The 56,046-nt window shown below is 74.6% G+C and carries 49 protein-coding genes (1 of these 49 running past the window's edge); 21 read left to right on the plus strand and 28 right to left on the minus strand.

Features of this window, described 5'->3' with window-relative positions; genetic code table 11:
- The first annotated feature begins 6 nt into the window (after positions 1-6).
- Both ung and ACWDVG_RS08790 read left to right on the plus strand, forming a co-directional pair.
- Positions 7-690 carry a uracil-DNA glycosylase gene (gene ung / locus ACWDVG_RS08785; protein ID WP_451697543.1) on the plus strand — a complete coding sequence of 228 codons (684 nt, stop codon included), beginning with the start codon at positions 7-9 and terminating at the stop codon, positions 688-690.
- An 89-nt stretch (positions 691-779) separates the two neighbouring features.
- Positions 780-1,235: a hypothetical protein gene (locus tag ACWDVG_RS08790; RefSeq protein WP_451697841.1), complete on the plus strand. Its 456-nt coding sequence runs from the start codon at positions 780-782 to the stop codon at positions 1,233-1,235.
- A gap of 55 nt (positions 1,236-1,290) precedes the next feature.
- On the opposite strand, the gene ACWDVG_RS08795 is transcribed toward ACWDVG_RS08790, so the two are convergent.
- The 3 genes from ACWDVG_RS08795 to ACWDVG_RS08805 all read right to left on the minus strand — a co-directional run bounded on the left by ACWDVG_RS08795 (position 1,291) and on the right by ACWDVG_RS08805 (position 3,229).
- The gene (locus ACWDVG_RS08795) at positions 1,291-1,812 is read right to left on the minus strand and encodes a hypothetical protein (RefSeq protein ID WP_451697545.1); all 522 of its coding nucleotides are present in this window, start codon (positions 1,810-1,812) and stop codon (positions 1,291-1,293) included.
- 204 nt (positions 1,813-2,016) lie between these two features.
- A complete protein-coding gene (locus ACWDVG_RS08800; RefSeq protein WP_451697547.1) occupies positions 2,017-2,553 on the minus strand; it encodes a DinB family protein in 537 nt (178 codons plus the stop codon).
- 43 nt (positions 2,554-2,596) lie between these two features.
- Positions 2,597-3,229: a TetR/AcrR family transcriptional regulator gene (locus tag ACWDVG_RS08805; protein ID WP_451697549.1), complete on the minus strand. Its 633-nt coding sequence runs from the start codon at positions 3,227-3,229 to the stop codon at positions 2,597-2,599.
- Positions 3,230-3,314: 85 nt separating this feature from the next.
- Between ACWDVG_RS08805 and ACWDVG_RS08810 the strand changes: the two genes are divergently transcribed.
- Both ACWDVG_RS08810 and ACWDVG_RS08815 read left to right on the plus strand, forming a co-directional pair.
- On the plus strand, positions 3,315-4,508 hold the full coding sequence (locus ACWDVG_RS08810; RefSeq protein WP_451697551.1) for an FAD-dependent monooxygenase: 1,194 nt from the start codon (positions 3,315-3,317) through the stop codon (positions 4,506-4,508).
- 147 nt (positions 4,509-4,655) lie between these two features.
- Complete coding sequence (locus ACWDVG_RS08815) at positions 4,656-5,561, plus strand: Gfo/Idh/MocA family protein (protein ID WP_451697553.1); 906 nt, start codon at positions 4,656-4,658, stop codon at positions 5,559-5,561.
- Here ACWDVG_RS08815 and lnt read toward each other — a convergent pair.
- On the minus strand, positions 5,506-7,086 hold the full coding sequence (gene lnt, locus ACWDVG_RS08820) for an apolipoprotein N-acyltransferase (protein WP_451697555.1): 1,581 nt from the start codon (positions 7,084-7,086) through the stop codon (positions 5,506-5,508). The two genes, ACWDVG_RS08815 and lnt, sit on opposite strands and share 56 nt — an antisense overlap.
- A gap of 152 nt (positions 7,087-7,238) precedes the next feature.
- On the opposite strand from lnt, the gene ACWDVG_RS08825 reads away from it, so the two are divergent.
- Positions 7,239-7,832: a flavin reductase family protein gene (locus ACWDVG_RS08825; protein ID WP_451697556.1), complete on the plus strand. Its 594-nt coding sequence runs from the start codon at positions 7,239-7,241 to the stop codon at positions 7,830-7,832.
- 2 nt (positions 7,833-7,834) lie between these two features.
- Here the strand turns inward: ACWDVG_RS08825 and ACWDVG_RS08830 are convergent, their stop codons facing one another.
- Positions 7,835-8,707, minus strand: coding sequence for an undecaprenyl-diphosphate phosphatase (locus ACWDVG_RS08830; RefSeq protein WP_451697558.1), 873 nt, complete (start codon positions 8,705-8,707; stop codon positions 7,835-7,837).
- 85 nt (positions 8,708-8,792) lie between these two features.
- Positions 8,793-9,596 (minus strand): TVP38/TMEM64 family protein, encoded by an 804-nt coding sequence (locus ACWDVG_RS08835; protein WP_451697560.1) that lies wholly within the window; start codon positions 9,594-9,596, stop codon positions 8,793-8,795.
- A 136-nt stretch (positions 9,597-9,732) separates the two neighbouring features.
- Here ACWDVG_RS08835 and ACWDVG_RS08840 point away from each other — a divergent pair, with 136 nt between their 5' ends.
- Together ACWDVG_RS08840 and ACWDVG_RS08845 are read left to right on the plus strand one after the other, a co-directional pair.
- The gene (locus ACWDVG_RS08840) at positions 9,733-10,491 is read left to right on the plus strand and encodes a DNA alkylation repair protein (RefSeq protein ID WP_451697561.1); all 759 of its coding nucleotides are present in this window, start codon (positions 9,733-9,735) and stop codon (positions 10,489-10,491) included.
- 28 nt (positions 10,492-10,519) lie between these two features.
- Positions 10,520-11,365 carry a spermidine synthase gene (locus tag ACWDVG_RS08845; protein WP_451697563.1) on the plus strand — a complete coding sequence of 282 codons (846 nt, stop codon included), beginning with the start codon at positions 10,520-10,522 and terminating at the stop codon, positions 11,363-11,365.
- Here the strand turns inward: ACWDVG_RS08845 and ACWDVG_RS08850 are convergent.
- Together ACWDVG_RS08850 and ACWDVG_RS08855 are read right to left on the minus strand one after the other, a co-directional pair.
- On the minus strand, positions 11,327-12,766 hold the full coding sequence (locus tag ACWDVG_RS08850; RefSeq protein WP_451697565.1) for an MFS transporter: 1,440 nt from the start codon (positions 12,764-12,766) through the stop codon (positions 11,327-11,329). The two genes, ACWDVG_RS08845 and ACWDVG_RS08850, sit on opposite strands and share 39 nt — an antisense overlap.
- A gap of 60 nt (positions 12,767-12,826) precedes the next feature.
- Positions 12,827-13,987: a hypothetical protein gene (locus tag ACWDVG_RS08855; protein ID WP_451697566.1), complete on the minus strand. Its 1,161-nt coding sequence runs from the start codon at positions 13,985-13,987 to the stop codon at positions 12,827-12,829.
- 106 nt (positions 13,988-14,093) lie between these two features.
- Between ACWDVG_RS08855 and ACWDVG_RS08860 the strand changes: the two genes are divergently transcribed.
- The 3 genes from ACWDVG_RS08860 to ACWDVG_RS08870 all read left to right on the plus strand — a co-directional run bounded on the left by ACWDVG_RS08860 (position 14,094) and on the right by ACWDVG_RS08870 (position 15,903).
- Positions 14,094-14,546 (plus strand): DUF4442 domain-containing protein, encoded by a 453-nt coding sequence (locus ACWDVG_RS08860; RefSeq protein WP_451697568.1) that lies wholly within the window; start codon positions 14,094-14,096, stop codon positions 14,544-14,546.
- Between the two features lie 82 nt (positions 14,547-14,628).
- Positions 14,629-15,021, plus strand: coding sequence for a helix-turn-helix transcriptional regulator (locus tag ACWDVG_RS08865; protein ID WP_451697570.1), 393 nt, complete (start codon positions 14,629-14,631; stop codon positions 15,019-15,021).
- A 216-nt stretch (positions 15,022-15,237) separates the two neighbouring features.
- Positions 15,238-15,903 (plus strand): DedA family protein, encoded by a 666-nt coding sequence (locus ACWDVG_RS08870; protein ID WP_451697572.1) that lies wholly within the window; start codon positions 15,238-15,240, stop codon positions 15,901-15,903.
- 126 nt (positions 15,904-16,029) lie between these two features.
- On the opposite strand, the gene ACWDVG_RS08875 is transcribed toward ACWDVG_RS08870, so the two are convergent.
- Positions 16,030-16,557: a gamma carbonic anhydrase family protein gene (locus ACWDVG_RS08875; RefSeq protein ID WP_451697574.1), complete on the minus strand. Its 528-nt coding sequence runs from the start codon at positions 16,555-16,557 to the stop codon at positions 16,030-16,032.
- 130 nt (positions 16,558-16,687) lie between these two features.
- Here ACWDVG_RS08875 and ACWDVG_RS08880 point away from each other — a divergent pair, with 130 nt between their 5' ends.
- Complete coding sequence (locus ACWDVG_RS08880; protein ID WP_451697576.1) at positions 16,688-17,443, plus strand: acyltransferase; 756 nt, start codon at positions 16,688-16,690, stop codon at positions 17,441-17,443.
- 22 nt (positions 17,444-17,465) lie between these two features.
- Here ACWDVG_RS08880 and ACWDVG_RS08885 read toward each other — a convergent pair whose 3' ends face one another.
- Positions 17,466-18,329: an EamA family transporter gene (locus ACWDVG_RS08885; RefSeq protein WP_451697578.1), complete on the minus strand. Its 864-nt coding sequence runs from the start codon at positions 18,327-18,329 to the stop codon at positions 17,466-17,468.
- Positions 18,330-18,434: 105 nt separating this feature from the next.
- Here ACWDVG_RS08885 and ACWDVG_RS08890 point away from each other — a divergent pair, with 105 nt between their 5' ends.
- Complete coding sequence (locus ACWDVG_RS08890) at positions 18,435-19,007, plus strand: helix-turn-helix domain-containing protein (protein WP_451697580.1); 573 nt, start codon at positions 18,435-18,437, stop codon at positions 19,005-19,007.
- A 66-nt stretch (positions 19,008-19,073) separates the two neighbouring features.
- On the opposite strand, the gene ACWDVG_RS08895 is transcribed toward ACWDVG_RS08890, so the two are convergent.
- Positions 19,074-19,481, minus strand: a complete 408-nt coding sequence (locus tag ACWDVG_RS08895) for a CoA-binding protein (RefSeq protein WP_451697582.1) — start codon at positions 19,479-19,481, stop codon at positions 19,074-19,076.
- A 156-nt stretch (positions 19,482-19,637) separates the two neighbouring features.
- Between ACWDVG_RS08895 and ACWDVG_RS08900 the strand changes: the two genes are divergently transcribed.
- On the plus strand, positions 19,638-20,231 hold the full coding sequence (locus tag ACWDVG_RS08900; protein WP_451697584.1) for an SMI1/KNR4 family protein: 594 nt from the start codon (positions 19,638-19,640) through the stop codon (positions 20,229-20,231).
- 70 nt (positions 20,232-20,301) lie between these two features.
- Here the strand turns inward: ACWDVG_RS08900 and ACWDVG_RS08905 are convergent, their stop codons facing one another.
- Positions 20,302-24,843, minus strand: coding sequence for a golvesin C-terminal-like domain-containing protein (locus tag ACWDVG_RS08905; protein ID WP_451697589.1), 4,542 nt, complete (start codon positions 24,841-24,843; stop codon positions 20,302-20,304).
- Between the two features lie 376 nt (positions 24,844-25,219).
- On the opposite strand from ACWDVG_RS08905, the gene ACWDVG_RS08910 reads away from it, so the two are divergent.
- From ACWDVG_RS08910 to ACWDVG_RS08925, 4 genes are all read left to right on the plus strand, one after another.
- Positions 25,220-26,284, plus strand: a complete 1,065-nt coding sequence (locus ACWDVG_RS08910; protein ID WP_451697591.1) for a PucR family transcriptional regulator — start codon at positions 25,220-25,222, stop codon at positions 26,282-26,284.
- 9 nt (positions 26,285-26,293) lie between these two features.
- On the plus strand, positions 26,294-26,920 hold the full coding sequence (locus tag ACWDVG_RS08915; protein WP_451697593.1) for a YigZ family protein: 627 nt from the start codon (positions 26,294-26,296) through the stop codon (positions 26,918-26,920).
- Between the two features lie 230 nt (positions 26,921-27,150).
- A complete protein-coding gene (locus tag ACWDVG_RS08920) occupies positions 27,151-28,320 on the plus strand; it encodes an exonuclease SbcCD subunit D (protein ID WP_451697595.1) in 1,170 nt (389 codons plus the stop codon).
- Complete coding sequence (locus tag ACWDVG_RS08925; RefSeq protein WP_451697597.1) at positions 28,317-31,403, plus strand: AAA family ATPase; 3,087 nt, start codon at positions 28,317-28,319, stop codon at positions 31,401-31,403. Before ACWDVG_RS08920 ends, ACWDVG_RS08925 begins: the two co-directional genes overlap by 4 nt.
- Here ACWDVG_RS08925 and ACWDVG_RS08930 read toward each other — a convergent pair.
- From ACWDVG_RS08930 to ACWDVG_RS08940, 3 genes are all read right to left on the minus strand, one after another.
- The gene (locus ACWDVG_RS08930) at positions 31,393-31,839 is read right to left on the minus strand and encodes an Lrp/AsnC family transcriptional regulator (protein WP_451697599.1); all 447 of its coding nucleotides are present in this window, start codon (positions 31,837-31,839) and stop codon (positions 31,393-31,395) included. The genes ACWDVG_RS08925 and ACWDVG_RS08930 overlap by 11 nt on opposite strands.
- Before the next feature lie 100 nt (positions 31,840-31,939).
- Positions 31,940-33,640: a DUF885 domain-containing protein gene (locus ACWDVG_RS08935; protein ID WP_451697600.1), complete on the minus strand. Its 1,701-nt coding sequence runs from the start codon at positions 33,638-33,640 to the stop codon at positions 31,940-31,942.
- A gap of 49 nt (positions 33,641-33,689) precedes the next feature.
- Complete coding sequence (locus ACWDVG_RS08940; protein ID WP_451697602.1) at positions 33,690-34,187, minus strand: Lrp/AsnC family transcriptional regulator; 498 nt, start codon at positions 34,185-34,187, stop codon at positions 33,690-33,692.
- Between the two features lie 59 nt (positions 34,188-34,246).
- On the opposite strand from ACWDVG_RS08940, the gene ACWDVG_RS08945 reads away from it, so the two are divergent.
- Positions 34,247-35,494, plus strand: a complete 1,248-nt coding sequence (locus tag ACWDVG_RS08945) for a trans-sulfuration enzyme family protein (protein ID WP_451697604.1) — start codon at positions 34,247-34,249, stop codon at positions 35,492-35,494.
- On the opposite strand, the gene ACWDVG_RS08950 is transcribed toward ACWDVG_RS08945, so the two are convergent.
- From ACWDVG_RS08950 to ACWDVG_RS08975, 6 genes are all read right to left on the minus strand, one after another.
- Positions 35,385-36,860: a GNAT family N-acetyltransferase gene (locus tag ACWDVG_RS08950; protein ID WP_451697606.1), complete on the minus strand. Its 1,476-nt coding sequence runs from the start codon at positions 36,858-36,860 to the stop codon at positions 35,385-35,387. The genes ACWDVG_RS08945 and ACWDVG_RS08950 overlap by 110 nt on opposite strands.
- 97 nt (positions 36,861-36,957) lie before the next feature.
- The gene (locus ACWDVG_RS08955) at positions 36,958-39,630 is read right to left on the minus strand and encodes a DUF7824 domain-containing protein (protein ID WP_451697607.1); all 2,673 of its coding nucleotides are present in this window, start codon (positions 39,628-39,630) and stop codon (positions 36,958-36,960) included.
- Positions 39,631-39,689: 59 nt separating this feature from the next.
- On the minus strand, positions 39,690-41,111 hold the full coding sequence (locus ACWDVG_RS08960; protein WP_451697609.1) for an SWIM zinc finger family protein: 1,422 nt from the start codon (positions 41,109-41,111) through the stop codon (positions 39,690-39,692).
- Positions 41,112-41,230: 119 nt separating this feature from the next.
- On the minus strand, positions 41,231-42,769 hold the full coding sequence (locus ACWDVG_RS08965) for an alkaline phosphatase D family protein (RefSeq protein WP_451697843.1): 1,539 nt from the start codon (positions 42,767-42,769) through the stop codon (positions 41,231-41,233).
- A 244-nt stretch (positions 42,770-43,013) separates the two neighbouring features.
- Entirely contained in the window at positions 43,014-44,549 is a 1,536-nt protein-coding gene (gene pdxR / locus ACWDVG_RS08970; RefSeq protein ID WP_451697611.1) for a MocR-like pyridoxine biosynthesis transcription factor PdxR, read from the minus strand.
- 950 nt (positions 44,550-45,499) lie between these two features.
- Entirely contained in the window at positions 45,500-46,330 is an 831-nt protein-coding gene (locus ACWDVG_RS08975) for an alpha/beta fold hydrolase (RefSeq protein WP_451697613.1), read from the minus strand.
- 300 nt (positions 46,331-46,630) lie between these two features.
- Here ACWDVG_RS08975 and ACWDVG_RS08980 point away from each other — a divergent pair, with 300 nt between their 5' ends.
- On the plus strand, positions 46,631-47,371 hold the full coding sequence (locus ACWDVG_RS08980; RefSeq protein ID WP_451697615.1) for a GntR family transcriptional regulator: 741 nt from the start codon (positions 46,631-46,633) through the stop codon (positions 47,369-47,371).
- Between the two features lie 25 nt (positions 47,372-47,396).
- On the opposite strand, the gene ACWDVG_RS08985 is transcribed toward ACWDVG_RS08980, so the two are convergent.
- Complete coding sequence (locus tag ACWDVG_RS08985) at positions 47,397-48,554, minus strand: ROK family transcriptional regulator (protein ID WP_451697617.1); 1,158 nt, start codon at positions 48,552-48,554, stop codon at positions 47,397-47,399.
- Positions 48,555-48,716: 162 nt separating this feature from the next.
- Here ACWDVG_RS08985 and ACWDVG_RS08990 point away from each other — a divergent pair, with 162 nt between their 5' ends.
- Positions 48,717-49,154: a hypothetical protein gene (locus ACWDVG_RS08990; protein WP_451697619.1), complete on the plus strand. Its 438-nt coding sequence runs from the start codon at positions 48,717-48,719 to the stop codon at positions 49,152-49,154.
- A 27-nt stretch (positions 49,155-49,181) separates the two neighbouring features.
- Here ACWDVG_RS08990 and mug read toward each other — a convergent pair whose 3' ends face one another.
- From mug to ACWDVG_RS09005, 3 genes are all read right to left on the minus strand, one after another.
- Positions 49,182-49,673 (minus strand): G/U mismatch-specific DNA glycosylase, encoded by a 492-nt coding sequence (gene mug, locus ACWDVG_RS08995; RefSeq protein WP_451697620.1) that lies wholly within the window; start codon positions 49,671-49,673, stop codon positions 49,182-49,184.
- 62 nt (positions 49,674-49,735) lie between these two features.
- Entirely contained in the window at positions 49,736-51,178 is a 1,443-nt protein-coding gene (purB, locus tag ACWDVG_RS09000; RefSeq protein WP_451697622.1) for an adenylosuccinate lyase, read from the minus strand.
- Positions 51,179-51,275: 97 nt separating this feature from the next.
- Positions 51,276-52,058: an SGNH/GDSL hydrolase family protein gene (locus ACWDVG_RS09005; protein WP_451697624.1), complete on the minus strand. Its 783-nt coding sequence runs from the start codon at positions 52,056-52,058 to the stop codon at positions 51,276-51,278.
- Positions 52,059-52,122: 64 nt separating this feature from the next.
- Between ACWDVG_RS09005 and ACWDVG_RS09010 the strand changes: the two genes are divergently transcribed.
- The gene (locus ACWDVG_RS09010; RefSeq protein WP_451697626.1) at positions 52,123-53,181 is read left to right on the plus strand and encodes a maleylpyruvate isomerase N-terminal domain-containing protein; all 1,059 of its coding nucleotides are present in this window, start codon (positions 52,123-52,125) and stop codon (positions 53,179-53,181) included.
- An 89-nt stretch (positions 53,182-53,270) separates the two neighbouring features.
- Here ACWDVG_RS09010 and ACWDVG_RS09015 read toward each other — a convergent pair whose 3' ends face one another.
- From ACWDVG_RS09015 to ACWDVG_RS09025, 3 genes are all read right to left on the minus strand, one after another.
- Positions 53,271-54,290 carry a hemolysin family protein gene (locus ACWDVG_RS09015; protein WP_451697628.1) on the minus strand — a complete coding sequence of 340 codons (1,020 nt, stop codon included), beginning with the start codon at positions 54,288-54,290 and terminating at the stop codon, positions 53,271-53,273.
- Positions 54,287-55,627 carry a hemolysin family protein gene (locus ACWDVG_RS09020; protein ID WP_451697630.1) on the minus strand — a complete coding sequence of 447 codons (1,341 nt, stop codon included), beginning with the start codon at positions 55,625-55,627 and terminating at the stop codon, positions 54,287-54,289. Before ACWDVG_RS09020 ends, ACWDVG_RS09015 begins: the two co-directional genes overlap by 4 nt.
- 193 nt (positions 55,628-55,820) lie before the next feature.
- Positions 55,821-56,046 carry the 3' portion of a GNAT family N-acetyltransferase gene (locus ACWDVG_RS09025; protein ID WP_451697632.1) on the minus strand. The gene runs 200 nt beyond the window's last position, so only the last 226 of its 426 coding nucleotides appear in the window; the start codon falls outside the window, past its right edge — the gene reads right to left on this strand; its stop codon occupies positions 55,821-55,823.

The following is a 56,046-nucleotide window of genomic DNA, read 5'->3' on the forward strand; positions in this document are numbered from 1 at the left end:
TCGACCGTGACCGACATCAGCATGCTGCCCGAGTCCTGGCAGGGCGTCCTCGGCGAGGAGCTGCGCAAGCCGTACTTCGCGCAGCTCGCCGAGTTCGTCGAGGAGGAGCGGGCCAGGGGTCCGGTCTACCCCCCGAAGGACGAGGTCTTCGCCGCCCTCGCCGCCACCCCGTACGACAAGGTGAAGGTCCTGATCCTCGGTCAGGACCCCTACCACGGCGAGGGGCAGGGCCACGGCCTCTGCTTCTCCGTCCGTCCCGGCGTGAAGACCCCGCCCTCCCTCCGGAACATCTACAAGGAGATGCAGGCCGAGCTCGGCCACCCCGTCCCCGACAACGGCTACCTCATGCCGTGGGCCGAGCAGGGCGTCCTGCTGCTCAACGCGGTCCTCACCGTCCGCGCCGGCGAGGCGAACTCGCACAAGGGCAAGGGCTGGGAGAAGTTCACCGACGCCGTCATCACGGCCGTCGCCTCGCGCCCCGACCCGGCCGTCTTCGTCCTGTGGGGCAACTACGCCCAGAAGAAGCTCCCCCTCATCGACGAGGAGCGGCACGTCGTCGTCAAGGGCGCCCACCCCTCCCCGCTCTCGGCGAAGAAGTTCTTCGGCTCCCGCCCCTTCACCCAGATCGACGCGGCCGTCGCCGCCCAGGGCCACGAGCCGATCGACTGGCGCATCCCCGACCTCGGCTGAGCCTCGGCCCGATCCGGCGCGGCTGCGGTTAGCGTCAGAGCTTCCGGAAGTGCGAGCGCGTGGAGGTCGCGGTGGCCGAACAGCGGCAGATGGCGGACGACGGGGTCATGACCAGGATCGGGCAGGCCATGATGCTGCTCCACGGCGGTGACCGGGAGGAGGCCCGCAACCGCTTCGGGCTGCTGTGGGAGCAGATCGGCCCCGACGGGGACCCGCTGCACCGCTGCACCCTCGCCCACTACATGGCCGACGCCCAGGACGACCCCGACACCGAGCTGGCCTGGGACCTCCGCGCGCTGAACGCGGCGGGCAACCTCGACGAGGGCCGGCTCGCCGTCCACGACTCGGCCGTCGCCCTGCGGGCCCTCTACCCCTCGCTGCACCTCAACCTCGCCGCCGACTACGTCAAGCTGCAGCGCCCCGAGGCGGCGCGGATCCATCTGGACCGGGCCCGAGCGGCCTCGGAGACGCTCGACGACGACGGTTACGGGAACGGGGTGCGGGCCGCGATCGACCGCCTGGAGCGGCGGCTCAGCGGGCCCTGACGCGGACCCGGCGCCGCTCCCGGCGCGGGTCGGGCGCCGGGGCCGCGGGTTCCGTTCAGCGGCCCTGGGTGTGGCGGCAGATCCTGGCCTGCTCGCTGCCGGGCCCCCAGCCGCCGTACCGCTCGCCGAGGTCGCAGACGTCCGCACCGCGCCCCTGGCCCGAGGCGGCGCCCGCGGCCGCGCCGGGCAGGTCGTCGAGCCGCGGCAGCTCCGGCATCGGCGGCAGCGCCGGGTGCCGGGGAACGGCCGGCCGCACCCGCTCCGGCCGGTGCGGTACGGGATCGGGGCGCGGCGCCGTCGCACGGTCCGGTCCGGCCGCCTTCCGCGGCTTCGCCGAGGGCGCCGGTGGCGGCGGGGGCGGGGAGTCCGGGAGCGCCGCCTCCAGGGCTTCGAGGGCAGGGCCCTCGACGATCTGCGGAGCCACCTCCTGGGCGGGGCCGGCTGTCTGCGCGACCGGCGCCGGCGGGCCCGCGGGGGCGGGCGCGGGGGTGGGCGGCGCGTCGACGGCGACGCACCCGGTCAGGGCGGCGACGGCCGCCCCGACGAGGATCTTCACGGTGGTTCGGGTTCCATGCACCCGCGCAACTCTGGTGCGCCCCCGGCGATCTTCGCGCCCCTACCGGCCGGGAATGCCCCGCACGGGTGAGCGCCTCGTCCCCCGGCCTTGACCGTCACCCGGTCTTGACCGTCATCCGGCCTCGACCCGGCTCGCTGCCTCTGCCCGCCTCCTCGGCCGCGCGTCCGCCCGTCGGCCCACCGGGCGGCCGCGCCCCGGACCGGTTCAGTCGCCGGTGGCGCCGTCGATGCGCTCGCGGATGAGGTCGGCGTGGCCGTTGTGGCGCGCGTACTCCTCGATCATGTGCAGGTAGATCCAGCGGAGGTTGTAGCTGCGGCCGGTGCGGTCCTTGCCCTCGGCCAGGTCGTCGAGGTCGCGGCCGGCCGCGACCTCGCGCGCGTAGGCGATCTCCGCCTGCCAGGTGGCGTAGGCCTCCTCGTAGGTGTCCCCCTCCGTCGCGTGGATGTCCCGGTCGTAGTCCTCGTCCGTCGCGTAGATCCACCCGGCCTTCTCGCCGGCCAGGGTGCTGCGGAACCAGCCGCGCTCGACCTCGGCCATGTGCCGGACGAGACCGAGCAGGTTGAGGTCCGACGGCGGGGCGGACGGGGTGCGCAGCTGGGCGTCGTCGAGCCCCTCGCACTTCCGGGCAAGGGTGGCGCGGTGGAAGTCGAGCCACTGCTCCAGCGCCTCGCGCTCGCCCGAGGTGGTGGAGGGGTCGACGCGCGGGATGGTCGTGATGTCTTCGGTGGTCATGGGGGGCATCGTGCCCGACCGGCCCCCCTCCACACCACCGGATTCCCGGACGTCAGCGCCCCGGGGAGTGTCCCGTCGAGGCCGGGCCGCCTGCCAGCATGCCCCTCAGCAACTCGTCGAAGCCCGCGCGCAGTTCCGCGGGACCCGGGACCGCGGCGTGGAAGGACCCGGCGGCGCAGGAGAACATCAGCCCCTCGCACCAGGCGATGAAGGAGAGCGCGTGCCGCTCGGGCGTCGGCGACCCGGCCGCCGTCATCATCGCGACCACCGGCTCGCGGAAGGCGGAGCCGGTCCGGTCGAAGAAGGCGCGGAGTTCGGGGCGGCGGGTCGCTTCGAGGGCGAGCTCGTAGCGGGAGACGAGCAGCGCGCGGTGGTCGGTGAGGTACCGGTGCAGGGTGGCGGCGAGCGCGTCCGTGAGGGAGTCGAAGCCGGCACCGGCCGGGGGCAGTTCGTGCGGGGCGAGGACCTCGGCCTCCCGTTCGGCCTGGCGCCGGACGGCGGCCTCCAGAAGGGCCTGCCGGGTGCGCGCGTGGTTGGACGTGGAGCCCTGGGGCAGTCCGGCGCGCTCGTCGACCGCGCGGTGGGTGAGCCCCCGCATCCCACGCTCCACGAGGAGGTCGAGCGCGGCGTCGCCGATCCGTTCGGCGCGGGAGGGGCTGTCGGGCACGGGCGTGCGGCTGGTCATGGGGGAGACCCTACTACCCGGCGAACTACACCTGTAGTACGGTCCGGGTGTCGGCATCACTACACCCGTAGTTCCGAGGAGCAGCATGGAACAGCACCGAGCCCTCGTCGTCGGAGCCGGAATCGGCGGGCTCACCGCCGCCGTCGCCCTCCACCGGGCCGGCTGGACGGTCACCGTCCTCGAACGCGCCGCCGATCTCGCCCCCGTCGGCGCCGGCATCGCCCTCGCCCCCAACGCCCAGCGCGCCCTCGACGTGCTCGGCCTCGGCGACCGCGTCCGCGCCCTCGCCGCCTGGCAGGGCGACGGCGGCGTGCGCGCCCCCGACGGCCGCTGGCTCGCCCGCACCGACGCCGCGGCCGCCGCCGCACGCTTCGGCGGCCCCCTCGTCCTCCTCCACCGCGCCACTCTCGTCGAGATCCTCGGCGCCGCCCTCCCGGAAGGCAGCGTCCGCACCGGCGTCGCCGCCTCCCTCGCCGACCCCGGCGACGACCGCCGCCCGGCCCGCCTCACCACCCCCGCCGGCGAGATCGAGGCCGACCTCGTCGTCGCCGCCGACGGCATCCACTCCGCCACCCGCGGCGCCCTCTTCCCCGGCCACCCGGGACCCCGCTACTCCGGCCGCACCACCTGGCGGCTCGTCGTCCCCGCCCCCGGGCGGCCCTTCGCCCCGCACGAGACCTGGGGCGCCGGACGGCTCTGGGGCACCCAGCCCCTCAAGGACGGCCGCGTCTACGCGTACGCCATGGCCGCCGCCCCCGCCGGCGCCCACGCGCCCGACGACGAACGGGCCGAACTCCAGCGCCTCTTCGGCGCCTGGCACCACCCCGTGCCGGAACTCCTCGCCGCCGTCGACCCGGCCGACGTCCTGCGGCACGACGTGCACCACCTGATCGACCCGCTGCCCGCCTTCCACCGGGGGCGCGTCGCGCTCCTCGGGGACGCCGCGCACGCGATGATGCCGAGCCTCGGACAGGGCGGGAACCAGGCCGTCGAGGACGCCGTCGTCCTTGCCCACCGCGCCCGCGCCCACGGCGGGTTCGACCCCGGCACCGCCCTCGCCGCCTACACCGCCGACCGGCTGCCCCGCACCACCGCCCTCGTCCGCAAGGCCGCCCGCACCGGATCGCTCACCCTGCTCTCCGCCCGCCCCGCCGTCGCCCTGCGCGACACCCTGGTCCGCACCGTCTCCCGATTCGGTCCCGGCCTCGCCCTGCGCGGCTTCGACGGCATCGCCGACTGGCGCCCGCCCACCGCCGCCGATCCCTCCCGCGTAAGCTGACCTGCGCGAACGGCCCCCCTTCCGAGGGCCGCCCGCCCAGCACGGAGAAGAGGCGTCGCACGACGAACGAGAGACGTCGCACGACGGACGAGAGACGTCGCACGACGGACGACAGACGGCGACGAACGACAGCGAAGGAGCGACCCCGTGAAGATCGGCTGCATCGGACTCGGCGACATCGCGCAGAAGGCCTACCTCCCGGTGCTCGCCACCCTCCCCGGGGTCGAACTCCACCTCCAGACCCGCACCCCCGCGACCCTGGACCGGGTCGCCGACTCCCTCCACGTGCCCGCCGCCCGGCGCCACCGCGACCTCGACTCGCTCCTCGCCGCCGACCTGGACGCCGCCTTCGTGCACGCCCCGACCTCCGCGCACGCCGAGATCGCCACCCGCCTCCTGAACGCCGGCGTCCCCACGTACGTCGACAAGCCCCTCGCGTACGAGTACGCCGACTCCGAGCGGATCGTCGACCTCGCCGAGAAGCGCTCCGTCAGCCTCGCCGTCGGCTTCAACCGCCGCCTGGCCCCCGCCTACGCCCAGTGCCTCGACCACCCCCGCGAGCTGATCCTCCTCCAGAAGAACCGCGTCGGGCTCCCCGAGGACCCGCGCACCCTCGTCCTCGACGACTTCATCCACGTCGTCGACACCCTGCGCTTCCTGCTCCCCGGCGAGGTCGAGCACACCGACGTGCGCGCCCGCGTCCGCGACGGGCTCATGGAGCACGTCGTGCTCCAGCTCTCCGGCGACGGCTTCACCGCCATCGGCATGATGAACCGGATGAACGGCTCCACCGAGGAGATCCTGGAGGTCTCGGGCCAGGACACCAAGCGCCAGGTCCTCAACCTCTCCGAGGTCGTCGACCACAAGGGCCAGCCGACCGTCCGCCGGCGCGGCGACTGGGTGCCCGTCGCCCGCCAGCGCGGCATCGAGCAGGCCGTCCTCGCCTTCCTGGACGCCGTACGGGACGGCCGCGTCCTCAGCGCCCGGGACGCCCTCCTCACCCACGAACTGTGCGAGCGCGTCGTCCGCGAGGCGCAGGTCCGGGCCTCCTGAGCGCACCCGCGCCCTCGGCCGCGCACACCAGGCCGACGACGGCCGCCGCCGCGAACAGAGGCCAGTCGCCCAGCCGGACGTAGACGGTCGTGGTCGTCGCCGCGAGCGGCAGCTCCCGTACGGCGACGGCGCTCGCCTCCGTCCCGAGCACGGGTCCGATCCGGCGCCCGTCCGGGGCGTACGCGGCGCTGGTCCCGGTCAGCGTCGCGTGCACCACCGGGCGTCCCGTCTCCGCCGCGCGCAGGGCGGCCAGGGAGGCGTGCTGCGCGGGCGCCCAACTGTCCTGGAAGGTACTGGTCGCCGACTGCACCACCAGCAGCCCTGCGCCGTCCCCGGCCAGCCGTCGGCCCATGTCGGGGAACGCGGACTCGAAGCAGATCAGCGGCCCGATCCGCAGCCCGGACGCCCCTCCGGCGGCGGGCAGCGTCATCACGACCGGGCTCGTGCCCCGGCGTCGGTCCTCCTGCGCCGCCTTGCCGACCGACGTCGCCCAGCCCAGCACCGACCGCGCCGGGACGTACTCGCCGAACGGCACGAGCCGCATCTTGTCGTACCGCTCGCCCGTCGGCCCGTCCGGCCCGAACAGCACCGCGCTCTTGAAGATCCCCGGCCGGTCCGACCGACGCGCGTCCACGTTCACCAGCAGCGGCGCACCGACCTGCCGGGCCAGCGCCGTCAGCCGGTTCGAGAGCTCCGGCCGGCCCGCCGGGTCGGCCCCCACGCCGCTCTCGCCCCAGACCACGAGGTCGAGCCGCTGCCCGGCGAGGGTACGGGTCAGCTCCTCGGCCCGGGCCAGGCGCCGCTCCGGCCCCTCCGGCCCGCCGAACACCCCCGGCTGTACGAGCGCCACCCGCACCGTCCCGGTCACCCGCGGCGCCCCCACGCCCCAGGCCGCCGTACCCACCACGAGCGCGCACGCGGCGAGCCCCGCGACCCCGACCGCCCGCAGCCCCGGCACGGCCAGGAGCAGCGCCACGGCCGTGTTCACCGCCACCACCAGCAGGCTCACCAGCCACACTCCGCCCACCGACGCCACCCGCAGCGCCGCCGGTACCTCCCACTGGCTTGCCCCGAGCAGCCCCCACGGCCCGCCGAGCCCCTCCCACGACCGGACCAGCTCGATCAGCAGCCAGCCGCACGGCACCGCGAGCAGCGCCACCGCCGCCCGCGACGGCGGACGGCCACCCGCGAGCAGCGTCCGCACGAGCCACCCCCACGGCAGCCACAACAGCCCGAGCAGCGCCGAGAGCAGCAGTAGGAAGACGTGCAGACTGGGCAGCAGCCAGTGGTGCATCGCGAGCATGAAACCGGTCCCGCCCAGCCAGCCGTCCAGGGCCGCGCGGCGCGCCCCCGGGGCCGTGCGGAGCAGCAGCAGCCACGGGACGAGCGCCACGTACGCCCACCACCAGAGCCCCGGGGCGGGGAAGGCGAACGCGGGCAGCGCGCCGCAGCCGACCGCGAGCAGCGACCGCGCGACCCCGTGGCCGGGTACCCGCCCGTCCGCCGCGGTGAACGGATTCCGCATCGCGTGCCTCCCGCCGTCGACCTCCAGTGTCCGGCCTCGCCGCCTCCGTCGCCGGGCGACACACGGCCGGGCCGGCCGTGCCGCCACGATCACCGAGGGGCGTGCGCGGGCCCGGTCACGGCGGGGCCGCGCGCCCGGTCATACTGTCCGTCATGCGCGTGCACTTCGATCCCGATCTGACCGACCGGACCTCCTTCTACCGGCTGCTCACCGCCACCGTGGTGCCCCGGCCGATCGCCTGGGTCTCCACCTGCTCGGCCGACGGGACCGACAACCTCGCCCCGCACTCCTTCTTCACCATCGCCTCGGTGGCGCCCCCGGTCGTGCAGTTCACCTCCGTCGGCCGCAAGGACTCGCTGCGCAACGTGGAGGAGACCGGGCAGTTCGTGGTGAACCTCGCCCCCGAGGGGCTCTTCGAGCAGATCAACGCCACGGCGACGGACTTCCCGCGCGGCGTCAGCGAGTTCGACGCGTGCGGCGTCGAGCGCGAGCCCAGCCTCATGGTGAAGCCGCCGCGCGTCGCCGAGTCGCCCGTGGCGCTGGAGTGCGAGCTCCACAGCACCCTGCGGATCGGCGACTCGACGGTCGTCTTCGGCCGGGTCGTCCACGCCGCCGTCGACGAGTCGGTCCTGCGGGACGGACACCCCGAGATGACCCTGATGCGGCCGCTGACCCGGCTCGGCAAGAACGAGTGGGGCACCCTGGGCGACATCAGGGAGATCGCCCGGGTGCCCTACACCGGCTGAGGTCAGCCCGCGGACTCGCCCGCGTGCGGGCTGAGCACGCCCGCCCCCACCAGCACGAACAGCAGGATGCCGAGCAGGATGCGGTAGATCACGAAGGGCATGAAGCTCTTGGTGGTGATGAACTTCATGAACCAGGCGATGACCGCGTAGCCCACCGCGAACGCGATGATCGTGGCGAAGATCGTCGGCCCCCAGGACACGTGCCCCTCGCCCGCGTCCTTCAGCTCGTACGCGCCGGAGGCCAGCACCGCGGGGATCGCCAGCAGGAACGAGTACCGGGCGGCGGCCTCACGGGTGTAGCCCATCAGCAGACCGCCGGAGATCGTCGCGCCCGAGCGGGAGACGCCCGGGATCAGGGCCATCGCCTGGCACATGCCGAAGATCAGGCCGTCCCGGACGCCGAGCTCCTTCAGCGTCTTGCGCTCGCGCACCACCCGGTGCCGCCCGCCCGCCTCGTCGCGGGCGGCCAGCCGGTCCGCCACGCCGAGGACGACGCCCATCACGATCAGCGTGGTCGCGATCAGCCGCAAGTCGCGGAAGGGGCCCTCGATCTGGTCCTTGAGCGTGATGCCGAGGACGCCGATCGGGATCGAGCCGACGATGACGAGCCAGCCCATCTGCGCGTCGTGGTCGGAACGCATCGACTTGTCGGTGAGCGACCGGAACCACGCCGAGACGATCCGCGCGATGTCCTTGCGGAAGTAGATGAGAACCGCCGTCTCCGTACCGATCTGGGTGATCGCGGTGAAGGCCGCGCCCGGGTCGTGCCAGCCGGCGAACGCGGCGGTGAGCCGGAGGTGCGCGCTGGAGGAGATGGGAAGGAACTCCGTCAGCCCCTGGACGAGTCCGAGGATGAACGATTCGAACCAACTCATGGGGCTAGGGCCGTCCCGTATGTACGTGTGCGGTCAGAAGGTCGAGCGCAGCGTACCGTCCCCAAGTGACGTGCCCGTGATCAGGTCAGGCCTTGACCGGCTCCGCCCCGGGCCCGCCGACCGGCACGCCCTCCGTCACGCCCCGCCCCGCCGCGGACACGGTGTCCCGGCCCGGTCCGCGGCGCAGCCCCCGGCGCAGCCCGTGCCGGTTGCGCCACGCCACCACGGCCGCGGCGAGGCCCGACACGACGATGAACCCGGCCGAGAAGAGGAAGGCGGGGGAGCCGGGGGAGTCGGCCCGGGCGCCCGCGATCACGTACGCCGCCGTGTTCGGCACCGTGCCGAGCGCGGTCGCGAGCAGGAACGGCACGTACCCCATCCGGGAGACGGCGGCGCAGTAGTTGGCGGCCGCGAAGGGCACCCCGGGGAAGAGCCGGATCGCCAGCATCGACCGGAAGCCGTGGCGGCTGAGCTGCCCGTCGGCCGCGGTCAGCAGGCGGCCCCGCAGCAGCGGCCGCAGCGCGTCCTGGCCCAGCACCCGGCCGAGCGTGAAGGAGATGGCCGCTCCGAGGACCGTGCCCGCGACCGCCGCCGTCAGACCCGCCGCGGTGCCGAAGAGGGCGCCCGCCGCGAGGTTGAGCACGGGCCTGGGCACGAAGGCCGCCGTGCAGACGCCGTACGCGAGGCCGAACAGCAGCACGGCCCCCGCGCCGCTCGTCTGCGGCGGCCAGCCCTCGGCGAGCAGCCGCTGCGGCTCGTAGAGCAGCACCAACGCCGCCGCGGACAGCAGCACGAGCCCGAGCAGCGACAGCCGTGCCCGGGGCGACACGAGGAGACGGGCGGAGCGGACGGCGAGGGAGCCCGGCGGCCGGGAGACGGGGGCGAGCATCCGGGGAGAGTAACGGACGAGGGCGTAGGAGCGCCGTAATGTGCGTCATGTCCGCCGGGGGCGGGGCCGGTACACGCGACCGGGCCCGTCCCGCCCCCCGTCCCGCCCCGGCGCACCGCGCAGCGAGAGGAGCGCCATGACGACCCGCCCGCCGACCCGCCCGCCCAGCCACCCCCCGGCCGACCCGCCGTCCCGCGTCGCGCCGTCGCCGCCGCCGAGCGGCCTCGCCGACACCGTCCTCGAACGGCTCACCACGCTCTATCCCGAGGCCGGGAACCCCTTCCGGGCCCAGGAGATGGTCGCGTACATGAAGGGCGCCGCACCCTTCCTCGGCATCCGCACCCCCGAGCGCCGCGCCCTCTCCCGCGCCGTCCTCGACGGCGTCCCGAGCCCCGACGAGAACGACTGCGCGGCCGTCGCGCTGCGCTGCTTCGCGCTGCCCGAGCGCGAGTACCACTACTTCGCCGTCGACTACCTGCGCCGCCACGTGAGGCGCTGCTCCTCCGCCTTCCTGCCCGTCGCCCACCACCTCGTCACCACCGACTCCTGGTGGGACACGGTCGACCACCTCGCCGCCCACGTCGTCGGCGGTCTCGTCGCCGCCGATCCCGCCCTCGTCACCCACATGGACGCGTGGATCGACGACGAGGACCTCTGGGTGGCCCGCACCGCGCTCCTCCACCAGCTGCGCTTCAAGGAGGACACGGACGCCGACCGCCTCTTCGCGTACTGCCTGCGCCGCGCCTCCCACCCGGACTTCTTCGTCCGCAAGGCGATCGGCTGGAGCCTGCGCGAGTACGCGAAGACCGCGCCCGGGGAGGTCCGCGCCTTCGTCGCCGCCCACGGCTCCCGCCTCTCCCCGCTCTCCGTCCGCGAGGCCCTGAAGAACCTCTGACCCGGGCCGCCCCGGCAGAATGAGGAGCGTGAACGAGCAGATTCCCGTCATCCGCGAGGTCGACCAGGGCACGGCACGCCTCATGCCCGACGTCGACCGGGAGCGCGCCTGGCTCCTGACGGTCGACGGGGCGCCCCAGTCGTACGTCGACCTCGACGACCCCACCCACCTGGAGTTCGAGTACGCGCGCCGGCTCGCCCACGTCGTCGACGGCGCCGCCGACGAGGGCGCGCCCCTGGACGTGCTGCACCTGGGCGGCGGCGGACTCTCCCTGCCCCGCTACGTGGCCGTCACCCGGCCCGGGTCGCGGCAGGACGTCGTCGAGGCCGACCGGGGCCTGCTCGACCTGGTCGCCGAACACCTGCCGCTGCCCCGGGGGTCGGGGGTCACCGTGCACCCGGCCGACGCCCGCGCCTGGCTGGAGACGGCCGCCTCCGGCTCCGCCGACGTGATCGTCGGTGACGTCTTCGGCGGCTCCCGGGTCCCGGCCCACCTCACGTCCGTCGAGTACGCGCGCGAGGTCCGGCGCGTGCTGCGGCCCGGCGGCCTCTACGCCGCCAACCTCGCCGACGGCGCGCCCTTCGCCTTCCTCCGCTCGCAGCTCGCCACCGTCGCCACCGTCTTCCCCGAGCTGGCGCTCGTCGCGGAACCGGCCGTCCTGCGGGGCCGCCGCTTCGGCAACGCGGTCCTCGTCGCCTCCGGCCGGGAGATCGACACCGCGCGGCTCGCCCGGAGGACGGCGGCGGACGCCTTCCCCGCGCGCGTGGAGTACGGGGCGCCGCTGGCCCGGTTCACCGGCGACGCGGTGCCGGTCGTGGACGCCGGAGCCGTACCGTCACCCGTTCCCCCGGACGGAGCCTTCGGCATCGGCTGAGGCGGACGGGACGGACGGGACGGAAGGGGAGGGTGTGACGAGCGAGGCGGGTGCGGCGGGTGCGGCCTCCGCGCCGCCCGCGACCGCCGCGACGCCCAGCCCCGCCGCGCCGCCCGCGACCGCCGCGCCGTCGGCGACCGGCACACCGCCCGCCACGTCCTTGCCGTGCGGACGGCGCGTCAGGTTCCGGACGTCCGGCACCATGAGCACGAGGGCCGTCACGACGGTCATCAGGACGACCGCGCCCCAGAGCGACTCCCGGCGGCCGAAGGCGCTCTCCGCCGGTCCGGCGAGGGCGGTGGAGAGCGGCAGCAGGGCCGTCGAGCCGAACCAGTCGTAGGCGGAGACCCGGGAGAGCTTCTCCTCCGGGATCTCCTGGTGCATCGCCGTCATCCACGAGACGCCGAAGACCTCGATGGCCACGCCGCTGACGAACATCGCGAGCGTGAGCCCCGCCGCGTCCAGCGGCACGGCGAGCGCCGCCGAGGGCAGCGCGATCGGGAAGACGCAGAGGGTGCCGACGAAGAGGAGCCGGCGGGGCTTCCACCGGGTCATGAGGACGGCGCCCGCGAGCGTGCCGACGCCGTACGCGGCGAGGGCGATGCCCCAGGGCCGCGCGCCGCCGAGTTCGTCGCGGGCGACGAGCGGACCGTACACCGCCTCGACGGCACCGATGAGGGCCACGACGACCGAGAACTGCGCGACGATCGACCACAGCCACGGCCGCCCGACGAACTCCTGCCAGCCCTCGCGCAGATCGGAGAGGAGCCCGCCGCCGGGCGCGCGCTCCGGAACCCCGCTGACGTCGAGGAAGGCGCGAAGGCCGCCCGCGACGGCGAAGGCGAGCGCGTCGATCGCGAGGACCCAGCCGGGTCCGACGAAGGCGACGAGCGCGCCGCCGAGCGCCGCGCCGCCGATGCCGGCGCCGTGCATGGCCATCCGGTAGACGGCGAAGGCGCGGCCGGCCTGCTCGCCCGTGACACTGGCCATGAGCATGCCCTCGGCGGCCGGGTTGAAGAAGGCCTGGCCGGTGCCGCAGAGCGCGGTCAGGACCATCATCTGCCAGAGGAGGGCCTCGCCGGAGATGACGAGGACCGCGAAGACGGCCTGCGAGACGCAGTTGAGGGCGTTGGCGGCGACCATGACCCGGTGCCGGGGTATCCGGTCGGCGATCGCGCCGCCGACGAGGAGGAAGAGGACGAGGGGCAGGAAGCGGGCCATCGCCACGAGCCCGACGTCACCGGCGTCACCACCGGACTCGAAGACCGCCCAGGTGGTGGCGATCAGGGCGCCGTGGGCGCCGAGGTTCGTCACGATCGTGGCGGCGGTCAGCAGGACGTAGTTGCGGCCCGCCCACTGGGGGAGGCGGGAGCGCTGCGGGGAGGCGGCGGGAGTGGTCACCCCGGGACTATCCCTGCCGCCTCCCCGTCCTGCCAAACCGGTATCCGGACAGACCCGGGCTCAGGACTCCAGGCGGACCGTGGAGAGGATGGTCCTGATCGTGGCGTCGGACAGCTCCTCCTTGACGCCGTCGGCGCCGTAGAGGACCCAGGTGGCGAAGTCGCCCTTGGCGTTCTTGAAGGTGAACGCGATCGACTTGCCCTTCGTCTCGCACTTGTTGCGGGACTTGATCTGGGGGGCGAGCGCGGTCGACATGCTGCCGGTGAGGCCGGACTTCGTCGTGTACGGCACGGCCTTGGTGATCTTGATGGTGTTCTGCGGCATGTTCTGCGCGTAGCCGCCCCACACCCAGGTGCCCGCCTCGCTGTACGCGGCGTCGGCCGTGCTCTTGGCGCCCTGGCCGCCCTTGGTGCCGGCGGTGGCGAGGCCCCAGGTCTCCTCCGTACCGTTCTTGTCGACGTCGTAGGTGCACCACTCGCTCTTGAAGTGGGTGGGCCCGGACATCGTGACGAGGGCGCTGCCGTCGTTCTTCTTCTCGTCCTCGAAGTACGTGATCGAGCCCGGCTTGCTGACCTCCCACTCCGGCGGGACGTCGAAGAGGGTGCCGTACTTCGGGTTGTAGACGACCTTCCAGCCGGGGACGGTCGGCTGGTGGTCGGCGCCGTCACGCGGGTTGTCGAGCGTGGGCGAGGCGGAGGTCGGCGGGGCGGGCTCGCCGCTCACCGACGCGGAGGCGGACGACTTGGGGTCGCCGGCGACCGGCTTCGCGTCGTCGTCCTCGCCCAGGACCAGGAAGCCGGTCACGCCGGCCGCGACGACCACGGCGGTCGCGGCGACGATCGCCACGAGCGTCGTCTGCTTCTTCTTGCCGTCACCGGGGCCGCCGGGGCCGCCCGCCGGGGCCGTGCCCGGCACCGCGTACTGCGGAACGGTCGGTTGCTGGTACGGGTTCGGCTGGCCGTATCCCGCCTGCGGAGGCTGCTGTCCGTACCCCTGCTGGCCGAAGCCGGGCTGCGTCGGCGGCTGCTGCGGGTACCCCGGCTGCGCGGGCTGCTGCGGGTACCCGGGCTGCGTCGGCGGCTGCTGCGGGTAGCCGGGCTGCTGGGCCGTCGGCTGCTGATAGGGGTTCGGCTGCTGCGGGTACCCCGGCTGCTGGTACGGGTTCTGACTCTGGTCCTGCGGGTTCTGCTCGCCCCCGGGCGGCTGCTGTCCTGGCCACATGGCCAGTAACCATAGAGGTGCGGGGGCCGCCCGGCCACGCCCGCCCCCGCGACGGCCCGGCCCGAGGGGATGGCCAAGGCCGCTACTGGTGGGTAACATCGCGGCCATGAGCGCAGACCAGATGACCGTCGGCGAGATGCTCGCCGCGACGGTTCCCATGGCCGGAACCCTCAACCTGGAGTTCCTGGAGACCACCGCCGAGCGCGCCGTCGTCCGCCTGCCGGACCAGCCCGCGTTCCACAACCACGTCGGCGGCCCGCACGCCGGCGCGATGTTCACCCTGGCCGAGTCGGCCAGCGGCGCCATCGTCCTCGCCGCCTTCGGCGACCAGCTGAACCGCGCGGTCCCGCTCGCCGTCACGGCGGAGATCGGCTACAAGAAGCTGGCCATGGGCGTCGTCACCGCCACCGCGACGCTCGGCCGCCCCGTCGCCGAGGTCGTCGCCGAGCTCGACGCCGGCGAGCGCCCCGAGTTCCCCGTCCACATCGACATCACCCGCGAGGACGGCGCCGTCACCGGCGAGATGACCGTCGTCTGGACGCTCCGCCCGAACGGCTGACCCGCCGGCGCCCCGTGGGACGGCGCTCGCGGTCCGGTCGAGCGCCGGGCCCCGGGCGCCGCTCGTGTGCGATCGTGGACGGGTGAACCTGGAAGACCTCGTCCGACTGCGCCGCGCCCGGGACCGGATGGACCGCGAGTACGCCGAGCCGCTCGACGTGACCGCCCTCGCGCAGGGCGCGCTCATGTCCCCGGGCCACTTCTCCCGCAGCTTCCGCGCCGCCTTCGGCGAGTCGCCGTACAGCTATCTGATGACCCGCCGGATCGAGCGGGCCAAGGCGCTGCTGCGCCGGGGCGACCTGACGGTCACCGAGGTCTGCTTCGCCGTCGGCTGTACGTCGCTCGGCTCCTTCAGCTCCCGCTTCACCGAACTCGTCGGTGAGAGCCCCAGCGCCTACCGGGCCCGCAGCCACGACGACGGCGCCGCCATGCCCGCCTGCGTCTCCAAGATCCACACCCGACCGGTCAAGGGCTGACGCCCGCACCGGCGCGGTCCGCCCGCCGGGGCCGGCCGCCTGGCCCGCCCGGCCGCGGGGCGGGATCCGTGTACACGGGGCCCGGGTCGCGTGGGCGTCGGGGCACGTCCGCGGCACCGGGTAGGCTGCCCCGGCGTGCCCCAGGGCGGTGCACGCCGGCGTCCCCGCCCGTGACCACGGCCGGCGCCCGGAGGATCCGAAACGGGAGGAACCGCGTTGCACGTCCAGGAGTGGCTGGAGACCATCCCCGCGGTCGCCGTCTACGCCCTCGTCGGAGTGGTGATCGGGCTGGAGAGCCTGGGCATCCCGCTGCCCGGTGAGATCGTCCTCGTGAGCTCCGCGCTGCTCGCCTCGCAGCACGGCGACATCAACCCGTACGTCCTCGGCACCTGTGCCACCGCCGGCGCGATCATCGGCGACTCGATCGGCTACGCCATCGGCCGCAAGGGCGGCAGGCCGCTGCTGGCCCGGCTGGGGAAGAAGTTCCCGAAGCACTTCAGCGAGGCCAACATCGCGCTCGCCGAGCGCTCCTTCCAGAAGTGGGGCATGTGGGCCGTCTTCTTCGGCCGCTTCGTCGCCCTGCTGCGCATCTTCGCCGGGCCGCTGGCCGGCGTGCTGCAGATGCCGTACTGGAAGTTCCTCGTCGCCAACGTCTTCGGCGGCATCCTGTGGGCGGGCGGCACCACGGCCGTCATCTACTCGGTCGGCATCGTCGCCGAGGCCTGGCTGAAGCGCTTCTCCTGGCTCGGCCTCGTGCTCGCCGTCCTCTTCGGCCTCGCCTCCATGCTCGTCATCAAGAACCGCGCCAAGAAGGCGGCGGCGGAGCGGGCGGCCGACGCCGGCCCCGCCCCGGAGCGGGAGCCGGTCGCGATCGCGGACTGAACCACGCGCGTACGGAGAGCGGAGGGCGGCACCCGGTGACGGGCGCCGCCCTCCGCCGCGTACGGCGGTACCGGGCGCGGGGGCGTTCCCGCACGCGGGACGCCCCCCTTCCCGTACGGCGGGAGATCAGTCCCCGAAGGCCTCGGCGTGGCCCTTGGCGAGCGCCAGGTACATCTCCGCGTTCAGCTTGATGCCCACCTTCTCCTCGTCCGTCAGCGGTCGGCGTACCTTCGCCGGCACGCCCGCCACCAGCGAACCGGGCGGGACCTCCATCCCCTGCGGAACGAGCGCCTGCGCGGCGACGAGCGAACCGGCGCCGATCCGGGCGCCGTTCAGGACGGTCGCCCCCATGCCGACGAGCACGTCGTCCTCGATGACACAGCCGTGCACGGTGGCGTTGTGCCCGACGGTCACGCGATCGCCGATGGAGACGGGGAAACCGGGATCGACGTGGACGGTGCAGTTGTCCTGGATGTTGGAGTCCTCGCCGATCGCGATCGGACCGCAGTCCGCGCGCAGCACCGCGTGGTACCAGACGCTGGCGCGCGCGCCGAGCGTCACCTCACCGAGGACCACCGAGGTCGGGGCGGTGAACGCGGTCGGATCGACGCTCGGCTCCTTGCCGCCCACGCCCTTGATCAACGCCTCTGCCATGGTTCGCTCCTGATCGTCACTGAAGGTGTCGCGCCTCGGGGGTGCCCCGCCGCACCCTATGCCGTGCTCATGACGGACATCACAGCGCACCGCACTGATCAGGCACGACGGCGCCGACTACCGTGGCCGGGTGCCCAGGAACCGAAACACGTTCTCCTCCTTCACCGCCTGGCGGCGCCGGGTCGTCGCCCACGCGCTGCAGGGCGGCTGGCGCTGGGTGCAGCAGGCCGGCGCCGTCACCGCCGAGCACCAGGGGCGGCTGCGGTTCCGCCGGCTCGGGGAGGGCACGCGGCTGGCGTTCCCGCAGGGCACGGTCTTCGGTGAGCGGTGGATCGAGATCGGCGCGTGCTGCATCATCGCCGAGCAGGTGACCCTCACCGCCGGGATGATGCCGGACCTCGACCTGGGCACCGAGACGGTCCTGACCCTCGGCGACGGGGTCGTCCTCGGCCGGGGCAGCCACGTCATCGCGGACACCACGGTGACCATCGGCTCGGACACCTACTGCGGTCCGTACGTCTACATCACCTCGACCAACCACAGCTACGACGACCCGGACGAGCCGATCGGCCGCCAGTGGCCCCGCTCCGCACCCGTCTCCATCGGCCCCGGCTGCTGGCTCGGCACCGGCGCCGTGATCCTGCCGGGCGCGCGGATCGGCCGGAACGTCGTCGTCGCGGCGGGCGCGGTGGTCCGCGGCGAGGTGCCCGACCACTCGGTGGTCGCGGGCGCCCCGGCCAAGGTCGTACGCCGCTGGGACCCGGAGCAGGGCTGGCAGCCGCCGCTGCGCACACCGGCCCCGCGGCCCATCCCGCGGGACGTCACCCCGGAGCAGCTGGCGGCCCTCGCCGCCTGGGAGGTCGAACAGGCGGCCGCCTCGTCGTAGGCGGCCGGTGCGCCCGCAGGTGTCAGGACGCGGCCAACAGGACCGTTCCGCCGAGGGCGAGGACCGCCCCGGCCGCCTGGACCGCGCGGAGCCGCTCCTTGAGGACGCCGAACGCCGCCAGGGCCGTGACCACCGGGTAGAGGCTCGCCAGGACGGCGGCGACCATCACCGGACCGTGCTGGGCGGCGATCGCGTACGTACCGTTGGCGGCCACGTCCGCGAGGCCCACGAAGGCCAGGGCGGGGAGCGCCGAGCGGACGACGGCGAAGCCGCCCTCGGGCAGCGCCCTGCCGCCGCGCCGCACGGAGGCGTACAGGGCGCCGCCGCCCACCAGGACGTTGGTGACGCGCTGGACGAACAGGGCGAGGAACAGACCGGTGACGGTGGTCGAGGCCTCCGCGATCAGGGCCATCACTGAGCCGAAGCCGAAGGCCGCGAGCAGGGTGAGCAGCACCGCCTGGCGCTGCACCGGGGCGCCGCGCAGCTCGGGTCCGCCGGCCAGGACCACGCCGAGGACCGCCACGACGACTCCGGCGCACTGGAGGAGCCCGGGGCGGTCGCCGAGGACGAGGCCGACCGTGACGGGGACGGCGACGCCGAGCGAGCCCAGCGGGGAGACCACGCCCATCGGGCCGAGCGCCAGCGCCTTGTAGAAGGCGAGCATCGCCGCCGGGCCGACCACGCCCGCCCCGACCGCGTACCAGAGCTGCGGGCCCGCCTCGGTCCAGGCACCGGTCGCGAGCACGACGGCGCCCAGCACGAGGACGGCGAGGACCTGCGAGACCACGACGACCGTGAGCGCGGGGATCCGGCGGGTCAGGAGCCCGCCGCCGAAGTCGGCGAGGCCCCACAGGAGCGAGGTGGCCAGGGCGAACAGGGCGGTCATGGGGTCCTCGCAAGCGCGTACGGCAGTACAGTTCGGTGAACGATCGGGTGCACACCACCGTAGTGCACTGCATTGAACTCTGTCATCCAGGATATTGGACGGAACGTGTCGGACCTCGACCAGCTCACCCAGGCGCTCGCCCGGAACCTGAAGCGCTGGCGCAACGAGCGCGGCTTCACCCTGGACGCGCTCGCCGCACGGGCGGGCGTCAGCCGGGGCATGATCATCCAGATCGAGCAGGCCAGGACCAACCCCAGCGTCGGCACCACCGTGAAGCTCGCCGACGCCCTCGGCGTCTCCCTCACGACCCTCCTCGACCACGAGCAGGGCCCCCAGGTCCGGCTCGTCCCGCCGGAGCAGGCCGTCCGCATGTGGTCCACCCCGACCGGCAGCAGCACCACGCTGCTCGTCGGCGCCGACGCCCGGGGGCCGCTGGAACTCTGGGCCTGGACCCTCGTGCCGGGCGACAGCAGCGCCTCGGACCCGCACCCGGAGGGCACGACCGAGCTGCTCCACGTGACCGCTGGGGTCCTCACCCTGGTCGTGGACGGCGTGGAGCACGCGGTGCCCGCCGGCACCTCCGCGGTCTTCGAGGCGAGCGCCCCGCACGTCTACCGGAACGACGGCGAGGAGCCGGTCGAGATGACGATGGCCGTCTCCGTCCCGCCCGTACGCTGAGACGACCGGCCGTACGGGGCACGCCCGTTGCTGCGTGGCCCGCTTCGCGGCTCGGCCCCCGGACGCTCAGCCCAGGCGCGGGACCTCGATCGCGGGGCACCGGTCCATGACCATGTCGAGACCGGCCTCGCGGGTCCGGGCGTACGCCTCCTCGTCGACGACGCCCAGCTGGAACCAGACCGCCCGGGCGCCGATCGCCACCGCCTCGTCGGCGACGGCGCCCGCGAGGTCGCTGTTCACGAACACGTCGACCACGTCGACCGGGAACGGGACGTCCGCGAGCGAGGCGTACCCCTGCTCGCCGTGGACCGTCTCCGCCTTCGGGTGCACGGGGACGATCCGCTTGCCGTACCGCTGGAGGAAGGCCGCGACGTCGTAGGCGGCCCGCTGCCGGTTCGCGGACAGGCCGACCACCGCCCAGGTGTCGCCGCTCTGCGTGAGGATCTTGCGGATCGTCTCCTGGGTGCCGTACACGCGCTGCCTCCTGGGGCCGTGACATCGTCTGCTGCACCCTCCAACCCGTACGGGCACGGCGGGATTCCCGCGCACCGTCGACGGCGGACGGGGCGGGCGCGGGCAGATGTCCGGACGGGCCCCGCTCCGGTGGTGACGGGTGGTAAGAAGGGGGCCATGCCCCTCCCTCACGACATCGTCCCGTCCTGGTCCAGGATCACCCGGTGGCTGGAGAAGCACGCTCCGGGCGACCACGCCGCGCTGCGCCCCGGGGCGTCCGACGCGGCCCTCGCCGCCCTGGAGGACGGCCTCGGCTTCCCCCTGCACCCGGAGCTGAGGGCGCTCCTCGCGGTCTGCGACGGGGTCGTCCCGCGCCGGGCGAGCGGCGAGGCGGGGGCGTTCCTGGTCGGCCACAGCCTCCTGGACACCGAGCGGGTCCTGGAGTGGCAGCGCTACCTCGCCTCCCGGGCGGAGGACGCCGTCGAGGAGGGGTACGAGGACGAGGTCGTCGGGCGGACGGCGGACGACCGCTGGGTGCCCTTCGCGCAGGCGCTCACGGGTGACCTGCTCTTCGTCGACCACCGCGAGGAGGGGTACGGGACGGTCGGTGAGCTCTCCTTCGGCGACCCCGACCACCGGCGGCCCTGGTCCGGTCCCGAGGCCATGTTCGAGGACCTGGCCACGGCGATGGAGCGGGGGACGCCGCTGCGGGGGACCGGCCGGCGGCCCGTGGTCCACGAGGGCCGGATGCTGGAGTGGCCCACGGTCTGACCGGGGTCGTGGAAGCGGGCGCGGCCCGCCGGATCCGGGGATCCGACGGGCCGCGCGGCGCCGGGAGGCGTCAGTTGATCCGGCAGACGGAGTTGATGTCGCAGCCCTCGAACCCGGTCTGGACGTAGTACGCGTCGTTGTCCAGGAGCCTGATCTCCGAGGTGAACCGTCCGAGGTCACCGCCGGCGTCCGTGTTCTGCTGGGCCGGAACGGCGGCCCGGCCGCAGACCTCCTTCCAGGACGGGTACGGATGGCGCCCGTCGAGCTGGAGCAGCCAGGTGCCGTCCGCCTGCTTGTCGGCGTACATCTGGACGCAGAACTTGCCCGACGTCAGCGTCATGCCGCCGCTCTCACGGGACTTGGCGAAGGGGTACTCGTCGCAGCTGGTGCCGTCCGCGTTCGGGTGCGGGTCCCACTCCGCGACCGCGAGCATGCACATCTTGTCCCGGTTCTCCTTCGCCTTCGCGTCGTCGGCGAGCCGGTGCAGCGGCTTGTCGTACTTCTCGCTGCCCGGGTGGGAGGCCATCTTCTCCATGAGAACCCAGTAGTAGGACGCGGCCGCCGGGTACTTCTTGGTGTTCATCATCAGCGTGGGCGTGAAGTGCGGGAACACACAGCCCGAGTTGCCGCCCACCTCGTTGTCGCAGCGGATCTTGAACGCGTTGTTGTTCCACTTCGGCACGGCCTGGACGGCCGACTGCGGAGTGGACCAGGCGGTCTCCCACGTGAGGTCGAGGACCGACCGGCCGCCCGCCACCTTGTTCCAGGTGTACGTGTTCGTGCGCGTGGCGACGTGGGTGTCACCCGTCGTCCACGTCGTGCTGCCGACCCAGGGTCCGTAGCTCTCGGTGCAGCTCGTGGTCGACCAGCACTCCTCGAGGAACGAGGTCAGGGTCGTGGAGGTGATGCCGGTCATGGCGACCAGGGAGAGTTCGGTCCACGTCGTGAACACGTTCGTCTTGGGGTTGAGGTTGATCTCCTGGATCACCTTCATCGTGGCGTTGCCGATGGGCACGCCGTCCTTGGTGGCCGTGAGCGGCAGCAGACCGCGCAGACAGCCCTCGGTCCTGGTGAACATGGCGGAGCCGTTGACGTTCTTGCACCAGCCGCCCGTGGCGGCGACGCCGGTGGCCGTCGCGGTTCCGGTCGCGGTGCCGGTCGTGGTCCCCGCCGTGGCTCCGGTCGCGCGCGAGGACGGGTCGGGTGCGACCGGGCCGTGGAGCGGGCGGTACGAGGAGCACAGGGTGACCTTGTCGAGGCCGGTGGCACAGCCGGCGCCCGCGCCCGAGGTCGAGCCGGTCGAGCCGGTCGGACCGGCCAGGGTGGTGGACGTCAGGGACGGGACCGTGGGCGCGTCCTTCGGGTGCTGGGCGGCCACGAAGTCGATGTCCGGTGCGAGTGGGTTCGCCTCGGGGAAGCGGACCTCGTTGAGGTCGTCGTAGTCGCCGGGGACGAAGGCGACCGCGTCCCACGCGATGTCCTTGTCGCCGTTGCCGTCGCTGGTGAAGTTGGAGAGGCTCACCTCGGGGAGCGTGTCGTTGAACCGGAACGCGCCGAGCTCGACCCACTTGTTCGACTGGTTGTCGGCCTGGGAGATCGTCCGGGTCTCGACCCCGAAGGCCGTCGTGATCCTGTAGTCGGCGATCTTGGTCTGCGCCCCGTGGTCGGGGATGTGCACGAAGACCTTGGCCTGCCCGGTGTCGCCGACCGGCCGGTTCAGCTTCCACACCCCGTTGACGTACAGCCGGTGGCCGTAGTCCGGATCCGGCTTGCGGGTGTGCGTGAACCAGAAGTGGTTCCCGTACGCCGCCCCGATCTGGTGCGTGTCCATCTTGCCCGGATAGGTGCCGTCGGCCCAGACGTAGTAGTTCAGGGTGAACGTTCCGTCCGACCGCACCGCACCGCAGCTGCGCGCGTCCGAGCCCGCCGGGACGACCCCGTTCGCCACGTCGTCGACGATCAGGGCGTTGGCCGGCAGGCCGCTGGAGCACCGCGGCGGGTAGGAGTTGGCGTCGGGCTGCTCCGGGTACGTGGTGTTGAACCGGTGGACCTGGTTGCCGCACTGGGCCCCGGAACCGCAGTTCTTCCAGGTGACCGGCTTGTTCCACCAGCAGTGCAGCCAGTGCGGGTTGGTGTCCTTGTTGCCGGAGTCGAGGGTGCAGGCGCCCTTGCCCTGGTCGTTGGAGTCGCCGTCGGCGATCTTCGACGGGTCGCAGGAGTTGGACGCGTCGCAGAACAGGTTGAGCGGCGGCTTGGCGCGGGTGCGGTCGAGCGTCGTGTTCCACCACGCCGGGCGGTAGCCGGCCTGCATGTCACCGGGGGCGAACATGGCGGTGAGGGGCCGCGCGGCCCAGCCGATGACCTTCTCCTCGTACGGCCAGTCCTGCGGGTGCGCGGCGTCGGCGTAGTTGTCGCCGCCCATGGCGTTCTCCAGGAACGGCAGCCGGTTGGCCTTCCACAGCGGGTTCGCCGGGTTGTTGGTCCAGCCCACGCCCCAGTGGCCGGCGGAGTCGGCCGAGGACTGCGGGTAGAAGCCGGAGTTGTACGCCCACAGGGCGAAGAACCAGTTCTCGATCCACTTGGGGTGGCCGTCGTTGACCTTCATCCCCGCGCTGTAGGTCTGGTTCCACTTCTCCGACAGGATCTGCGCGCCGGCCGCGATGTTCGCGGTGTAGTCCAGCGCGATGGCCTCCTGCTGGAGGACCGACTTGGTGGGCTGGCCGTGGCCGGGCAGCCGCATGCCGTCGGTGGCCTGCGTGATGCCGTAGCCGCAGTCGGCGTCCGCCCAGTTGATAAGCCACGGGTCGACCTGGGTGCCGTTCGGGTCGTAGTCGACGCCGTAGTAGTTGCCGATCAGGCTGTTGGAGGTGGTGCCGGGGACCGCGTAGCGGGTGGCCTGCCACATGTTGGACTCCTGGGCGGTGACGCCGAGGAGGATCTGCGAGGGGATGTGCCAGCGGTCGTTGGTGCCGTCCTCGGTGTCGAGCTTCCCGTTGGGGTCACCCGCGAGGACGATCGGCGGGAACAGGCCCTGCGGCTGGTATCCGCCCGTGCCGGTGTTCTTCCAGTTCGGGTTCCGGTAGAAGTCCAGCCGGCCGACGACCGCCTGGTCCACGGCCCACTCGACCTGGCGCGGGGTCGGCTGGAACGCCTGCTTCTTCACGTCGTTGCGGGGCACGGCGCAGGTGCGCTCGCTCTCGCCCTCGCTCGGGTCGGTCGGCGAGCCCGGGGGGAGTTCGGCCGCCGCCGTCCGCGCCCCCGTCCGCACCCCCGTCCGCGCGGACGTCCGCGGCGCCGTGGGTGCGGCGCCCGTGGACGCCTTCCGGGGCCGGGGGAGTGCCGGGGAGGTCGTACGGCCCTGTTCCGCCGCCTGGCGGCCGCCGATGCGGTCCTTGCCGGGCACGGCGTCCAGGGTGACGGTGCTCCCGGTGTCGAGGAGGCGCAGGGTGGTCCGCGCGGTGCGCTCGGTCAGCGCCTCCTCGGGGCGGATCCGGGTGTCCTTGCCGTCCGCCCAGGCGGTGGTGACCGCCGCCCGGCCGTGGCTGGAGAGCAGCGCCCCCTTGGCCAGGCCGCCCGGGTTCCGCACCCGCCCGGGCAGCGCGCCCCCTGCGCTGGTGGCCGTGCCGGTGACGTAGACCGTGCCGTCGGCGGAGGACGCCAGATCCCAGGCGGTCAGTGACCCGGAGGCCACGGTGACGGGCCGGGCGCCGCCGCGGCGCAGCTGCTCGGCGCCCAGGTGCCGGGCGTGACTCGTGAGCGCGCTGTCCGGCGCCTTGGCGTCGGTGGTCGCGGCGCGGTCGATGTAGGTGAGCCCGCCCTCGGCGTCCACGGTCAGCTGGAAGGGGACCGACCGGGTGCGGGTGATCTCCCCGAGCTTCCCGCCGGGGCCTGCGGTGACGAGCCGGTTGCCGTGGGCGGCGACGACGCCGCTCTTCGTCGGCACGGCGGAGGTGACCTGGCCGGGGTACGTGACCGGCGCGCCGGCCTGCCCCGTCACGGCGTCCACGGTGCGCAGCCGGGTCTGCTGGGCGGTGTCGGCCTCGTACGAGAGCTGGGTGAAGACGGCCTGCTCGCCGACGCCGCAGCCGGGGTTGAAGTACGCCAGCGAGGCCTGGAACGGCAGCTTGGTGACCTTGCCGGTGGTCAGGTCCACGATCGCGGTGAACGCGCCGCGGGCCATCAGCTCGGGCTTGTTGGTGAACGTGCGCGGCGCGTATGCGACGGCCGCCCGCTTGCCGGACGCCGTCAGACAGGCGTTGCCGATCCAGGTGTCGGTGTCGAAGCCGGGCTCGGAGAGGGTCGCGGCCGTCTTCCAGGCGTAGCCCGCGCGCTCCTCGGCGACCAGGAGGTGGAACCCGGTGCCGTCGCCGGACGTGGTGAAGGCGGTGTCGGTGGACGCGGCGAAGCCGTCGCCGAGGACGGCGGCGCGGTCCCCGGCGGGTACGGCGGACGGCCGGCGGACGTTCTCGGTGTCGGGGGCCTGCCACTGGGCGGCGCTCCGCGGCGGTGGCGCCGGTTCGGCCGCGCGGGCGGGCAGGGTCAGCGGCACGGCGAGCGCCGTCACCACGGCCACGGTGACGGGCGCCGAAAGCCGCCTCGGTATGTGTCTCACGTGTCTCCCTGATCGGTGCTGCCAAGGCGCCGGCCGGCGGGTGGGAAGGGCCCGTGAGAGGCCGTTCCCCGCGCGCCGCGGCGCTGGTCGCGCGCATCCTGGCACGTGAAGTCCGGTGACCGCGCCAGTATTTGACGCAAAGTCAATTGGGTGTGACGTCGTTTCGGGCCACCCGCCACCGAGGGGTGCCGGCCGCCCCGCGCGCGCTGCCCGCCTCCCACGGGGGACGCGCGGGACCGGGGCGGCGGGGGACACCGTCGAAAAGTGGCCGGTGGGAGCAGGGGGGAGATGGCTGGAAAGCACACCGGGCGTGCGGTGGAGGGAGCGGAAGGGCCGACCGTGGCACGCGCCGCGTCCGGGCGTTACGGTGCGCCCCATGACGCACAGCCCGCCCCCGCCCCCCGACGGACCCGCAGGAGCGGAGCCCGTACGGAGGGACGGATCCCGGGCGGTGCGCCGGGCACCGGCTACCGCGCCGGAGCTCGGGAGCCGCCGGGACACCCGGCGTGACGCCCTCTTCGAGGCGCTCCTCGACGGCCGCGCCGAGGACCCCGCCGTCGTCGCCGCGGCGGCCGCCGCGCTCGGAGTGCCCGCGCGGGACCGGTACGTCGTCGTGGTCGCCGCGCAGGACCCCGCCGCCCCGCCCGACCCGGCGCCCGCGCTGGAGGCCCGGGGCCTCTGGTCCTACTGGAGCTCCCGCCCGGGCCGGCACGTCGGCCTGGTCCGGCTGCCCCACCGCGAGGCACCCCTGCCCGGCGCGGTGCCGGGCGGCGCTTCCGTCGGCGTCACCTCGTCCCTGCCCGAGGCGGGGCCCGGTGGGGCACCCGTCGGTCGCGCCGCGGCCTCGCACGGTGCGACGCCCGGTCACGCCTCAGCCTGCGGCGCCCCGGCCTCGCCCGGCGCCGCGCCCGCCGGCGTGTCCGACGCCGGTGTGCGCGGACTCCTCGCGGTGCTGCGCGAGTGGACCGGGGCGACCGTCGGCGTCTCCCCCGCGTTCGCGCGGCTCTCCCGGGCCGGGCGCGCGCTGCGGCTCGCCGAGGAGGCCCTCCGTACCCTCCCCGCGGGCAGCGGCGGGGCCGCCGCCTTCGACGACCGGCTCGCCGAGGTGCTGCTGAGCGGGCGCGGCGACGTCGCCGAGCGGATCGTCACCGTCCACCTCGGGCCCGTCCTCGCCGCGGGCGCCGAGCGGACCACGCTGCTCACCACCCTCCGCGTCTGGCTCGACCAGGGCTGCTCGGCCTCCCGGGCCGCCGAGCGCCTCTACTGCCACCGCAACACCGTCCTCAACCGCGTCGGTCGTGTGGCCGAGCTCACCGGCCGCTCCCCGGAGTCCGGCGAGGCCCGCCTCGGCTGGGCACTGGCCCTGCGGGCCCTGCCGTACACCGGGCTCGCCGACGGTCCCGCCCCGGCCGCCGGGGACCGCGCCGCCGACGGAACGTAGGCTGGCGGGATGCAGGAGCAGTACCGCACCCTCGCCCGCGAAGGCGTGCACGAGACCGAGATCAACCGCTCGCGCTTCCTCTGCGCGCTCGCGCCCGTCGCCGACGAGCGGGAGGCCCAGGAGTTCGTGGCCCGCGTCCGCCGGGAGCACCCGACCGCCACGCACAACTGCTTCGCGTACGTCGTCGGCGCCGACGCCTCCGTGCAGAAAGCGAGCGACGACGGGGAGCCGGGCGGCACCGCGGGCGTCCCGATGCTCCAGATGCTGCTGCGCCGCGAGATGCGGTACGTCGCGGCCGTCGTGACCCGCTACTACGGCGGTGTGAAGCTCGGCGCGGGCGGGCTCATCCGGGCGTACGGGGGCGTGGTCGGCGAGGCCCTCGACGAGCTCGGCACCGTGACCCGGCAGCGCTTCCGGCTCGCCACCGTCACCGTCGACCACCAGCGCGCGGGCAAGCTCGAGAACGACCTGCGGGCCACCGGCCGCGCCGTCCGGGACGTGCGGTACGCCGACGCCGTCACCCTGGAGATCGGGCTGCCCGACGCGGACGTGCCCGCCTTCGAGGCCTGGCTCGCCGACGCGACGGCGGGGACGGCGGGCTTCGAGCTCGGCGGCGAGGCGTACGGCGAGGCCTGACCCGCCCCGCTCCCGCCGCGCCCCCACCCGCTCCGGATCGCCCCGCCCCGCTCCCGCCGCCGCCCCGTCATCATCGGCGCGGCCCCCGGCCCCCGCCCCCGACCCCCGTACGTCCGGCCGAGCGGCCACGACCACACCCCCGCTCGGGTTAGCGTGGAGCCGGCACACGACGGGGCACACGAGGACGAGCGGGACAAGGGGCGGACGCGCATGCGGGGTGGGACGGCGACGTGAGGTTCCTGCACACCTCGGACTGGCACCTGGGCCGGTCCTTCCACCGCGTCGGCCTGCTCGACGCCCAGGCCGCCTTCCTCGACCACCTCGTGGCCACCGTCCACGCGCGCGAGGTCGACGCCGTCCTCGTCGCCGGGGACGTCTACGACCGCGCCGTGCCGCCGCTGCCCGCCGTCGCCCTCTTCGACACCGCCCTCCAGCGGCTCGCCGAGGCGGGCGTGCCGACCGTCATGATCTCCGGCAACCACGACTCGGGCCGCCGCCTCGGCGTCGGAGCCCGCCTCATCGAGAAGGCCGGCGTCCACCTCCGTACCGACCCGGCGGGCATCGGCACCCCCGTCGTCCTCGCCGACGCCCACGGCGACGTCGCCCTCTACGGCCTGCCCTACCTCGAACCCGCGCTCGTCCGCGCCGAGCTCGGCGCGGAGAGGGCCGGGCACGAGGCCGTCCTGACCGCCGCCATGGACCGGGTCCGCGCCGACCTCGCGGGACGGCCCGCCGGCACCCGCTCCGTCGTCCTCGCGCACGCCTTCGTCGCGGGCGGCGAGGCCAGCGACAGCGAGCGCGACATCACGGTCGGCGGCGTCAGCGCCGTCCCCGCCGGCGTCTTCGACGGCGTCGACTACGTCGCCCTCGGCCACCTCCACGGCAGCCAGGCGCTCACCCCGCGCGTGCGCTACTCCGGCTCCCCGCTCGCCTACTCCTTCTCCGAGGCCGACCACCGCAAGACGATGTGGCTGATCGACCTCGGCGCCGACGGCGCGATCACCGCGGCCGAACGCGTCGACTGCCCCGTCCCGCGCCCCCTCGCCCGCCTCCGCGGCAGGCTCGACGCGCTCCTCGACGACCCGGCGCTCGCGCCCCACGAGGACTCCTGGGTCGAGGCCACGCTCACCGACCCCGTACGGCCCGGCGAACCGATGGCCCGGCTCGCCGCCCGCTTCCCGCACACCCTCAGCCTCGTGTTCGACCCCGAGCGGAGCCCGGACGACCCGCCGGCCTCCTACGCCCAGCGGCTCAAGGACCGCACCGACCAGCAGATCGCGGAGGACTTCGTGGCCCATGTGCGCGGCGGTGCCGGTCTCGACGGGGAGGAGCGCGCGGTCCTGTACGGCGCGTTCGACGACGTACGGGTCGACGCGGCCGGGCGCGAGGTGGAGCGGTGAGGCTGCACCGCCTGGAGATCACCGCGTTCGGGCCGTTCGGCGGCACGCAGACGATCGACTTCGACGCCCTCTCCTCGGCCGGGCTCTTCCTCCTCCACGGCCCCACCGGCGCGGGCAAGACCTCCGTCCTCGACGCCGTCTGCTTCGCCCTGTACGGCAGCGTGCCCGGCGCCCGCCAGACCCCCGGCGGCTCCCTGCGCAGCGACCACGCGCCCGTCGGCACCCCCACCGAGGTCCTCCTCGAACTGACCGTGGGGGAGCGGCGCCTGGAGATCACCCGCCGCCCCGCCCAGCAGCGGCCCAAGAAGCGCGGCGACGGCTTCACCACGGAAAAGGCGCAGACCTGGCTCCGCGAGCGCGACCCCGCCACCGGCGACTGGAAGGGCCTCAGCCGCTCCCACCAGGAGATCGGCGAGGAGATCGGCCAGCTCCTCGGCATGAGCCGCGACCAGTTCTGCCAGGTCGTGCTCCTCCCGCAGGGCGACTTCGCCCGCTTCCTGCGCGCCGACGCCGAGGCCCGCGGCAAGCTCCTCGGCCGGCTCTTCGACACCCGCCGCTTCGCCGCCGTCGAGGACCGGCTCGCCGAACTCCGCCTCGCCGCCCAGCGGCAGGTCGAGAGCGGCGACGAACGGCTCCTCGCCCTCGCCCACCGCATGGCCCAGGCCGCCGGCGGCCTCGCCGTCGCCCGGACGCCCGTGGAGGGCAAGCCCGGCGACCCCGGGCTCGCCGACGCCGTCCTGACCTGGGCGGCCGTCGCCCGCACCGAGGCCCGCGAAGCCCTCGACATCGCCGCCGTGCGCCTCACCGCCGCCGAGCGCGCGCAGGCGGCCGCCCGGGCCGCCCTCGACGCGGAGAAGGACCTCGCCGCCCGCCAGGCCCGGCACGCCGAGGCCGTGCGCCGCCGCGACGCCCTCGCCGCGCGGGCGCCCGAACGCGACCGCGCCCAACAGGCCCTCGACCGCTCCCTCAAGGCCGAGCGGGTGGCCCCGGCCCTCGGCTTCCGCCGCGACGCCGAACGCGAGCACGCCGCCGCCCACGGCGCCCGCGAGCGGGCCCGCACCGCCCTGCCCGCCCGGCTCGCCGATGCCGGGGCCGAGCAGCTCTCCACCCTCGAACGACGGCTGCGCGAGGAGCTCGGCGGCCTCGACTCCGCCCGCCGCGCCGAGCGCCGCGCCGCCGAGATCGCCGAGGAACGGGCCGCCCTCGCCCGGGAGGCGCGCGACGACGAGTACGCGCTGCGCGACGCGGCCGACTGGCTCGCCGACTGGGAGCCGCGGCGCACCGCGCTCACCGCGCGCGTGGAGGCCGCCCAGGACGCCGCCGCCCGCGCCGAGAACCTCGCGGGCCGCCTGGAGCCCGCCCGCCGCAGGCTCGCCGCCGCCCGCCGCCGCGACGCCCTCGCCGAGGACGCCCGCCGCGCAGAGGAGACCCTCGCCACCGCCCGCGAGCGCCGGAACGCCGCCCACGAGAACTGGCTCGACGTCAAGTCCCGTCGGCTCCAGGGCATCGCCGCCGAACTCGCCGCCACCCTCACCGACGGCGCCCCCTGCCAGGTCTGCGGCTCGGCCGACCACCCGGCTCCGGCCCGCACCGGCGCCGGACACGTCGACAGGGCGACGGAGGAGGCCGCCTACGCCGCCTACACGCGCGCCGAGGAGACCCGCACCACCGCCGAACGCGACCTCGCCGTCACCCGCGAGTCCTGGTCCGCGGCCCGCACGGACGTCCTCCCGGACCCGGCCGCGGGCGGCGGCCCCGTCACCGACGGCCCGGAGGGCGCGGGCCCCGAGCCGACCGTCGAGGAACTCGCCCGCGAGGTCGAGGAGTTGACCCGGCAGCACGCCGAGGCCCACGCGCTCGCCGCCCAGACGCACTCCGCCCGCGAGGCCCTCGCCCGCGCCGGACGGGAGTACGAGGAGCGGGTCGCCGCCCAGCGGGAGGCGGAGCGACGGGTCGCCGCCCGCACCTCCCGGCGGGAGGCCCTGGAACGCGAGCAGGCCACGCTCGACGAGGAACTGGCCCGCGGCCGCGGCGAGTTCGCCAGCGTCGCCGAGCACGCCACCCGACTGGAGGGGCGCATCGCCACGCTCGTCGACGCCGCCGCGACCGTACGGGACGCCGAACTCGCCGCCCAGCGCCTCAAGGAGGCCGACGACCGGCTCGCCGACGCCGCCTACCGCGCCGGCTTCACCACGCCCGAGGAGGCCGCCGCCGCGCTGCTCGGCGAGGCCGAACACCGGGCGCACCAGCGGTCCGTGGACGCCTGGCAGGCGGAGGCCGCCGCCGTCGACGACCGGCTCGCCGACGCCGAGACCCGCGCCGCCGCCGCGCTGCCGCCCGCCGACCCCGCCACCGCCGAGGCCGTCCACACGGCCGCCGAACGCGCCCTGAGGGACGCCGCCTCGGCCCTGGCCGCGGCCCGCGAGCGGGTCACCGGCCTCGCCGGCCTCTCCCGGCAGGCCGCCGCCGAGGCCCACCGCCTCGGCCCGCTGCGCCGCGAGCACGACCGGGTGGCCCGCCTGGCCACGCTCACCGCCGGCACGTCCACCGAGAACGAGCGGCGGATGCGCCTGGAGTCGTACGTCCTGGCCGCCCGGCTCGAACAGGTCGCCGCCGCCGCGACCGCCCGGCTCCAGCGGATGTCCTCCGGCCGCTACACCCTCGTCCACTCCGACGTACGGAGCGGCGGCAAGCGGGCCGGACTCGGACTGCACGTCGTCGACGCCTGGACCGGCAACGAACGCGACACCGCCACCCTCTCCGGCGGCGAGACCTTCTTCGCCTCCCTGGCGCTCGCCCTCGGCCTCGCCGACGTCGTCACCGACGAGGCGGGTGGGGTCCGGCTCGACACCCTCTTCATCGACGAGGGTTTCGGCAGCCTCGACGACCAGACCCTCGACGAGGTCCTCGACGTCCTCGACTCGCTGCGCGAACGCGACCGCAGCGTCGGCATCGTCAGCCACGTCGCCGACCTGCGCCGCCGCGTCCCCGCCCAGCTGGAGGTCGTCAAGGCGCGCCACGGTTCGGCCGTCCGGCTCCGCGGCGGCGACGATCCCGGCGGCGCGGACGACCTCAGCGGCTGATCGAGCGGCGGGGGAGCGGCGAGGAGTAGACGACGCTCGTCGTCACCGAGCCGAGGCCGGCGATCCTCCCCGAGACCTCCTCCAGGTGCTTCATCGACCGGGCGGAGACCTTCAGCACGAAACAGTCGTCGCCCGTGACGTGGTGTGCCTCCAGGACCTCGGGCGTGGCGGCGATGAGGTCGTGGAACGGCTTGTAGTTGCCGTGCGGGTAGCGGAGTCGCACGAACGCGAGGATGGGCAGCCCGAGGCGCTCCGGGTCCACGACCGCCGTGTAGCCGGAGATCACCCCGGCCTCCTCCAGGCGCCGCACCCGCTCGGTCACGGCGGACGGGGACATCGACACGGCCCGGGCCAGCTCGGCGAAGGAGGCCCGGCCCTGCGCCTGGAGCTCGGCGAGGATGCGCCAGTCGGTGGCGTCGGGAACGTACTCGGTCATGGAGGAAGGCAACACGGGAATCCCCGGCGGATCAAGAGGTCCGCCGGGGATTCCCGCCCCCTGAGACGCCTTCGCCCGTGGGCCGGCCCCTCGTTCCGGGTCAGAGCCGGGAGATCTCCTCCACCAGGTCGTCCAGGCCCAGCGGGCCCTGCGAGAGCGCCGCCATGTGCCACGCCTTCGCGTCGAAGGCCTCGCCGTGCGCCGCCCGCGCGTTCTCGCGGCCGAGCAGCCACGCCCGCTCGCCCAGCTTGTAGCCGATCGCCTGCCCCGGCATCGACAGGTAGCGGGTCATCTCGCTCTCCACGAACGACGGCGGACGGCTGCTGTGCCGCTGGAAGAACTCCTGCGCCAGCTCCGGCGTCCACACCTCGCCCGGGTGGAACGGCGAGTCCGCCGGGATCTCCAGCTCCAGGTGCATGCCGATGTCGACGATGACCCGGCAGGCCCGCATCATCTGGCCGTCCAGATAACCGAGGCGCCGTTCGGCGTCCGGCAGGAAGCCCAGCTCGTCCATCAGCCGCTCGGCGTAGAGCGCCCAGCCCTCCGCGTTCGCGCTGACCCCGCCGATCGTCGCCTGGTAGCGGGAGAGCCGGTCGGCGACGTGCGCCCACTGCGCGATCTGGAGGTGGTGGCCGGGCACGCCCTCGTGGTACCAGGTCGACACCAGGTCGTACACCGGGAAGCGGGTCTGCCCGTCCACCGGCAGCCAGGTGCGCCCGGGACGCGAGAAGTCCTCCGAGGGGCCGGTGTAGTACGGCGCGGCGGCGCCGCCCGGCGGGGCGATCCGCGACTCCACCTTCCGTACCCGCTCCGCGAGTTCGAAGTGGGTGCCGTCGAGCGCCTCGATGGCCTCGTCCATCAGCTCCTGGAGCCAGACGCGGACCTCCTCCACGCCCTCGATGTGCGTGCCGTGCACGTCCAGGTGGGCCAGTGCCTCCCAGGGACCGGCGCCGGGCAGGATACGCGCGGCCTCGGTGCGCATCTCGCCGAGCAGCCGGTGGTACTCGGACCAGCCGTACGCGTACGCCTGGTCGAGGTCCAGGTCCGTGCCGTTGAAGAACCGCACCCAGCGGCGGTACCGCTCGCGGCCCACCGTGTTCGGGGCGTCCGCCACGGCCGGCGCGTACACCTCCCGCATCCAGTCGCGCAGCGCGGCCACGGCGTCGTTCGCCGTCCGACCCGCCTCGGCGAGCTCGGCGCGCAGCGCGGCCGGCAGCGTCTCGGGGCCCGCGCCGGCGAACTCCCGGAACCATCCGGGCCGTCCGTCCGCGCCCGCCCACTCGGTGAGCTGGGTGATGAAGGTGGCGGTGGGACGCGGCCCGCCGTACAGCTTGCGCTCGAGGCCGAGGGCGAGCGACGCGCGGTAGCCCTCAAGGGCGGCCGGGACGGCCCGCAGCCGCGCGGCGACCGCCGCCCAGTCCTCCTCGGTCTCGGTCGGCATCACGGTGAAGACCATCCGCACGCTGTGCGCGGGCGAGCGCATGTTGCTGACCGCGCAGAGCCCCTCGTCGGCGTCGTGCACGGCGAGTTCGGCCGTCAGCCGCTCCCTCAGCAGCCGGCCGCAGCGCCGCTCGGCGTCGTTCTCGGCACCGGGCCGTCGCTCGGCCTCGTCGAGGAGGACGAGCGTGCGGCGGGCGAGCTCGGCAACGGCTTCCCGGCCCGCGGGCGAGAAGTCGGGGAGGCGTCCGGCGCTCTCCCGGACTCCCAGGTACGTACCGGTGATCGGGTCGAGGGCGATGAGTGCGTCGACGTAGTTGTCGGCGACCTGACGGGGCAGCGGGCTGCTGGAGCTTTCTGGCATGGGGGTCATCCTGGGGCCTGTACCGGGCCCGCGTCACCCTCGCCCGTGATCAGTCGGCCGACATGGAAGGGCCGGAGGAGGGCGGCAGCAGCGGGCCGCACTCCCACTCCTGGAAGATCAGCCGGGTCTCGACCCGGGCCACCTCGCGGCGCGAGGTGAACTCGTCCAGCACGAGTCGCTGCAGGTCGGCGGGGTCCGACACGGCCACGTGCACCAGATAGTCGTCGGGTCCCGTGAGGTGGAACAGCGCCCGCGACTCCGGCAGCGCCCGGACGCGCTCGACGAACGGACCGATCAGTTCCCGTCGGTGGGGTCGGACCTGGACCAGGAGGAGGGCTTCGAGCCCCCGGCCGAGTTTGGCCGGATCCAGACGCAACTGGTGCCCGAGGATCACGCCCGTGCGCCGCAGCCGGGCCACTCGGTCCAGACACGTGGAGGGAGCCACCCCGACCTCGGCGGCGAGCTCACGGTAGGTGGTCCGGGCGTCGTTCTGCAGGAGGCGAAGAATGTGCAGATCGACCGCGTCCAGTACGACAGAATCGGCCATCGGGCGAACGTAGCACGGAGAATCCCCCCTACTTCCCGGTAAACGTTCACAGTGCGCCCATGGACGCCATGGACTACGACCCCTCGGCAACCCCGAGGGCGCTCGCCACCGAAGCCGTGCACGCCGGCCGCGAGGACCTCGCCGGGCTCGGACTGCATGCCCCGCCGCTCGACCTGTCCACCACCTACCCCTCGTACGACGCCCGGGCCGAGGCCGCCCGGATCGACGAGTTCGCGACCACCGGCGCCCGGCTCGACGGGCCGCCCGTCTACGCCCGGCTCGACAACCCGACCGTCGCCCGGTTCGAGGAGGCCCTGGCCCGCCTGGAGGGCACCGAGTCGGCCGTCGCCTTCGCCAGCGGCATGGCGGCGTTCAGCGCGGTGCTCCTCGCGCGGGCGAGCCAGGGGCTGCGGCACGTGGTCGCGGTCCGGCCGCTGTACGGCTGCAGCGACCACCTCCTCGACGCGGGGCTCCTCGGCACCGAGGTGACCTGGACCGACCCGGCCGGGGTCGCGGAGGCGATCCGGCCCGACACGGGGCTCGTCATGGTCGAGTCCCCGGCCAACCCGACGCTCGCCGAGGTCGGCATCCGGGCCCTCGCCCACTCCTGCGGCTCGGTCCCGCTGCTCGTCGACAACACCTTCGCGACCCCGGTGCTCCAGCGCCCGGTCGGGCAGGGCGCGCGGATCGTGCTGCACAGCGCGACCAAGTACCTGGGCGGGCACGGCGACGTCATGGGCGGGATCGTCGCCTGCGACGAGGAGTTCGCCCGTACCCTCCGCCAGATCCGCTTCGCCACCGGCGGCGTGCTGCACCCGTTCGCCGGCTACCTGCTGCTGCGCGGTCTCTCCACCCTCCCCGTACGGGTCAAGGCGGCGTCGGCGACGGCCGCCGAGCTGGTCAGGCGGCTCGCCACCGACCCGCGCATCGCCCGGGTGCACTACCCGAGCATCGGCGGCGCGATGGTCGCGTTCGAGGTGTACGGCGACCCGCACGACGTGATCTCCGGCGTCCGGCTGATCACACCCGCGGTGAGCCTCGGCAGCGTGGACACCCTCATCCAGCACCCGGCCTCCATCAGCCACCGGATCGTGGCCGAGGGCGACCGGCGCTCGGCGGGCGTCAGCGACCGCCTGCTGCGGATGTCGGTGGGCCTGGAGGACGTCGAGGACCTGTGGCGCGACCTGACCCAGGCGCTCAGCGCTCCGCCTGCCGCGGCTCCCGCCGCTCACGGGACGGCTCGGGACGCGTCCGATCGCTCCGGTGCTGCTCCGTCCGGAGCCGTTCCGCGGCCAGTCGGGCGGTGATGACCAGCGTGCCCTCCTCGATCTGGTAGTCGAGGGGCAGGTTCAGCGCCCGCATCGCGGCCACCATCCCGGTGTTGGAGGCCTGCGTCACGGCGTACACGCTCGCGCAGCCGGCCTCCTCGGCCATCGCCACGAGCCGGCCGAGGAGCTCCGAGCCGATGCCGCGCCGCTGCCAGTCGTCCTCGACGAGGAGGGCGACCTCCGTCTCGTCGCCGTCCCACAGCAGGTGGCCGAGGGCGACGAGACGGCCGGACGCGGTCTGCACGGCGAGCGTGCGCCCGAAGCGGGGGCTCAGCAGATGGTCCAGATAGCGGTCGGCGTCGCCGACCGGACCGTGGTAGCGCAGGCCGAGGGTGCGGGCGGAGCAGCGGTCGTGCATGGCGCGCGCCGCGGTCAGGTCGCGCTGGTCGGCGCGGCGGACGGTGATCTCGTTGCCCTCGGGGAGGGTGAGGACGTCCTGGCTGCGCGGGATGCGCGGGCCGAGGCGGGCGTCCAGCTCGACCAGCGCGCGGGCGCGGGCGAACTCGGTCGGGGTGAAGGGCAGATGGGGCCGCTCGATCACGAGCGTGCCACCGCTGGGGTCGCGCAGCCGCATGACCGTCTCTTCGAGAACGCCCTCGACCGGGGGGAGTTCGCCGGTCGGACGCCCGGTGAGGGAGACCGCGGGCACGGAGTGGAGCGTGCAGCGGCCGAGGAGCTGGCGCAGCGCGAGCGGCAGTTCGGCGGCGTCGAGCGCGGTACGGGTGGCGAGGCCGAGGACCCTGGTGGGGGTGTCCACCAGGTCGTGGGCGTCGGCGCGCTCGGTCCAGGTGTCGCGTCCGCCGGCCGCCGAGACCTCGCGGGCGAGGACCTTCGCGGGCAGGTCGGCGGGGGCGCGGAGCAGGAACTCGTCGACCGTGCCCTCGGTGAGGGGGTGGGTCTGGAGGGTGAGGATGTCCACGCCGAGGCCGGCGAGGACCGTGCACAGGGCGGCCAGGCTGCCCGGGGTGTCGCTGACGGTGGTCCGCATCCGCCACAGCGCGGTCGCGCCGGGAGCCCGCGGCTCCTGCCCCTGCTCGGGGCCCGGTTCCGTTCGGCCGTGGGCGGGGGCGTGGGCGTGGGCGCGGGCGGGGGCGGCCCGCCCGCCGGTATCACCGGCGGGCGGCGCATGGCTGTGCCTCCGTGCCCACCAGGTGTGGAACCCGGCGGTCGCGGCGAGGGCGATCGCCGAGAAGACCAGCAGGTAGGGGCCCTCGGGACCCTTGACGACGGTCTTGGCGATCGTGTCCGCCACGACCACGGCCGTGAACAGGGCGGCGAGTTCGATCAGGTCGTGCCGCCAGTGGTGCGGACGGCGGGCGCTCTTCGAAGAGGTGACATCGGTCATGGCTTCACTGTGACCCAGCGGTGTTGCGTGATCACGAACGCTTTGTGACTGACGGGTTAAGTGGCGATCTGGCGGCTTTCTGGCCGATTGTGACTGTTTACGTCGCGGTCTGATCGGCCCCCTGACGGAGTGCGTTCCGCAGCCGCCGGGCCTGCGTCACGAGCTGCGAGGACGCCCGCGCCGACCCCACCACGTCGAGCGCGGAGACCAGCGTCTCCGGCACCGCGCCCCCGGCGCCCGCCCGCTCCACGCAGTCCGCCGCGATCGCCAGTACCTCGCCGAGCCCGCGTACGGGCTTCGCCTCGGCCAGCGGCTCCGCGAGCGCCGCGGCGAGCACCGACCACGCCGTCGCGTACGCCCCCGAGGCCGCGACCGTCCGCACCGCGTCCGCCAGCCGGTTCGGCTTCACCGACCCCTCGGTGAGCAGCCACCCCAGCTCGGCGCCGAGCCCGGCCGCGTCGAGGACACCCCGGGAGGCGAGGACGAGCAGCGCGTCCACCGCCCGCAGCCGGTCGTCCGCGTCCCCGTTGCCCAGCCCCAGGGCCAGGGCCAGGGAGACGGCCCGGCCGCTCCGGCCCTCCGCCTCCGCCAGGCCCGTCAGCGCCTCGGTCCCCTCCCGGCCTCCCACGAGGACCCGCGCGAGCGACGGCACGACGGCGGCCGCCAGGACCTCCCGGTCGGCCGGCAGCACCGCGGCCCAGTGCTCGCCGCCGTGGACCCAGTGGTAGCAGCGGCGCGGCGTCGCCTGCAGCGCACCGGCCAGCCACTGGAACGCGGGCGGGAACTCCTTGCGCACCACGCCCCTGTCGGCGAACTCGACGACCACCCGCTGGAAGACCGACCAGCGTTCCGCGACCCGGTTCTCGTCCCTCGGCAGGAACCGCACGCGCGCCGTCAGGGGCTCGTCCGCGCGCAGCCAGGCGGCGAGCCGCCGCCCCGCCGCCGTGCCGAGAGCGACCGCGTCCTCGGCCGCCCGGGCGGCGGCCGGGTCGCTCCGCACCACCCGCAGCAGGGCCTGCGCCAGGTCGACCGGCGCGGGCTCGACCCCCGCGTCCCGGTACCCGCGCAGCCGCTCCACGAGGAGCGGCGGCTCGATGGTGCCGTTGGCCAGCGTCGGCGTCGCGAGCAGATACGGCAGCGCGTCCGTGCCGATCAGCGACCCGGCCTCCCACAGCCGCGCGTCCCCGACCCCGTTCAGCGCCTCGTGCAGACAGGACGTCGCCTCCGGCCCGCGCGCCGCTCGCGCCCCGGCCCGCGCCCGGTCCACCTCGCCGACCAGGACCGCGAGCACCGCGTGCAGCCCGTGGCTGTGGTGGGTGAAGTGGTGCGGCAGTCCCCAGGCCGTCCGCGGGAACGCCTCCCGCACCGCGGAGGCCAGCGCCTCCCGGTCCCGGTGCGCGTGCCGCACCAGACCGTCGAGCGCCCGCTCGAACCGCACCGGATCGTCGGACACGCCCTTCGCCAGCACCTCCTCCACCAGCGCCTCGACCGTCGACGCCGGGGGCTCGACCCGCCGGGGCTCCGGCACGGGCGGCAGGATCTCCTCGTACGGGAGCTCGTCGCCGGTCGACAGGTCGTCACCGAACAGCTCCGCGGCGGCCTTGCGGTGCATCGGGCTGAGCAGCGCGGCCCGCTCGGCGACCTCGCGCCGCACCGGCTCGTCCACGTCGTCCAGATGGCGGCCCACCAGCTTCAGCGCCCGCCCCTGGAGCTCGGTGTCCTCGTGCCCGAAGACCTCCGCCACGACGGGCAGCAGCTCGTCCGCCGCGCCCCCGTCCCGCGCCAGCGCCTTCCCGACCAGGACCAACTGCGCCCGCAGCAGCTTCTTCTCCGTGCGGAACAGCGCCGCGCTCGTCATCTCGGCCAGCGCGACGGTGGACAGCTCCCCGTCCGCCGCCAGCGCCCCCAGCGCCTCCTGGGCGTAGCCGGCGACGACCGACGGGGTGTCCGCCACCATCCCCACCAGGTCCGGGACGCGCTCCCGGAACTCCTCCCGGGTCGGCTCGACCAGGCGCAGCACCTCCATCGGGAACCGCAGGTCGTGGGCGCGGCCGCCCCGCAGCAGGCGCGCGAGCGCGACGTCGACCACCCGGGCCCGGTCGAGCAGCCCCTCCTCGACGAGCGCCGCGACCGCCCCGGGCCAGTGCCTCGGGGAGTCGTCGGGGACCGGGGCGGCCAGCTGCTCGGGGGTCTCCGCCATCGCCAGGGCGTGCAGCAGCAGGACCGGCGACTGCGGGTCCTCGCGCAGCCGGTCCAGGAGCGTGCGCCCGGCCTCACCCCTGCGGGGGGTGCGGCGCAGCGAGCCGCCCGTCTCCCGGGTCCACGCCAGGACGTAGCCGTCCGTCGCGGGCACCGGGGAGCCGGACCGCTCGGCCAGGCCCCGGATGACCCGGTAGAGGTCCACGGCCGCGGAGGGGCGGGCGGCGAGCCGGTTCGCCACGTCCGCCATCCACTCCGGGGTGCGCTCGCCGATCGCCCGGAGCACGAGGTCGCTGCCCTCCGAGCGCCAGGGCAGCAGATCGCGTCCGCCCAGCCACGTCGCCGCGGCCGCCGACCCCGTGTGACAGCCCGCGCCGGCGACGTGCAGCGCGCGCCGGACCCGGCCGGCCTCGTACGTGCGCGGCCCGTCCCAGGACCGCACCTCGGTGCGCAGCGCCTTCAGCCGCGAGACGGCCGCCTTCTGCCCGGCCGCGTCCAGCGGCTCCAGGAGCGCGGGCACCTCCGAGGCCTTCCCCGCGCGCACCGCCTCCATCAGTTCGTCGATCCCCATGGCCTGCTCCGTCCCCCGTGTTCCCGTCTCGTTCTCCCTGGTCCGCGCCCCGGACGCCGTCATCGGACGGCCCCGAGAACGCCGCCCGGAGCCGTGCCGCCGGGGGCGGCACCGGGCACGGGCCCCTCCGAGCAGGCGCCCCGCCGGACCATGCGCACCGCGAGCGCGTGCTTGCACGGCCCCCGGCGCCCCTGGTGCTCGGCCCACCACGCGCAGGTGCAGCTCAGGACCCCGTCCGCCGCCCGCACCCGGTACCGCCGCTCGCCCGAGACCACCGTCGCGAGGTCCCCGTCGAGCGCCACCGCGCCCTCCGCGACCAGCCCCCGGGCGGCCACGAGCCGCGGGTTGTGGCGCTCGGCGCGATCCGCGTCGTACGGCAGCTCCCGGTGGAAGTAGGCCGCGTCCGCCACGTCGTACCCCACCCGGCCCGCCGTCCCGAGCCGGGTCAGCGCCGCCCGAACCCGCTCGACCGGAAGCCCGGCCCGCGTCGCAAGGTCACCCGGGTCGATCCTCGGCTCCCAGGCCAGCAGGACCGCGACCAGCTCCGCGTCTCCCGCCGCCTCCTCCGTGGCGAGCGCCTCCAGGACCCCGCCCTCGCCCGAGAACCCCCGCGCCGGGTCGGGCGACAGCGTCAGCGTGAGCCGCATCCCCGGCAGCGTCACCTCCCAGGCGCTCGACGCCGCGACGCCGTCCGGCACCGGCCCGTACACCCGCAGCCCCGTCGCGTACCGCAGCACGCGCTCCAGGGCCGCCAGCCGGTCCGGCCCCGGCAGACAGACCGCGCCGGGACCCGGCCGGGTCGTCGGCCGCAGCGTCCGGCCCGACTGCACGACCCAGAGCGGCCCCCGTCCCCGCGCCCGCGACCGCGGCAGCGACCGCAGGAACGCGACCGCCTCCGCCCCCGTCAGCTCCGCCCGCAGGTCGAAGCGCGCCGACGCCACCTGGGCCTCGGCGAAGCCCCGCAGCCAGCGGTCCGGCAGCGGTACCTTCTTCTCCACGACCGCCCCGGCGAGCGTCGCCACCGCCAGCTCGTCGGGCCCCACCCGCAGATGCAGCGGATCGTCCCCCGTGATCCGCGAAAGCGCCTGCCGCAGCGGGTCGTTGACGTCCACGTTCGTGGTGCCGTGCCCCGTCTCCGCGCCGCCGAGGCCCTCGTCGAGCACGTCAAGGCGTGCGTACACCCCACCGCAGCCGGAGAACGACTCGAACCGCAGCCGGTCCCCGTTCCCCGTCACCACGGGGTCCAGCGAACCGGGCCGTATCCGCTGGTGGTACCGGGCGGCCGCGACGTCGGCGACGGCGAGCAGGCCGCGCGCGGCGACCTGCGGCGCGGCCAGGAAACCCGAGAAGAAACGGGGATGGGCCTCGGCCCCGCGCGGGGTGAGGCCGCCCGCCGTCTCCAGCCCGAGCAGCCGGCCGGAGCCCGTGGACTCCAGGGCGGAAGGGCGTGCGTAGGCGAGCGCCTGTACGGATCGCGTCATGGAGAAAACGGTAGGACCCGCCACTGACAATCGCCCCGCGCCCGCCCCCCGGGGCCGGCCGCGGCACCCCGCCGCCGGTCGGCGCGGGCGACCCGCGGCCCCCGGTCGGCGGCGTCGCGTCACTGCCCGACGCGCCCCGGCTGGAGCACCTTGCTGAACAGCACCGTGCCGCCCTCGGCGCGCAGCCGCACCGTCAACTCGCCGCTGGAACCGTCGATGTCGACCTCGCCGAAGTACTGCGGGCTCTCCATCGGCGACACGTTCGCCCGCTCCGGCGCCCGCACGAACACCCGCTCCGGCCCGAAGGTCGCGTCCAGCCGGTTCGCCGGGAACCCGCCCGCCGCGAGCGGCCCCGACACGAACTCCCAGAACGGCGCGAAGTCCTGGAAGGCCGCCCGCTCGGGCGCGTAGTGCTGCGCCGACGTGTAGTGGACGTCCGCCGTGAGCCAGAGCGTGCCCGTGATCCGCCGGTGCTTGACGAACCGCAGCAGCTCCGCGATCTGCAGCTCCCGGCCGAGCGGCGCGCCCGGGTCGCCCTGCGCCACCGCCTCGAAGTCCGTCGCGCCGTCCGGCACCACGAGCCCCAGCGGCATGTCCGCCGCCAGCACCTTCCACACCGCCCGGGACCGGGACAGCTCCCGCTTCAGCCAGACCAGCTGCTCCGCGCCGAGGATGCCGACGGTGTCGTCGGCCTGCCGGCCGGGGGAGTTGGCGTTCCGGTACGAGCGCATGTCCAGGACGAACACGTCGAGCAGCGGCCCGTACCGCACCACCCGGTGCATCCGTCCCTCGCCACCGCGCGCGTGGAGGGTGCCCGGGAAGTACTCGCCGAAGGCGCGCGCCGCCCGCGCGGCGAGGACGTCGACGTCCTTCTCCCCGTACCGCGCGTCGTCCAGGATCTGCCCCGGGTACCAGTTGTTGCGCACCTCGTGGTCGTCCCACTGCACCACCGTCGGCACCTGGGCGTTGAAGGCGCGGACGTTGTGGTCGAGGAGGTTGTAGCGGAAGTTGCCCCGGTACTCGTCGAGGGTCTCCGCGACCTTCGCCTTCTCGGGGGTCATGACGTTCCGCCAGACCCGCCCGTCGGGCAGCGTCACGCTGGGCCGAAGCGGCCCGTCCGCGTAGATCGTGTCGCCGCTGCACAGGAAGAAGTCCGGGTCGAGTCGGCGCATCTCCTCGTACGCCCGGAAGCCGCCGACGTCCGGGTTGATGCCCCAGCCCTGCCCCGCGATGTCGCCCGACCACAGGAACCGCACCCCGTCCCGGCGCCGCTCCGGCACCGTGCGGAACGTGCCCACGACCGGCTCGCCCGTCCGGCGCGGGTCGTCCGGGTCGGCCAGCAGCACCCGGTAGTGGATCTGCTCACCCGCCGGCAGACCGCGCAGGGCGGTGGTCCCGGTGAAGTCCGTGCCCGCGCCGAGCAGGGGCCCGTGGTGCCGCCGCACGTGCCGGAACGACTCCGTCGCCGAGGTCTCGACGACCATGCGGGCGGGCCGGTCCGAGCGGACCCACACCAGACCGGAGTGCGCCGTGACGTCGCCCGTCTGCACGCCGCAGCCGGCGCCGGGGCGGCCGGACAGTGCGAACGCGGGCGCGGCGAGCCCGGCCGCCCCGCCCAGGCCCAGCGCCGCCGAAGCGGCGAGCGAGCCGCGCAGCACGCTGCGCCGCGCGGGCGAGAAATACGCCGAGGGCGAGGCGGGCGAGGCGGGCGAGGCGGGCGACGCAGACGAGGCAGGCGCGCCGGGCAGGGCGGCCGAGGCGGGTGTGACGGCTGGGGTCTCGGACGGGCCGGTCACGGGCGGGTTCACAGGAGCCTCCAAGGTCGCTTCCCGGCACGGTCGTTCGTGCCGCCCCCTGCCTAACGGCCGGGGGCGGCGCCCGTGCGAACCCCGCGTGAACAGATCACCCCTCCGGCGTCCCGCCGCGCCCCAGCGCCTCCGCCACCCGGGCGATCCCGCTCCTGATCACCGTCGGCGACAGGTGCGCGTACCCGATCACGAGCCGTACGTCCCCGTCGTCGGGCCGCTCCGTCCCGTACTCCTCCAGCGGCCGCAGGGCCACGCCCGCCCCCGCCGCCCGCTCCAGGAACCGCGCCGGAGGGCCGAAAGCCCGCGGCACGCGCGCGATGACGTGCAGCCCCGCCGCGATGCCGGAGACCCGGGTCCCCGGGAGGAACGCGTCGAGGGCCCCGAGCAGCGCGTCCCGCCGTTCCCGGTAGGCCCGCTGACAGCGCCTCAGCTGCCGGTCGTAACCGCCGCTCGTCACCAGCTCCGCCAGGACGGCCTGGTCGAGCACGGGATTGCCGAGGTCCATCGTCCGCTTCCGCTCCACGACCTCGTCGACCAGCGCCTCCGGGACCACCGTCCAGCCGAGCCGCAGCCCCGGCGCGAGCGACTTGCTGACCGAGCCCGCGTAGGCGACGCGCTCCGGATCGAGGCCCTGGAGCGCGCCGACGGGAGCCCGGTCGTAGCGGAAGTCACCGTCGTAGTCGTCCTCCAGGACGTAGCCGTCCACCTCCCGCGCCCAGTCGAGGAGCGCGCCGCGCCGCCGCGCCGACCAGCCGATCCCGGACGGGAACTGGTGCGAGGGTGTCACGACCACCGCCCGCACCCCGGACGCGGCGAGCGGGCCGGGGCGCAGCCCCTCCCCGTCCAGGGGCAGCCACACCGTGTCGAGGCCGGTGGAGGCGAAGAGCCGCCCGTGCTCCGGGCTGCCCGGGTCCTCGATGCCCACCGCGCGATGGCCCCGGGCCCGCAGCACGAACCCCATCAGCGTCGAGGCCTGCGCCACCCCCGAACAGACCACCAGCCGCTCGGGATCGGCCACGACGCCGCGCCGCCGCGTCAGCATCGCCGCCAGCGCCGCCCGCAGTTCGGGCAGGCCGCGCGGGTCCGGGTAGCCGAGCGAGGCGTGCGCGAGACGGCCGAGGACCGTCCGCTGGGCCGCCGACCAGGCGGCCCTCGGAAAGAGCGACAGGTCCGGAGTCCCCGGCCGGAAGTCCACCGCGACCCCGGGCGCGCGCGGTGCCAGGTCCCGCGCGGCCGGCACCGCCGCCCGCGCCGCCCCGCCCACCCAGGTCCCCGACCCGCGGTCGCTGCGCAGGTACCCCTCGGCGGTCAACTGCTCGTACGCCTCGGTCACGAGCCCCCGCGAGACGCCGAGGTCCGCCGCGAGTTCGCGGCTCGACGGCAGCCGGGTCCCGGCCGTCAGCCGCCCGGCGCGCACGGCCTCGCGCAGCGCCTCCTGGAGCGCCCGCCCCCGTCGTCGCGCCGGCGCCCCGGCCGCCGGAAGCAGCAGCTCCCACGCGGGCACGCCGCCGGTGCTCCCGCCCCCGCCGGTGCTCCCGCCGGTGCTCCCGCCCCCGCCCTCGTCGCCGCCCCGCCCGGTCGCGGACGCCGCGCCCCGTCCCGTACCCGAAGTGGTCCCCGATGACGTCATGGAAGTGGACCTTAAACGGGACCGCGCCCGTTCCTACCGTCGGGAGCATGAACGCCACCTCCCTGCGCGGGGTCCTGCTCGTGACCCTCGCCTACGCCCTCGTCGGTGCCTCGTTCACCGCGAACAGCCTCCTGGGCGCGTACCCGTACGCGGGCGGCCAGGCCCTCCGGTACGGCGCCGCCTGTCTGCTCCTCCTGCCCCTCCTCGGCGGCCGCGCCGGTCTCGCCCCGCTGCGTCGCCTGACGGTCCGCCACTGGGTGCGGCTCGCGGTGCTCGCCGCCGTCGGCATGATCGGCTTCAACCTCGCCGTCCTGGCCGCCGAGCGCACCGCCGAACCGGCCGTCCCCGGCGTCCTGGTCGGCTGCGCCCCCGTCGTCGTCGCCGTGCTCATGCCCCTCGTCGAGGGACGCAGGCCCGCGCCCGTCGTGCTGTACGGAGCCCTGGCGGTGGCGGCTGGCGCCTTCACGGTGCAGGGGTGGGGGCGTACGGACGCGGCCGGGATCGGCTGGTCGGTGGCGGCCCTCGCGGGCGAGGTCGGGTTCACCGTGCTCGCCGTCCCGGTCCTGCGCGTCCTCGGGCCGAAGCTGCTGACGGCCGTGGTCTGCGCGATCGGCGCGGTCGAGGCGGCGCTCGTCGGCCTCCTCGTCGACGGAGCCGCCTTCCTGCGGATGCCGACGGCCGTGGAGACGGGGGCGCTGGTCTGGCAGGCGGCCCTTGCCACGGTCGTCGGGTTCGTCCTCTTCTACAGGGGCGTGCAGCGCATCGGCATGGAGCGGGCCACGCTCTACACGGGCGCGATCCCGGTGGCGGCCGCGCTGAGCGCCGCCCTCGTCGGGGAGGCCTTCTTCGGTCTGCCGCAGGCGGTCGGGGCGCTGCTCGTGGGCGCCGGAGCGGCGCTCGGCACCGGCCTGTTCACCCGGCGCACCACCGGGGAGGCGCCGGGCGCCCCGTCACCGGCTGCCGTCGAGGATCACGCGCGCGACGAGGGCCGGGTCGTCGTTCATGGGGACGTGGCCGCAGCCCGGCAGACGGACGAGCCGGGCACCCGGCAGCGCCCGCTTGGCGCGGACGCCCTGGCGCTTGAGGAGGAGCCGGTCGTGGGTGCCCCAGGCGACGGTGACCGGAACGCCGGACACGTCGTCACGGAAGAGCACCGCCCGCCCGGCGGCGAGCGTCTGGTGAAAGCCGGTGGCTCGGCGCAGGGCCAGGGTCTCGGCCACGACCGCCTCGGGTGAGCGGAGGCCGGGACGGGCGTAGATGGTGCTGGTGAGGACGGAGCGCCCGGCGGCGGAACGGGAGAGGACGTGGATGAGCGGTTCGGGCAGCGAGAGCGCGGCCGACCGCAGGGCCCGCAGGGTTCCGAAGGCGTACCGCCGCTCGCCCTCGGACCAGAACCCGGCGGGGGAGAGCGCGGTCACCGAGCGGACCAGCTTCGTCCGCCCCAGCTCCAGGGCGAGCAGCCCGCCCAGCGAGTTGCCGGCGACATGGGGCCGGTCTACACCCAGCGCCGCGCAGAAGGTGCCGAGCGCCGGCGCGACGGTGGAGAGGTCGTACGAGGAGCCGTCCGGCAGCCCCTCGGAGGCGCCGAACCCGGGCAGGTCCACGGCGATCACGTCCCGCTCGGTGGCCAGCACGTCGAGCACGGGCTCCCAGGCCTGCCAGTGGTGGCCGATGCCGTGCAGCAGCAGGAGGGGCTCGCCCGCACCCCGTCGCTCGTACGCCAGGGAGAGCGGACGGGGACCGGCCGGGGTGTCGATGGTGAACGCGATCCGTGCGGACATGCGGCTCCCTCTGTAGACGTCCTGTCAGCAAGAATTACCGTTCAGTAGACCGGAGTTCAACCCTCTACGCCCCGCCTTCCGCGACCGGGAGGCGGGGCGTCGTGCCGCGCGCGCCCCACGAGGGTGCGAACGTCCTGTGAACGATCTAGGTCAGAGGGTCACATTCGGGCGGGTTCGGCAGAGGATTGGTCTTGACCAAGGGGGTGGCTCGCCTTATGGTCGCAGAGTTAGTGCAGGAACCTTTAATAAACAAGGGCGCGGAAAAACGCCGCGGGACACGGCGAATTGCGGAGGATCAGGGTGGGGACCACTCAGCTGGAATCGGTGCCGGAACCGAAGTACCAGCACCTCAAGACGGTGCTCGGGGAAGCGCTCGACTCGGACTTCGCGGTGGGCGAGATCCTGCCCAACGAACGTGAGCTCGCGGCCCGCTTCGGCGTCGCCCGTGCCACCCTCCGCCAGGCCCTCGAACAGCTGGAGCTGGAAGGCCGCCTCCAGCGCCGCCGGGGCGTCGGCACGACGGTGGCCCCGCCGCGCGTCGGCGTGGACGTCTCCACCACCCAGCACGCCTGGCCCGGCGTCGGCGACGACACCTGGCAGTCCCTCGACTCCTCCGCCGCGGTGGCCCCCGCCGCCGTCGCCCGCGTCCTGGAGACCGCGGCCGACGAGCGGGTCCACGTCGTCCGCCGCCTCCGCGTCACCCAGGGCCAGCCCGTCGCCGCCGAGCTGCTGTACGTGCCGGCGGCCTCCGTCCCCGGCCTCGCCGCCATCGACGCGCCCGCAGGACCCGCCCGGGCCCGCGCCGTGCTGCGCGAGCTCCAGCACCTGGCCCTCGACGGCCAGGACCGCTCGGTGGAGCTGGGCTCCGCCCGCGCCGACGACGCCAAGGAGCTGGACCGCCTGCCGGGCGCCCCCGTGCTCGTCGTGACGACCCGCTACCTCTCCGGCGGCCGGCCGGCGGCCGTCTCCGTCGCCACCTACCGCGCCGACACCTGCCGCCTCACCTTCGGCGACTCGGTGGACCTGGTCATGGCCTCCTGACCCCGGTCGCACGGCCCCGGCCCGCTCAGCGGCGGGCCGTCACCGTGCCCTCCACGGCGAAGAGCTGCTCCTCGACGTGGTCGAGGGCGAGGCGCAGCGCGCCCGTCCCCACGGCGGCCTCGCCGAGCAAGGACAGGACCACGCGCGGCGGGCGCAGGCAGAAGCGGGCCAGCTGGTCGCGCAGCGGCTGGAGCACGCCGTCCAGCCCCGCCGCCCATCCGCCGACGACCACCAGCTCCGGGTCGAGCGCCAGCACCAGCGCCGCCACGTCGTGCACGAGCCGCTGGATGAACCGGTCGACCGCGGCCTCGGCGCGCGCGTCGCCCCCGCGGGCCAGCGCGAACACCTCGGCGACGGCCTGCTCGTCCAACGGGTGCAGCGGCTCGTCGGTCGTGGACAGCAGGTGCTCCGGCGTGACCTCCCGCCCGAGCAGGTGCAGGGCCCCGATCTCGCCGGCCGCGCCGCCGTAGCCCCGGTGCAGCCGGCCGCCGATGAGCGAACCGGCCCCGGGGCTGAGCCCGGCGAGTACGAAGACGATGTCGTCGGAGTCAGTCGCCGCGCCCTTCCAGTGCTCGGCGACGGCCGCCGCGTTGGCGTCGTTCTCGACGATCACCGGGCAGCGGAAGGAGCGCCGCAGCCGCTCGCCGAGCGCGAGGCCGGTCCAGCCGGGCAGCGCGGTGCCGAGCCGTACCGTGCCGTCCGCCTCCACGATCCCGGGCGTGCCCACGCCCACGGCCCGCAGGCTGGAGCGCGGGACGCCGGCGCGGCGCAGGACGTCGGCCACGACCGTGCGCACCCGGTCGAGCCGCTCGTCCTCGGGGGCCGACTCGGACACCTCGCGGGACCCGGCGCCGATGATCCGGCCGTCGAGACCGGAGAGCAGGGCGGCCACGCGGTGCGGACCGATCTCGATCCCGAGCAGGTGTCCCGCCTCGGCGCGGAAGCGGAACCTCCGCGCGGGCCGTCCCTGCCGCCTCGCCTCGCCCTCCTCGGGCGCCGCCTCGACGACGAGACCGCCCTCGATCAGGCCCTCCACGACCCCTTCGACCGTCGGCCGGGACAGGCCCGTGATCCGGGTCAGGTCCGTGAGCGTGAGAGCGTCGGCGCCCCGGAGGGCATGGAGTACCACCGCGGAGTTGATCCGCCGCAGAAGCGACGGGTCCCCGCCGGTCAGCCGCCCCACGGTGTGTCCTCCCAGCTCGTGGCCATGTCAGGCGGATGGTACTCAATGGCAGGGGGCGCGGCGAGTGCCGCCCCCGTACCGCCCCCGGGCCGCCCGCTGGCCGTGCCGCCCGGCTTCCCTGACGGAACGCCAATTGTCAGTGGGGGAGGCTTTACTGGCTTCATGACCACGGCAGAGCAACTGGCGACGATCGAGTTACTCCGGGCCCGCGCCTTCCCGGAGCGGCCGGAGCGTTCGGGGCCCCTCGACAGCGGGCCGGGCTTCCACATCGGGGAGCTGGCCACGAGCGAGGAGTTCTGGGAGGACGACGGGACCCGCCGGGCGCTCGTCGAGGACCAGTACGAAGCGGAACGGGACGGGCTCGCCGCCCTGCTCACCGCCCGCTGGGGAGTACCGGCGCGCGTGGCCCTCGGGCCGGTCCTGGAGCGGAGCATGGACGGCGAGTCCATACCCGAGCCCTGGTCCACCCTCAGCTGCCACACCGTGGACGTGCTGCTGTGGCGGACGGACGAGCGGTGGACCGGACTGGGCGTCTCCCAGTGGGACAAGGAGCTGCCGTTCCAGCTCCTCGCCGTCGTCACCGAGGTCGATCCGCCCTGACAGGGCGAACCCCGAGGGACGGTGCGCCTACGGTCCTTCCGCCGCCGCCCGCAGCCGGGCGAACTCCTCGGCCATCGTCGCCGCGGTCCAGTGGGCGTTCAGCCCGCTCGGATTGGGCAGCGCCCAGATCCGGGTGGAGCCGATCCGGCGCTCCTGCGGACCGATCGCCGCCTTCGGATCGCCGAACGCCGTGCGGTACGCGGTCACGCCCACCACCGCCAGCCAGCGCGGCGCCAGCCGCTCCACCTTCTCCGCCAGGATCCGTCCGCCCTCCTGGTACTCCTCGCGGCTCAGCTCGTCCGCCCGCGCGGTCGCCCGCGCCACGACGTTGGTGATCCCGAGGCCGTACGTCAGGAGCTCCTGCTGCTCCTCGGGCCGCAGCAGCCGCGGGGTGAACCCCGACAGGTGCAGGACCGGCCAGAAGCGGTTGCCCGGCCGGGCGAAGTGGTGGCCCGTCGCCGCCGACATCAGGCCCGGGTTGATCCCGCAGAAGAGCACGGAGAGACCGCCCGCCACCACGTCGGGTACGACGCGGTCGCGAGCGGCCTCCAGTTCCCGCGGGGTGAACCGGCGCGTCCGGGTCAGAGGATCGCCCCGGGCGTGTAGGCGGCGGCCTCGGGGTGCTGCTTGAGGATCTCCTCGATGCGCGCGACGACGACGCCGACCTGGTCGGCGGCCGCGCCCGTGAAGGAGAGCTTGTCCGCCATCAGCTCGTCGAGCTGCGCGCGGTCCAGCGGGATGCGGTCGTCGGCGGCGAGCTTGTCGAGCAGCTCGTTGCGCTCGGCGCCCTGCTCGCGCATGGCGAGGGCGGACGCCACCGCGTTCTCCTTGATGGCCTCGTGGGCGACCTCGCGGCCGACCCCGGCACGGACGGCACCCATGAGGACCTTGGTGGTCGCCAGGAAGGGGAGGTAGCGGTCGAGCTCGCGGGCGACGACGGCCGGGAAGGCGCCGAACTCGTCGAGGACGGTCAGGAAGGTCTCCAGGAGGCCGTCCAGGGCGAAGAACGCGTCGGGCAGGGCGACCCGGCGGACCACGGAGCAGGACACGTCGCCCTCGTTCCACTGGTCGCCGGCCAGCTCGCCGGTCATCGAGGCGTAGCCGCGCAGGATGACCATCAGGCCGTTGACGCGCTCGCAGGAGCGGGTGTTCATCTTGTGCGGCATCGCGGAGGAGCCGACCTGGCCGGGCTTGAAGCCCTCGGTGACCAGCTCGTGGCCGGCCATCAGGCGGATCGTCTTGGCGATCGACGACGGCGCGGCGGCCAGCTGGACCAGCGTGGTCACCACGTCGTAGTCGAGCGAGCGCGGGTAGACCTGGCCGACCGAGGTGAAGGCGTGCGCGAAGCCGAGGTGACCGGCGATCCGCTGCTCCAGCTCGGCCAGCTTGCCCGCGTCGCCGCCGAGCAGGTCCAGCATGTCCTGCGCCGTGCCGACCGGGCCCTTGATGCCGCGCAGCGGGTAGCGTCCGAGAAGCTCCTCCAGGCGCCCGTACGCCACGAGCAGCTCGTCCGCGGCGGTCGCGAAGCGCTTGCCGAGGGTGGTGGCCTGGGCGGCCACGTTGTGCGACCGGCCGGCCATGACCAGCTCCGCGTACTCGGCGGAGAGCTTGCCGAGGCGGGCCAGGACGGCGACCGTGCGGTCCCGCATCAGCTCCAGGGAGAGCCGGATCTGGAGCTGCTCGACGTTCTCGGTGAGGTCGCGCGAGGTCATGCCCTTGTGGACGTGCTCGTGGCCGGCGAGGTCGTTGAACTCCTCGATGCGGGCCTTCACGTCGTGCCGGGTGACCTTCTCGCGCTCGGCGATGGAGCCGAGGTCGACCTGGTCGAGGACGCGCTCGTAGTCGGCGAGGGCCGCGTCCGGAACCTCGATCCCGAGGTCCTTCTGGGCACGCAGCACGGCGAGCCACAGCTGACGCTCCAGCTTCACCTTCTGCTCGGGGGACCAGAGGACGGCGAGCTCCGCGGAGGCGTAGCGGCCGGCCAGGACGTTGGGGATACGGGGCTTCACAGTCGCAGCAGTCACGTGTCCAGAGTTTACTGGTGATTTCTGCAGGCCAGCGCCGTGGTGCGGACTGGAGCTTGCTACGAGACGCAGGTCACGCGCGGGCGCGGGCGCTCCCTCACGCGCCGGTCGTCCACTCGTAAGGCAGCAGCTCGGGGCGCTTGGGCGGGAGGCCGTCGCCGGAGGAGCGGCCGGTCAGCCGGCGGCCGATCCACGGACCGAGGTGCTCCCGGGCGAACCGCGCGTCCGCGATCCTGCGGCTGGTCCAGCCGGGCAGCGCGGCCGGGGGCAGCGGGGCGCGCCAGTCGTCCTCGGGGTCGAGGCCCAGCGCCTGCCAGACGGCCTCGGCCACGCGCCGGTGGCCGTCCGCCGTCAGGTGGAGCCGGTCCACGTCCCACAGCCGGGGGTCCCCGAGCGCAGGCGCCCCGTAGAGGTCGACCACGAGGGCGCCGTGCCGGGCGGCGAGGTCGTCGATGTGCGCGAAGAGCTCCTCCATGCGCGGGCGGAAGCGCTCCATGACGGGACCGTTCCGGCCGGGGCTGCGCATGAGGACGAGCTGCCCGCAGGAGGGTGTGAGGCGTTCCACTGCCTCCGTCAGGAGGTCCCGGACGCGGACCATGTCGACCTTGGGCCGCAGGGTGTCGTTGAGGCCGCCGACGAGGGTCACCACATCGGCCTTCATCCCTGCGGCGAGGCCGACTTGCTCCTCGACGATCTGGCGGATGAGCTTCCCGCGCACGGCGAGGTTGGCGTACCGGAAGCCGGGCGAGCGGGCGGCGAGCCGGCCCGCGAGGACGTCGGCCCAGCCCCGGTAGGAGCCGTCGGGCCTCAGGTCCGACATACCCTCGGTGAAGCTGTCCCCGACGGCGACGAGACTGTTGTACGTGGCATTGATCTCCATGGCGGAGCGATCATACCGCGCGGTATGCGAGGGATGCCGTGGAGAACCCGGGAGGGGAAACCCGATGAGTAGCGACGCGTTGCTGAGCACGCTGGCCGAGGCGCTGGCCGAGCTGGTGACGACCGTCGAGACCTGCGACGACGAGGTCCTCGACCCCGACACCGCCCTGAAGTGGCTGGAGTCCACCGCGCATGTCCTGGGCGGCCTCGGACCCGCCGACCGGCGCACCCTCGACGGGCTCCTCCGCGACGCGGCCCTCCGGCAGCCGCCCGGCCCCCGGCGCGACGACCTGCTCAGGGTCTCCGAGGGCCTCGGCCTCACCGAGGACACCCACGCAGACGCCCGCGCCGACACGCGCGCCGACATCCACGCCGTCGCCTGCGCGGCCGTCGCCGACCGGACCCGGCGGTTCGCCGCCCTCGTCCGCGACGCCGACCCCGCGACCCCCGTCCCCACCTGCCCCGGCTGGACCCTCGCCGACCTCACCCGGCACCTCGGCACCCTGCACCGCTGGGCCGAGCACCTCGTCCGCACCGGGGCCCGCACCCGCGTCCTCGCCGCGGACGTCCCGCTCGACCTGCCGGACGACCCCGCCGCACACCCCGACTGGCTCGTCGACGGCGCCGCGCGCCTCGTCGCCACCCTCCGCGCCGCCGACCCCGACGCCCCGCTCTGGACGCCCGGCGCCGACCCGCACGTCCGCCACTACCCGCGGCGCCTGCTCTCCGAGGCCGTCGTCCACCTCGCCGACGCCGAACTCGCCGTCACCGGCACGGCGGCCCCCATCGACCCCCGGACCGCGGCCGACGCCCTCGACCACTTCCTGGCCGAGGCCCCGTACGTCCCCTGGATCGCCGAGCCCGTCGCCCACCTCGACCGCGACGGCGCCGTCCTCCGGCTGACGGCCCGCGACAGCGCCACCTCCTGGACCCTCGTCCTCGGCGGCGGCGGCTTCACCTGGCGGCGGGGGAGCGGCGGCCCCGAGCCCCTCGCCCACGTCGAGGCCGACACGGGCGAGCTGCTGCTCCTCCTCCACCGCCGGTACTCCGCCGACGACCCCCGCTTCACCCGCGCCGGCGACCGGGACCTCCTGGACGACTGGCTGTCCGCCACCGCGCTGTAGGAACGCCGCCCCCGCGCGGTAGAAGCGCCCCGTGCACGCGGGAGGGCCCCGGGATACGGCTCCCGGGGCCCTCTCGTCGTACGGGCGGGTCAGGACGCGGCCGGGCGTCCGACCAGCTTGCGCAGCACGTCCTCCATCGTCACCAGACCGGCGGGCTTGCCGTCCTCGTCGACGACCGCCGCGAGATGCGTACGGCTCCGGCGCATCGCCGTCAGGACGTCGTCCAGCGGCGTCGCCGCCCGCACGCGGGCGATCGGCCGCAGCGTCGTCACCGGGAACGGCAGGTCCCGCGGCGTCACGTCCAGCGCGTCCTTGACGTGCAGATAGCCCAGGATCCGCCGGCCGGAGTCGACGACGGGGAAGCGCGAGAAGCCCGTCTGCGCGGACAGCGCCTCCAGCTCCTCCGGCGTCGTGCCGACCTGCGCGTACACCACCTTCTCCACCGGCATGACCACGTCCCGCACGGGACGGCGGCCCAGCTCCAGGGCGTCGTGCAGCCGTTCGGCCGCCCGGTCGTCGAGGAGTCCCGCGTCACCGGCGTCGGTGACCATACGGGCCAGCTCGTCGTCCGAGAACGTCGCCGAGACCTCGTCCTTCGTCTCCACCCGCAGCAGCTTCAGGAGCCCGTTCGCGAAGGCGTTGATCGCGAAGATCACCGGCTTCAGCGCCCGCGCCAGCGTCACCAGCGGCGGGCCGAGCAGCAGCGCCGTGCGCGTGGGCTCGGCGAGCGCGATGTTCTTCGGCACCATCTCGCCGAGCAGCATGTGCAGGTACGTCGCCACCGACAGCGCGATCACGAACGAAATCGGATGGACGAGCCCGTGCGGCACGCCGACCGCGTCGAAGACCGGCTCCAGGAGGTGCGCGATGGCCGGCTCGGCCACGATGCCGAGCACCAGGGTGCACAGCGTGATGCCGAGCTGCGCGGCCGCCAGCAGCGCCGAGACGTGCTCCAGACCCCAGATGACGCTGCGCGCCCGCCGGTCGCCGGACTCGGCGAGGGGTTCGATCTGACTGCGGCGCACCGAGATCAGGGCGAACTCGGCGCCGACGAAGAAGGCGTTCACGACCAGCGTCAGCAGGCCGATCAGCAGCTGGATCGCGGTCATCGGCCGGCCTCCTCGATGTCGTCGCCGTCGGCTTCCGTCGGCGCGTGCAGCAGCACGCGCGCGGCCCGCCGGCCGGACGCGTCCACCACGTCGAGCCGCCAGTCGGACAGCTCGACGCTGTCACCGACGGCCGGGATGCGGCCCAGCTCGGTGGCGAGCACGCCCGCCAGCGTCTCGTACGGGCCGTCCGGCACCCGCAGCCCGATCCTGCGGAGCTGGTCCGTCCGGGCGGCGCCGTCCGCCGACCACAGTTCGCGGCCGTCCGCGTCCTCGCCCGCCCGTGCCAGGTCCGGCGTCTCGTGCGGATCGTGCTCGTCGCGGACCTCGCCCACGACCTCCTCGACGATGTCCTCCAGGGTCGCGACCCCGGCCGTACCGCCGTACTCGTCGATGACGACGGCCATCGTCTGCTTGCCGGACAGCCGGTCCAGCAGCCGGTCCACGGTCAGCGTCTCCGGCACGAGCAGCGGCTCGCGCAGGATGTCGCCGATCCGGCGGCGCGGCCGCTCGGCGGCCGGTATGGCCAGCACGTCCTTGATGTGGGCGATGCCGACGACCGAGTCGAGGTTGCCCCGGTAGACGGGGAAGCGCGACAGACCCGTCGCGCGCGTCGCGTTGGCGACGTCCTCGGCCGTGGCCTGCACCTCCAGGGCGGTGACCTGGACGCGCGGTGTCATCACGTTCTCCGCGGTCAGCTCCGCCAGGTTGAGCGTACGGACGAACAGCTCGGCCGTGTCCGGCTCCAGGGCGCCCTCCTTCGCGGAGTGGCGGGCGAGCGCCACCAGCTCCTCGGGGGACCGGGCGGAGGCCAGCTCCTCGGCCGGTTCCATGCCGAGCCGGCGCAGGATGCGGTTGGCGGTGTTGTTCAGATGGCTGATCAGCGGCTTGAACGCGGCCGTGAAGACGCGCTGCGGAGTGGCCACCACCTTCGCGACCGCCAGCGGGGACGAGATCGCCCAGTTCTTCGGGACCAGCTCGCCGACCACCATCAGGACGACCGTCGAGACGGCCGTGCCGAGGACCAGCGCGATCGAGGAGGCCACCGAGGCGGAGAGCCCGAGCGCCTCGACCGGACCGCGGATCAGCTTGGCGATCGAGGGCTCGGAGAGCATGCCGACGACCAGATTGGTCACGGTGATGCCCAGCTGGGCGCCGGAGAGCTGGAAGGTGAGCGACTTGACGGCCTTCAGCGCGCCCGCCGCTCCCCGCTCGCCGCGCTCGACGGCGGACTCCAGATCGGCCCGCTCGACGGTGGTCAGCGAGAACTCCGCCGCGACGAACGCCCCGCACAGGACGGAGAGCAGGAGCGCCACCAGGAGCAGAAGCACTTCGGTCATCGGTTCACCTCCGTCCCATGATCGGACAACGGGCGGAGGGACGCGCGGTGTCGGTGGCCGGGGCCACGCGAGGAAGCCGCGCTCGGGAAACCAGAGCTACTGGGAGGCTCGCCCATGGGCGGACGCTCACACCTTTCGATCGTCGGAACGGAAACACCATGGTAAAGGGTCGGCAAAACGGTGAGGCCGGTGGCTACGCGGGGAGCGGCTTCACCCAGCGGCGCCACGTCTCCTGACGCTCGTACCCCGCGGAGGCCCACGTACGATGCGCCGTCACGTTCCGCTCCAGCACCATCGCGTCCGCCCGTCGGCCGCCGAGCGCCACGAAACGCCGCTCGGCCGCGTCGAGCAGCGCCGACGCGATGCCCTGACGGCGACGGGCCGGGTCCACCGCGAGGCGGTACAGCGACGCCCGCCAG

This window comes from Streptomyces sp. NPDC003327, from assembly GCF_053589515.1.

What these genes read in the sequence shown, in the direction of transcription:
- ACWDVG_RS08790 (WP_451697841.1), top strand. Translation starts at nt 780, where the DNA reads ATGGCGGACGACGGGGTCATGACCAGGATCGGGCAGGCCATGATGCTG.
- ACWDVG_RS08800 (WP_451697547.1), bottom strand. Translation starts at nt 2,553, where the DNA reads ATGCCCCCCATGACCACCGAAGACATCACGACCATCCCGCGCGTCGAC.
- ACWDVG_RS08805 (WP_451697549.1), bottom strand. Translation starts at nt 3,229, where the DNA reads ATGACCAGCCGCACGCCCGTGCCCGACAGCCCCTCCCGCGCCGAACGG.
- ACWDVG_RS08810 (WP_451697551.1), top strand. Translation starts at nt 3,315, where the DNA reads ATGGAACAGCACCGAGCCCTCGTCGTCGGAGCCGGAATCGGCGGGCTC.
- lnt (WP_451697555.1), bottom strand. Translation starts at nt 7,086, where the DNA reads ATGCGGAATCCGTTCACCGCGGCGGACGGGCGGGTACCCGGCCACGGG.
- ACWDVG_RS08825 (WP_451697556.1), top strand. Translation starts at nt 7,239, where the DNA reads ATGCGCGTGCACTTCGATCCCGATCTGACCGACCGGACCTCCTTCTAC.
- ACWDVG_RS08830 (WP_451697558.1), bottom strand. Translation starts at nt 8,707, where the DNA reads ATGAGTTGGTTCGAATCGTTCATCCTCGGACTCGTCCAGGGGCTGACG.
- ACWDVG_RS08835 (WP_451697560.1), bottom strand. Translation starts at nt 9,596, where the DNA reads ATGCTCGCCCCCGTCTCCCGGCCGCCGGGCTCCCTCGCCGTCCGCTCC.
- ACWDVG_RS08840 (WP_451697561.1), top strand. Translation starts at nt 9,733, where the DNA reads ATGACGACCCGCCCGCCGACCCGCCCGCCCAGCCACCCCCCGGCCGAC.
- ACWDVG_RS08855 (WP_451697566.1), bottom strand. Translation starts at nt 13,987, where the DNA reads ATGTGGCCAGGACAGCAGCCGCCCGGGGGCGAGCAGAACCCGCAGGAC.
- ACWDVG_RS08860 (WP_451697568.1), top strand. Translation starts at nt 14,094, where the DNA reads ATGAGCGCAGACCAGATGACCGTCGGCGAGATGCTCGCCGCGACGGTT.
- ACWDVG_RS08875 (WP_451697574.1), bottom strand. Translation starts at nt 16,557, where the DNA reads ATGGCAGAGGCGTTGATCAAGGGCGTGGGCGGCAAGGAGCCGAGCGTC.
- ACWDVG_RS08885 (WP_451697578.1), bottom strand. Translation starts at nt 18,329, where the DNA reads ATGACCGCCCTGTTCGCCCTGGCCACCTCGCTCCTGTGGGGCCTCGCC.
- ACWDVG_RS08900 (WP_451697584.1), top strand. Translation starts at nt 19,638, where the DNA reads ATGCCCCTCCCTCACGACATCGTCCCGTCCTGGTCCAGGATCACCCGG.
- ACWDVG_RS08910 (WP_451697591.1), top strand. Translation starts at nt 25,220, where the DNA reads ATGACGCACAGCCCGCCCCCGCCCCCCGACGGACCCGCAGGAGCGGAG.
- ACWDVG_RS08915 (WP_451697593.1), top strand. Translation starts at nt 26,294, where the DNA reads ATGCAGGAGCAGTACCGCACCCTCGCCCGCGAAGGCGTGCACGAGACC.
- ACWDVG_RS08930 (WP_451697599.1), bottom strand. Translation starts at nt 31,839, where the DNA reads ATGACCGAGTACGTTCCCGACGCCACCGACTGGCGCATCCTCGCCGAG.
- ACWDVG_RS08935 (WP_451697600.1), bottom strand. Translation starts at nt 33,640, where the DNA reads ATGCCAGAAAGCTCCAGCAGCCCGCTGCCCCGTCAGGTCGCCGACAAC.
- ACWDVG_RS08940 (WP_451697602.1), bottom strand. Translation starts at nt 34,187, where the DNA reads ATGGCCGATTCTGTCGTACTGGACGCGGTCGATCTGCACATTCTTCGC.
- ACWDVG_RS08945 (WP_451697604.1), top strand. Translation starts at nt 34,247, where the DNA reads ATGGACGCCATGGACTACGACCCCTCGGCAACCCCGAGGGCGCTCGCC.
- ACWDVG_RS08950 (WP_451697606.1), bottom strand. Translation starts at nt 36,860, where the DNA reads ATGACCGATGTCACCTCTTCGAAGAGCGCCCGCCGTCCGCACCACTGG.
- ACWDVG_RS08955 (WP_451697607.1), bottom strand. Translation starts at nt 39,630, where the DNA reads ATGGGGATCGACGAACTGATGGAGGCGGTGCGCGCGGGGAAGGCCTCG.
- ACWDVG_RS08960 (WP_451697609.1), bottom strand. Translation starts at nt 41,111, where the DNA reads ATGACGCGATCCGTACAGGCGCTCGCCTACGCACGCCCTTCCGCCCTG.
- pdxR (WP_451697611.1), bottom strand. Translation starts at nt 44,549, where the DNA reads ATGACGTCATCGGGGACCACTTCGGGTACGGGACGGGGCGCGGCGTCC.
- ACWDVG_RS08975 (WP_451697613.1), bottom strand. Translation starts at nt 46,330, where the DNA reads ATGTCCGCACGGATCGCGTTCACCATCGACACCCCGGCCGGTCCCCGT.
- ACWDVG_RS08990 (WP_451697619.1), top strand. Translation starts at nt 48,717, where the DNA reads ATGACCACGGCAGAGCAACTGGCGACGATCGAGTTACTCCGGGCCCGC.
- ACWDVG_RS09005 (WP_451697624.1), bottom strand. Translation starts at nt 52,058, where the DNA reads ATGGAGATCAATGCCACGTACAACAGTCTCGTCGCCGTCGGGGACAGC.
- ACWDVG_RS09010 (WP_451697626.1), top strand. Translation starts at nt 52,123, where the DNA reads ATGAGTAGCGACGCGTTGCTGAGCACGCTGGCCGAGGCGCTGGCCGAG.
- ACWDVG_RS09015 (WP_451697628.1), bottom strand. Translation starts at nt 54,290, where the DNA reads ATGACCGCGATCCAGCTGCTGATCGGCCTGCTGACGCTGGTCGTGAAC.
- ACWDVG_RS09020 (WP_451697630.1), bottom strand. Translation starts at nt 55,627, where the DNA reads ATGACCGAAGTGCTTCTGCTCCTGGTGGCGCTCCTGCTCTCCGTCCTG.